The organism is Herbidospora galbida, from assembly GCF_005233835.1.
Lineage (GTDB): Bacteria > Actinomycetota > Actinomycetes > Streptosporangiales > Streptosporangiaceae > Herbidospora > Herbidospora galbida.
In genome coordinates this window covers 171477-227029 of sequence record NZ_SZQA01000007.1, presented here as the reverse complement: position 1 = coordinate 227029, position 55553 = coordinate 171477, and the positions used below count along the sequence as shown (strand labels likewise).

The 55553-nt window shown below is 72.3% G+C and carries 55 protein-coding genes and 1 pseudogene (2 of these 56 cut by a window edge); 20 read left to right on the top strand and 36 right to left on the bottom strand.

The genetic code is table 11. The features are described 5' to 3' along the window. Positions 1-444, top strand: the 3' portion of a protein-coding gene (locus FDA94_RS10600; RefSeq protein ID WP_137246870.1) for a DUF998 domain-containing protein. It extends 201 nt beyond the left edge of the window; 444 of the gene's 645 nt are visible here — the last part of the coding sequence; its start codon lies beyond the left edge, outside the window; it ends in the stop codon at positions 442-444. Here the strand turns inward: FDA94_RS10600 and FDA94_RS10595 are convergent. Then, a complete protein-coding gene (locus FDA94_RS10595; protein WP_137246869.1) occupies positions 416-1750 on the bottom strand; it encodes a type I glutamate--ammonia ligase in 1335 nt (444 codons plus the stop codon). The two genes, FDA94_RS10600 and FDA94_RS10595, sit on opposite strands and share 29 nt — an antisense overlap. 91 nt (positions 1751-1841) lie before the next feature. Further along, a pseudogene (locus tag FDA94_RS41505) lies at positions 1842-1981 on the bottom strand (IS701 family transposase); the annotation flags it as partial. A gap of 82 nt (positions 1982-2063) precedes the next feature. On the opposite strand from FDA94_RS41505, the gene FDA94_RS10590 reads away from it, so the two are divergent. Next, the gene (locus FDA94_RS10590) at positions 2064-2396 is read left to right on the top strand and encodes a type II toxin-antitoxin system PemK/MazF family toxin (RefSeq protein WP_137246868.1); all 333 of its coding nucleotides are present in this window, start codon (positions 2064-2066) and stop codon (positions 2394-2396) included. 107 nt (positions 2397-2503) lie between these two features. Here the strand turns inward: FDA94_RS10590 and FDA94_RS10585 are convergent, their stop codons facing one another. The 5 genes from FDA94_RS10585 to FDA94_RS10565 form a co-directional block, all read right to left on the bottom strand. Beyond that, complete coding sequence (locus FDA94_RS10585; protein WP_137246867.1) at positions 2504-4294, bottom strand: FtsX-like permease family protein; 1791 nt, start codon at positions 4292-4294, stop codon at positions 2504-2506. A 5-nt stretch (positions 4295-4299) separates the two neighbouring features. After that, positions 4300-5025, bottom strand: coding sequence for an ABC transporter ATP-binding protein (locus FDA94_RS10580; RefSeq protein ID WP_137246866.1), 726 nt, complete (start codon positions 5023-5025; stop codon positions 4300-4302). Further along, on the bottom strand, positions 5022-5555 hold the full coding sequence (locus FDA94_RS10575) for a PadR family transcriptional regulator (RefSeq protein ID WP_137246865.1): 534 nt from the start codon (positions 5553-5555) through the stop codon (positions 5022-5024). The genes FDA94_RS10580 and FDA94_RS10575 overlap by 4 nt, the downstream gene beginning before the upstream one ends. 55 nt (positions 5556-5610) lie before the next feature. Then, positions 5611-6243 carry a DUF6766 family protein gene (locus FDA94_RS10570; RefSeq protein WP_137246864.1) on the bottom strand — a complete coding sequence of 211 codons (633 nt, stop codon included), beginning with the start codon at positions 6241-6243 and terminating at the stop codon, positions 5611-5613. A 79-nt stretch (positions 6244-6322) separates the two neighbouring features. Beyond that, positions 6323-6688, bottom strand: coding sequence for a hypothetical protein (locus FDA94_RS10565; protein ID WP_137246863.1), 366 nt, complete (start codon positions 6686-6688; stop codon positions 6323-6325). A gap of 70 nt (positions 6689-6758) precedes the next feature. Between FDA94_RS10565 and FDA94_RS10560 the strand changes: the two genes are divergently transcribed. From FDA94_RS10560 to FDA94_RS10545, 4 genes are all read left to right on the top strand, one after another. Continuing rightward, positions 6759-7757, top strand: a complete 999-nt coding sequence (locus tag FDA94_RS10560) for a DNA topoisomerase IB (protein WP_170990878.1) — start codon at positions 6759-6761, stop codon at positions 7755-7757. 128 nt (positions 7758-7885) lie between these two features. Then, on the top strand, positions 7886-8311 hold the full coding sequence (locus tag FDA94_RS10555) for a hypothetical protein (protein WP_137246862.1): 426 nt from the start codon (positions 7886-7888) through the stop codon (positions 8309-8311). After that, the gene (locus FDA94_RS10550) at positions 8308-9531 is read left to right on the top strand and encodes an NRAMP family divalent metal transporter (protein ID WP_137246861.1); all 1224 of its coding nucleotides are present in this window, start codon (positions 8308-8310) and stop codon (positions 9529-9531) included. Before FDA94_RS10555 ends, FDA94_RS10550 begins: the two co-directional genes overlap by 4 nt. Continuing rightward, positions 9528-10298, top strand: a complete 771-nt coding sequence (locus tag FDA94_RS10545; RefSeq protein WP_137246860.1) for a hypothetical protein — start codon at positions 9528-9530, stop codon at positions 10296-10298. The genes FDA94_RS10550 and FDA94_RS10545 overlap by 4 nt, the downstream gene beginning before the upstream one ends. Positions 10299-10343: 45 nt before the next feature. Here FDA94_RS10545 and FDA94_RS10540 read toward each other — a convergent pair whose 3' ends face one another. The 4 genes from FDA94_RS10540 to FDA94_RS10530 are packed head-to-tail and all read right to left on the bottom strand — an operon-like array spanning position 10344 to position 13960. After that, on the bottom strand, positions 10344-11177 hold the full coding sequence (locus FDA94_RS10540; RefSeq protein ID WP_281286555.1) for an SDR family oxidoreductase: 834 nt from the start codon (positions 11175-11177) through the stop codon (positions 10344-10346). After that, positions 11102-11362, bottom strand: a complete 261-nt coding sequence (locus FDA94_RS41045; protein ID WP_281286554.1) for an SDR family NAD(P)-dependent oxidoreductase — start codon at positions 11360-11362, stop codon at positions 11102-11104. Before FDA94_RS41045 ends, FDA94_RS10540 begins: the two co-directional genes overlap by 76 nt. 28 nt (positions 11363-11390) lie before the next feature. Continuing rightward, positions 11391-13184 carry a thiamine pyrophosphate-requiring protein gene (locus tag FDA94_RS10535; protein WP_137246859.1) on the bottom strand — a complete coding sequence of 598 codons (1794 nt, stop codon included), beginning with the start codon at positions 13182-13184 and terminating at the stop codon, positions 11391-11393. 56 nt (positions 13185-13240) lie between these two features. Next, positions 13241-13960: an SDR family oxidoreductase gene (locus tag FDA94_RS10530; protein WP_137246858.1), complete on the bottom strand. Its 720-nt coding sequence runs from the start codon at positions 13958-13960 to the stop codon at positions 13241-13243. Between the two features lie 125 nt (positions 13961-14085). Between FDA94_RS10530 and FDA94_RS10525 the strand changes: the two genes are divergently transcribed. The 3 genes from FDA94_RS10525 to FDA94_RS10515 are packed head-to-tail and all read left to right on the top strand — an operon-like array spanning position 14086 to position 16353. Beyond that, a complete protein-coding gene (locus FDA94_RS10525) occupies positions 14086-14949 on the top strand; it encodes a LysR family transcriptional regulator (protein WP_137246857.1) in 864 nt (287 codons plus the stop codon). A gap of 28 nt (positions 14950-14977) precedes the next feature. After that, the gene (locus FDA94_RS10520) at positions 14978-15274 is read left to right on the top strand and encodes a hypothetical protein (RefSeq protein ID WP_062433143.1); all 297 of its coding nucleotides are present in this window, start codon (positions 14978-14980) and stop codon (positions 15272-15274) included. Then, complete coding sequence (locus tag FDA94_RS10515) at positions 15274-16353, top strand: DUF6745 domain-containing protein (RefSeq protein WP_212735264.1); 1080 nt, start codon at positions 15274-15276, stop codon at positions 16351-16353. Before FDA94_RS10520 ends, FDA94_RS10515 begins: the two co-directional genes overlap by 1 nt. 8 nt (positions 16354-16361) lie before the next feature. On the opposite strand, the gene FDA94_RS10510 is transcribed toward FDA94_RS10515, so the two are convergent. The 12 genes from FDA94_RS10510 to FDA94_RS10455 all read right to left on the bottom strand — a co-directional run bounded on the left by FDA94_RS10510 (position 16362) and on the right by FDA94_RS10455 (position 27772). Further along, positions 16362-17807, bottom strand: coding sequence for a sensor histidine kinase (locus FDA94_RS10510; RefSeq protein ID WP_137246856.1), 1446 nt, complete (start codon positions 17805-17807; stop codon positions 16362-16364). Further along, a complete protein-coding gene (locus tag FDA94_RS10505; protein WP_137246894.1) occupies positions 17804-18481 on the bottom strand; it encodes a response regulator transcription factor in 678 nt (225 codons plus the stop codon). The genes FDA94_RS10510 and FDA94_RS10505 overlap by 4 nt, the downstream gene beginning before the upstream one ends. Before the next feature lie 22 nt (positions 18482-18503). Beyond that, positions 18504-19271: an ABC transporter permease gene (locus tag FDA94_RS10500; RefSeq protein WP_137246855.1), complete on the bottom strand. Its 768-nt coding sequence runs from the start codon at positions 19269-19271 to the stop codon at positions 18504-18506. Next, a complete protein-coding gene (locus tag FDA94_RS10495; protein ID WP_137246854.1) occupies positions 19268-20137 on the bottom strand; it encodes an ABC transporter ATP-binding protein in 870 nt (289 codons plus the stop codon). Before FDA94_RS10495 ends, FDA94_RS10500 begins: the two co-directional genes overlap by 4 nt. Before the next feature lie 77 nt (positions 20138-20214). Continuing rightward, positions 20215-21048 carry an STM4011 family radical SAM protein gene (locus FDA94_RS10490; RefSeq protein WP_137246853.1) on the bottom strand — a complete coding sequence of 278 codons (834 nt, stop codon included), beginning with the start codon at positions 21046-21048 and terminating at the stop codon, positions 20215-20217. Further along, a complete protein-coding gene (locus tag FDA94_RS10485; RefSeq protein WP_137246852.1) occupies positions 21045-22295 on the bottom strand; it encodes an STM4012 family radical SAM protein in 1251 nt (416 codons plus the stop codon). The genes FDA94_RS10490 and FDA94_RS10485 overlap by 4 nt, the downstream gene beginning before the upstream one ends. Then, on the bottom strand, positions 22279-23076 hold the full coding sequence (locus FDA94_RS10480) for an STM4013/SEN3800 family hydrolase (protein WP_137246851.1): 798 nt from the start codon (positions 23074-23076) through the stop codon (positions 22279-22281). Before FDA94_RS10480 ends, FDA94_RS10485 begins: the two co-directional genes overlap by 17 nt. Further along, positions 23073-24107 carry an STM4014 family protein gene (locus tag FDA94_RS10475; protein ID WP_137246850.1) on the bottom strand — a complete coding sequence of 345 codons (1035 nt, stop codon included), beginning with the start codon at positions 24105-24107 and terminating at the stop codon, positions 23073-23075. The genes FDA94_RS10480 and FDA94_RS10475 overlap by 4 nt, the downstream gene beginning before the upstream one ends. Further along, positions 24104-25021, bottom strand: a complete 918-nt coding sequence (locus FDA94_RS10470) for an STM4015 family protein (protein ID WP_137246849.1) — start codon at positions 25019-25021, stop codon at positions 24104-24106. The genes FDA94_RS10475 and FDA94_RS10470 overlap by 4 nt, the downstream gene beginning before the upstream one ends. After that, positions 25018-25974 (bottom strand): STM4015 family protein, encoded by a 957-nt coding sequence (locus FDA94_RS10465; RefSeq protein ID WP_246059721.1) that lies wholly within the window; start codon positions 25972-25974, stop codon positions 25018-25020. The genes FDA94_RS10470 and FDA94_RS10465 overlap by 4 nt, the downstream gene beginning before the upstream one ends. Further along, a complete protein-coding gene (locus FDA94_RS10460; protein WP_246059718.1) occupies positions 25971-26807 on the bottom strand; it encodes an STM4015 family protein in 837 nt (278 codons plus the stop codon). Before FDA94_RS10460 ends, FDA94_RS10465 begins: the two co-directional genes overlap by 4 nt. Then, on the bottom strand, positions 26804-27772 hold the full coding sequence (locus tag FDA94_RS10455) for an STM4015 family protein (protein ID WP_137246848.1): 969 nt from the start codon (positions 27770-27772) through the stop codon (positions 26804-26806). Before FDA94_RS10455 ends, FDA94_RS10460 begins: the two co-directional genes overlap by 4 nt. 150 nt (positions 27773-27922) lie before the next feature. Here FDA94_RS10455 and FDA94_RS10450 point away from each other — a divergent pair, with 150 nt between their 5' ends. Together FDA94_RS10450 and FDA94_RS10445 are read left to right on the top strand one after the other, a co-directional pair. Continuing rightward, positions 27923-28435 carry a hypothetical protein gene (locus tag FDA94_RS10450; RefSeq protein ID WP_137246847.1) on the top strand — a complete coding sequence of 171 codons (513 nt, stop codon included), beginning with the start codon at positions 27923-27925 and terminating at the stop codon, positions 28433-28435. A gap of 17 nt (positions 28436-28452) precedes the next feature. Next, positions 28453-28899, top strand: a complete 447-nt coding sequence (locus tag FDA94_RS10445; RefSeq protein WP_137246846.1) for a hypothetical protein — start codon at positions 28453-28455, stop codon at positions 28897-28899. Between the two features lie 56 nt (positions 28900-28955). Here FDA94_RS10445 and FDA94_RS10440 read toward each other — a convergent pair whose 3' ends face one another. Then, positions 28956-31130: a M6 family metallopeptidase gene (locus FDA94_RS10440; RefSeq protein WP_137246845.1), complete on the bottom strand. Its 2175-nt coding sequence runs from the start codon at positions 31128-31130 to the stop codon at positions 28956-28958. A 209-nt stretch (positions 31131-31339) separates the two neighbouring features. Here FDA94_RS10440 and FDA94_RS10435 point away from each other — a divergent pair, with 209 nt between their 5' ends. Further along, the gene (locus FDA94_RS10435; RefSeq protein ID WP_246059717.1) at positions 31340-32710 is read left to right on the top strand and encodes an MFS transporter; all 1371 of its coding nucleotides are present in this window, start codon (positions 31340-31342) and stop codon (positions 32708-32710) included. Here FDA94_RS10435 and FDA94_RS10430 read toward each other — a convergent pair. The 5 genes from FDA94_RS10430 to FDA94_RS10410 all read right to left on the bottom strand — a co-directional run bounded on the left by FDA94_RS10430 (position 32707) and on the right by FDA94_RS10410 (position 40233). Next, positions 32707-33954: an FG-GAP-like repeat-containing protein gene (locus tag FDA94_RS10430; RefSeq protein ID WP_137246844.1), complete on the bottom strand. Its 1248-nt coding sequence runs from the start codon at positions 33952-33954 to the stop codon at positions 32707-32709. The genes FDA94_RS10435 and FDA94_RS10430 overlap by 4 nt on opposite strands. Further along, positions 33951-35465: an alkaline phosphatase D family protein gene (locus FDA94_RS10425; protein ID WP_246059715.1), complete on the bottom strand. Its 1515-nt coding sequence runs from the start codon at positions 35463-35465 to the stop codon at positions 33951-33953. Before FDA94_RS10425 ends, FDA94_RS10430 begins: the two co-directional genes overlap by 4 nt. A gap of 114 nt (positions 35466-35579) precedes the next feature. Next, positions 35580-37607 carry a tetratricopeptide repeat protein gene (locus FDA94_RS10420; RefSeq protein ID WP_137246842.1) on the bottom strand — a complete coding sequence of 676 codons (2028 nt, stop codon included), beginning with the start codon at positions 37605-37607 and terminating at the stop codon, positions 35580-35582. A gap of 4 nt (positions 37608-37611) precedes the next feature. Beyond that, a complete protein-coding gene (locus FDA94_RS10415) occupies positions 37612-39393 on the bottom strand; it encodes an HSP90 family protein (protein WP_137246841.1) in 1782 nt (593 codons plus the stop codon). A gap of 21 nt (positions 39394-39414) precedes the next feature. Then, positions 39415-40233 carry a hypothetical protein gene (locus tag FDA94_RS10410; protein WP_137246840.1) on the bottom strand — a complete coding sequence of 273 codons (819 nt, stop codon included), beginning with the start codon at positions 40231-40233 and terminating at the stop codon, positions 39415-39417. 50 nt (positions 40234-40283) lie between these two features. Between FDA94_RS10410 and arfB the strand changes: the two genes are divergently transcribed. Beyond that, positions 40284-40679: an alternative ribosome rescue aminoacyl-tRNA hydrolase ArfB gene (gene arfB / locus FDA94_RS10405; RefSeq protein WP_137246839.1), complete on the top strand. Its 396-nt coding sequence runs from the start codon at positions 40284-40286 to the stop codon at positions 40677-40679. Here the strand turns inward: arfB and FDA94_RS10400 are convergent. Continuing rightward, on the bottom strand, positions 40676-41290 hold the full coding sequence (locus FDA94_RS10400) for a hypothetical protein (protein ID WP_137246838.1): 615 nt from the start codon (positions 41288-41290) through the stop codon (positions 40676-40678). The two genes, arfB and FDA94_RS10400, sit on opposite strands and share 4 nt — an antisense overlap. A gap of 39 nt (positions 41291-41329) precedes the next feature. After that, positions 41330-42109, bottom strand: a complete 780-nt coding sequence (locus FDA94_RS10395) for an HAD-IIA family hydrolase (RefSeq protein ID WP_062433087.1) — start codon at positions 42107-42109, stop codon at positions 41330-41332. Positions 42110-42165: 56 nt separating this feature from the next. Between FDA94_RS10395 and FDA94_RS10390 the strand changes: the two genes are divergently transcribed. Next, on the top strand, positions 42166-43185 hold the full coding sequence (locus FDA94_RS10390; RefSeq protein ID WP_137246837.1) for an LLM class flavin-dependent oxidoreductase: 1020 nt from the start codon (positions 42166-42168) through the stop codon (positions 43183-43185). Here FDA94_RS10390 and FDA94_RS10385 read toward each other — a convergent pair. After that, positions 43178-44065 (bottom strand): TIGR03619 family F420-dependent LLM class oxidoreductase, encoded by an 888-nt coding sequence (locus FDA94_RS10385; RefSeq protein ID WP_137246836.1) that lies wholly within the window; start codon positions 44063-44065, stop codon positions 43178-43180. The genes FDA94_RS10390 and FDA94_RS10385 overlap by 8 nt on opposite strands. Before the next feature lie 16 nt (positions 44066-44081). On the opposite strand from FDA94_RS10385, the gene FDA94_RS10380 reads away from it, so the two are divergent. Next, complete coding sequence (locus tag FDA94_RS10380) at positions 44082-44909, top strand: phosphotransferase family protein (protein ID WP_170990877.1); 828 nt, start codon at positions 44082-44084, stop codon at positions 44907-44909. Between the two features lie 27 nt (positions 44910-44936). Further along, positions 44937-45218, top strand: a complete 282-nt coding sequence (locus FDA94_RS10375) for a TFIIB-type zinc ribbon-containing protein (protein WP_419672892.1) — start codon at positions 44937-44939, stop codon at positions 45216-45218. A 55-nt stretch (positions 45219-45273) separates the two neighbouring features. On the opposite strand, the gene FDA94_RS10370 is transcribed toward FDA94_RS10375, so the two are convergent. Next, on the bottom strand, positions 45274-46842 hold the full coding sequence (locus tag FDA94_RS10370; RefSeq protein WP_137246835.1) for an ABC-F family ATP-binding cassette domain-containing protein: 1569 nt from the start codon (positions 46840-46842) through the stop codon (positions 45274-45276). A 136-nt stretch (positions 46843-46978) separates the two neighbouring features. Continuing rightward, a complete protein-coding gene (locus FDA94_RS10365) occupies positions 46979-48922 on the bottom strand; it encodes a CehA/McbA family metallohydrolase (protein WP_137246834.1) in 1944 nt (647 codons plus the stop codon). Positions 48923-49139: 217 nt separating this feature from the next. Here FDA94_RS10365 and FDA94_RS10360 point away from each other — a divergent pair, with 217 nt between their 5' ends. The 4 genes from FDA94_RS10360 to FDA94_RS10345 are packed head-to-tail and all read left to right on the top strand — an operon-like array spanning position 49140 to position 53361. After that, the gene (locus FDA94_RS10360; RefSeq protein ID WP_137246833.1) at positions 49140-50186 is read left to right on the top strand and encodes a hypothetical protein; all 1047 of its coding nucleotides are present in this window, start codon (positions 49140-49142) and stop codon (positions 50184-50186) included. A gap of 10 nt (positions 50187-50196) precedes the next feature. Next, positions 50197-51291, top strand: coding sequence for a toxic anion resistance protein (locus FDA94_RS10355; protein ID WP_137246832.1), 1095 nt, complete (start codon positions 50197-50199; stop codon positions 51289-51291). Continuing rightward, positions 51288-52796 (top strand): vWA domain-containing protein, encoded by a 1509-nt coding sequence (locus FDA94_RS10350; protein ID WP_137246831.1) that lies wholly within the window; start codon positions 51288-51290, stop codon positions 52794-52796. Before FDA94_RS10355 ends, FDA94_RS10350 begins: the two co-directional genes overlap by 4 nt. Beyond that, positions 52783-53361, top strand: a complete 579-nt coding sequence (locus tag FDA94_RS10345) for a hypothetical protein (RefSeq protein ID WP_137246830.1) — start codon at positions 52783-52785, stop codon at positions 53359-53361. Before FDA94_RS10350 ends, FDA94_RS10345 begins: the two co-directional genes overlap by 14 nt. Before the next feature lie 8 nt (positions 53362-53369). Here the strand turns inward: FDA94_RS10345 and meaB are convergent, their stop codons facing one another. Both meaB and scpA read right to left on the bottom strand, forming a co-directional pair. Next, the gene (gene meaB / locus FDA94_RS10340; protein ID WP_137246829.1) at positions 53370-54305 is read right to left on the bottom strand and encodes a methylmalonyl Co-A mutase-associated GTPase MeaB; all 936 of its coding nucleotides are present in this window, start codon (positions 54303-54305) and stop codon (positions 53370-53372) included. After that, positions 54302-55553 carry the 3' portion of a methylmalonyl-CoA mutase gene (gene scpA, locus FDA94_RS10335; RefSeq protein WP_137246828.1) on the bottom strand. It continues 866 nt past the right edge of the window, so 1252 of the gene's 2118 nt are visible here — the last part of the coding sequence; its start codon lies beyond the right edge, outside the window; it ends in the stop codon at positions 54302-54304. Before scpA ends, meaB begins: the two co-directional genes overlap by 4 nt.

The window sequence follows — 55553 nt, the reverse complement described above, 5'->3', positions numbered from 1 at the left end:
GCCGCCGGTCTCCGCCGGGCGCTCGACGGCGGCTGGGCGCCCCGGCTGGTCGCGGCCGCCGGCGTCGGGATGGCCGCCGCCGGGGTCCTCGTCATGGATCCCGCCGACGGCTTCCCCGCCGGAACCCCCGCCGGGCCGGGCGCCCTCGGGCCCAGCGGGATCGGCCACCTGGCCGCCGGGTCGCTCACCTTCTTCTCGCTGATCGCGGCCTGCTACGTGCTCGGCCGGCGGTTCTCCCGCGCCGGCCAGCGCGGCCGGGCCGTCGCCTCCCGGGTCAGCGGGACGGCCCTCCTCCTGGGGAACCTCTGGGCGATGAGCGGCGGCACGGCCGGGTCCCTGACCCTCGCCGTCGGCGCGATCACCGCCATGCTCTGGGTCTCCCGGGTCTCGTGGACCCTCGCGGCCGACGCGGTGGTCAGTACCTCCACAGGTGGGCGGCGATGACCTCGTCGGCCGATCTGCCCTCGGCCCACGCCTGGTCGGCCGCGCGCACCACGGTGAACGCGCCGAAGAGCTCCTCCCCCAGCACCGCGCGGACGCGCCCGCCGCCGAGCAGGGCCGCCCTCTGTTCCTCGTACGTCGAAGGCAGGCGGTGGATGCCCGCCGCCGCGCGCCGCTCGTCGGTCCACGGGCCGGGGTCCTCCTGGATGGGCGGCGGGGGCACCAGGCCGTCGGCGATGCCGGCCAGACCGGCGGCGATGACGACGGCCAGCGACAGGTAGGGGTTGGCGGAGGCGTCGGACGGCTTGAGCTCCACGTTGGCGTGGCCGGCGCCCAGCAGGGCGGTGGAGGGCACGAACCGCAGGGCGGCCTCCCGGTTCTCCACGCCCCAGAAGGCGTAGGCGCTGGAGAAGAAGCCGGGCCGCAGGCGCAGGAGCGAGGCGGCGCTGGGGGCGGTGATCGCGGCGATGGACGGCAGGTCGCGCAGCAGCCCGGCCAGGTAGGCGGCCCCGTCGGCGGTCAGGCCGCAGACCCCGTCGCCGCCCGACAGGAGGTTGACGCCGTCGCGGGCGACGGAGGTGTGCAGGTGCCAGCCGTTGCCGACGCGCGCGCCGTCGGTCAGCGGGGCGAAGCAGGCCCGCAGGCCGTGGGCGCGGGCCGCGGCGTGGATGGTCTGGCGGGTGAGCAGCTGCCGGTCGGCGGCGGTCACCGGGTCGGCCGGGGCGATGTTGAGCTCGAACTGCGCGGGGCCGTATTCGGCGTGCAACTGGCCGATCTCGACGCCGTTGGCGCGCAGGTCGCCCATCAGCCGGGCGGCGAACTCGTCGACCTCCAGCAGGAGGCGCGGGCTGTAGGAGGGTCCCACGACGCCGAGAGGGCCGTCCTCCCGGCTGAGCCGGAACTCCATCTCGTAGCCCGCCCGGAACTCCAGACCGGCCCGCGCGGCGGCCTCGACCTGCCGTTCCAGCACGCCCCGCTGGTCGTACGGCCACGGCGCGCCCTCGGCGGTGACCTGCCGGCCGGGGGCCCACGCGAAGCCGGGCTGCCCGGCCAGCCGGACGATCCGGTCGGCGACCGGGACCAGGCGCACGTCACCCGACGGCGTGGTCAGCCCCGGCGGCCCGTAGGCGATCCCGTCGTGGGTGTCGAAGATCGCGAACAGCGGGCTGACGCCGACGCCGCGCTCGGCCGCCTGCGGCAGCTGCTCGATCGGGACGGTCCGGGAGCGCGGGATGCCGTTGTTGTCGGCCCAGACGACGATGAGGCCCACGACCCCGTCCTTCGCCAAGCGCTCCGCCGTTCTCTCCACCCTGCGTTCCTCTCCGGCGGCGCCCGTCCGGAGTCCCCGCGCACGGCGAAGAAAGGGTGAAGCTTCACGTCGCCGGTCTCGGCGACCACCGGTCACCCACGTCGTCGCGGACCTGGTCGGCGTCCCACTCGGCCCGCCCGAGCGGGCTCGGCGCCGGGATTCGACCCGCGTGAACCGGCCCTCGAACGCCTCCTGCCAGTGGGCAGGGCTTACGCTGTGACCTGCGGCCCCGCGTGATCTTCAGTATTCATAAACCGATGATCAACGGTGACCGCACCCGTCTCCACAGCGGCGTCCTGTGTCTGGAGGACTTGTGCAACGTGGCGAAGTCTGGTGGGTCCAGTTCGACGAGCGGAGGCTGGTCGTACTGCTGTCGGGAGACGACGCGTCCGGGATCCGGGTGATGCAGGTCGTCGCTCCGGCCGGCGTCGACATGAGCGGTCTGGGCATCGAAGTGACGGTGGGCGCCGGTGAAGGAGTGCCGTTCGAAGGCGTGCTGCGGCTCGCGTTCCCGCGTCCAGGCTTCACTCCTTGCACGTGGCTGACCACCGTGTCACGGGACGACCTGATAGAGCGGGCGGCCGTCCTGTCCCCGGCGAAGCTCAGCGAGATTGACGATGCCCTCCGTCTCGGTGGACTCGGGTAGAGGGAGAAGGAGCCGACGGCTTGGGCGGTCTCGGCCAGATGGTCGACGCTGTCCGACTGTCGCCTCGGCGCCCCTCATCATCGAGATCACGATTTACGGCCGGAGTACTAAGCGGTCTCCGCCCTGAGCGTCTCGGCCACCGACCGGCGGGCCGAGACCCGCGCCGGCACGGCCGCGAGGACGGCGGTGACCAGCAGGAGCGCGGGCGGAACCAGCCACAGCGACGGGGTGGCGGATTGCGGCGCGTTCTGGTGGCCGAAGAGCCACTGCGCGAACAGGCCGAGGGGAATGCCGGCGAGCGCGCCGGGCAGGGCGGGCAGCAGCTGGGCGGTGGCCAGGCCCGCGGCGACCTGCCCCGGCGTGGCCCCGAGGGTGCGGGCGACGGCCATGGTGGCCCGCGACTCCTTCGCGGTCGTCCAGGTCATCGTGAGGGTGTTCACCACCGCGAGGGCGACCATCGCCGCGATGACGCCCAGCAGGAGCAGGCGGGAGCGGTCGTCCATCAGGTCGGCGACGGTGACGCCGCCGAAGTCCCAGCCCTGGTCGGGCTGGGCCTCCACCATCAGCAGGACGGTGAGGCCGAGGGCCGTGGTCGCCGTGCCGGCGGCGTGCAGCAGCGCGCGGCCGGGCCGCCGGGCGACGAGGCGGAGCCCGAGCAGCAGCGGCACCGGCAGCAGCCCGGCCAGCCTGCTCAGCAGGACCAGATGGTCGGGGCGGCGGGCGGCGGGCGAGAGCGTGGCGACGGCGTCGGTCCGCAGCGCCCGCACGGCCGGGGCGACGGCGGTCAGGATCGCCACGCCGACGGCGGCGACGGTCGTCATCGCGGCGACCGGCCCGCTCGGCCCGGCGTCGGTGGTGAGCAGGCTGCCGCTGGGGTTGACGACGAGCGGGGCGACCAGCCGCGTGACGGCCAGGCCCGCCGCGTCGGCCAGCAGCGCCAGGGCGAGGTACTCGGTCAGCAGGACGACGGCGATGAGGCCCGGGGTCGCGCCGACGACCCTGAGCAGCCCCGCGCGGTGGGTCTGCCCGGCGACCCGACCGGCCGCCAGGGTGCTCAGCCCGGCGACGGCCAGGAAGCTGAGCAGCCAGCCGCCGACGATCAGGATCGGCTGACCGTCCCGCAGATAGACCGAGTCCTGGAAGGCGATGACCGGCCAGGTGAAGGAGTTCACCCGGATCGCGGGGTCGTGGGCCTCGTGGTAGACGGCCCGGAAGGCCGCGGTGGCGGCCGGGTCGCGCAGCCGCAGGTAGACGAGCGAGGCGGCCGGGACGTCCGCCTCGGCCAGCGCCCGGGTATCGCGTTCGTGCAGCCAGACCAGGCCCGACCGGTCACTGGGGCCGCCGTCGGGGCCGCCCATCGTCGCCCACGGGTAGACCGGGCGGGCGGCGGTCACCGCGACGCCGACGATCGGGAACGACCGGCCCCCGATCGTGACGTGGTCGCCGACGCGCAGGCGCAGCGCGTCGGCGAAGCCCCGTTCGACCACCGCGCCGCCGGGGCGGACCCACACCCCCGACGTCACCAGCGGCCGGTCGATCGGGCCCGGCTTCGCGTCGGCCCCGAAGACCGCGGCGCGCACCGCGCCGCGATCGGTGGTGATCGTGGTGAAGAACGTCCGGTACGTCCGGCTGCGGGCCGCCACCCCCGGCACGTTCTCCAGCGAGGTCAGCGCGGTGTCCGCGGCCCGGCTCAGGCCGGGGGCGATCGCGACCACGTCGGGGCCGGCCGTCGCGGCGCGGGTCTGGAGGTAGAGCCGCTCGGTCGCGCCGGGCAGCGACATGCCCAGGCTGAGCACGGCGGTCGCGACGAGCGTCGACAGCACGAGCAGCACGGCCGGGCCGGGATGCCGGCGCAGGTCGCCGAGGACGAGGCGGAACACGAGCAGAACGCGGCCCACGGCGGTCAGTCCCCCATGGCGAACAGGCCGTCGAACTGACCGGTGTGCCCGGCCAGCCAGGTGTCCTCGACGAAGACCCCGTCGCGCATCGAGACGAGCCGGTCGGCGGTGGCCGCCACCCGCGCGTCGTGCGTGACCATGACGAGGGTCTGCCCCATGGCGCGCAGGTCGGCGAACAGCCGCAGCACCTCGTCGGTCGCCGCCGTGTCGAGGTTGCCGGTGGGCTCGTCGGCCAGCACCACCAGCGGCTCGTTGGCCAGGGCGCGCGCGACGGCCACCCGCTGCCGCTCACCTCCCGACAGCTTCCAGGGCAGCCGGCGGGCCCGGTCGGCCAGCCCGACCTGGTCGAGCAGGTGCCGGGCCCGCCGCTTGGCGGCCCTGGGCGAGCCGCCGGCCAGCAGCACCGGCAGCTCCACGTTCTCGGCCACGGTCAGCTCCTCCACGAGGTGGAAGGACTGGAACACGAACCCGACCGACCGGCGGCGCAGCCGGGCCAGGGCCCGCTCCCCCGCGGTGTCGATCCGTTCCCCGGCCAGCCAGATCCGACCTCCGGTGGGCCGTTCGAGCCCGCCCATCAGGTGGAGCAGCGTGGACTTCCCGCAGCCGCTCGGGCCCATCACCGCGAGCATCTGCCCGGCCGGCACGTCGAGGTCGACGCCGTCGACGGCGCGGACCAGGCTGTGCTTCTGGCCGTGCCGTTTGGCCAGATCGCGGACTTGCAGCACGTTCATTCGTCCCCGGATTCCTTTCCCGCTCTCGACCAGACCCGTTCGCAGGCCTCCAGCCAGCGCAGGTCGGCCTGCAGCCGCAACGCGATCCCTTCGAGCAGCAGGCCGCCCGTGGAGCCCTCGGGCTCGGCGAGCACCGCCCGCTGCGCCTCGGCCAGCCGGCGCAGCAGCTCGCGGCGCTGCGCGTCGACGAGCTCGACCGGATCGGCCAGCCGGGACGCGCTCGCGGCGGCGAGCTTCAGGTGGAACTCGACCAGGTCGGGCTTGGGCCGGCTCACCTCGGCCAGCCACGCGGCCACCCGCTCCTGCCCGGTCTCGGTGAGGGCGTAGACCTTGCGGTCGGGGCGGGCCGGCGACGTGTCGGACCGTTCGTGGACGACCAGGCCCGCCTTCTCGAGCCGGGCCAGGGTCACGTAGACCTGGCCCGCGTTCATCGACTCGCCCAGCGGGCCGAGGGCGCGCCGCAGCCGCAGGCCGAGGTCGTAGCCGTGCGACGGCTCCTTGGCGAGCATCGCCAGTATCGCGTCCTGCATCCACCACCCCTAACGGCTAGGTAATGAATAGCGGTTAGGTAAAGAGAACGTCAACTCAGACGTCCGTGCCGGTCTCCCCGTGGGGGGCGCCGACGGGCTTGGACTCCGGCGACTCCCGCTGGCGCAGGTAGATCGACAGGGCGACCATCGAGAGCACCGCCAGGAACTCCGACTGCCAGTTCTGGAGTGTGCGGTCCCAGAAGTCGGGCGAGGCGACGTAGCCCGTCCAGGTCACCGGATCCTGGAGCCGGGCCAGCTGTTCCCGGTTGTAGGCGGCGGTGCCGGCGACCGACTGGGCGTACCAGGAGAGGACGAAGGTGGCGCCCATCACGAGGCCGAGCGAGTTGGCGAACAGCATCGTCCGCAGTCCCCCGGCGCGGGCCCACTCCGGGCTGCCCGGCCGCACCCGGTCACCCGTCTCGCCGGCCTTCGACTCCGGGGAGCCGCGCTGGACCAGCCAGACGGTGACCACGATGAACAGCAGGAACTGGAGGTACTCCGACTGCCAGTTCTCCGCGACGTCCACCGCGAAGTCGGCCGAGGTGACGTAGGCGGCCCAGGAGACGGGGTCGCCGCCGGAGCCGAGCTGGTCGTCGTTGTAGGCGCCGAGGCCCGCGATCGACTGGCCGGCCAGCGCGAGCAGGAAGACGACCAGGAAGAACAGGCTCAGCCCGTTGCGGCGGATCATCGGCGCAGGAACCCGATGAGCAGGAAGTAGGCCAGGCCCACCACGATGATCGTCAGGGTCACGGCGAACATGGCGCGCATCAGCCCGACACCTCGCAGTCGTAGGGCCGCTCGCCGTCGGGGCGGCACCCCGCTCCGCGCACCCGCCAGCCGCCGGCGCCCCGGTGCAGGAACACGGTGTCCTGCGGGAGGCGCACCTGGGCCTCCGACCCCCACACCGCGACCGACTCGGCCGGCCCGCCGCGCAACCCGAGGTCCAGGACGCTGGTCGCGCACGGCTCGGGCAGGCTCGCCGCCGCCGCGTCGGTGAGCAGCGCGCACGCCGCCGTCCCCTGCCCGGCGGCCACGGCCGCGAAGAAACGCCCCGCGGCCTCCTCGACGGCGGGCACTCCCCCGGCGGCGCAGGCGCCGGTCGTCAGCGTGATCCCCATCACGTATCTCAGCACGTAGACGGGATTCCCCGGCCGGGAGACGACTAGTCCGTTAGGCCGTCACTGTGCCGGGCACGGTGGCAGGGTGCCCGAACTGCGTCCCAGCGACCCCGCCGAACCCGGCATCACCCGCCGCCGTCGCGGGCGTTCGTTCTCCTACGCCTACGCCGACGGCCGCCCCGTGAAAGACCGGCGCACCCTGCGCCGGATCCGCGCGCTGGTGCTGCCCCCGGCCTGGCGGGAGGTGTGGATCTGCCGCGACCCCGACGGCCACATCCAGGCCGTGGGCACCGACGCGGCCGGCCGCCGCCAGTACCGCTACCACGACGCCTGGCGGGAAGAGCAGGACCGGGCCAAGTTCGAGCGGGTCGCGAAGCTGGCCGAACGCCTGCCCGCCTTCCGCGAGCGGGTGCAGAAGGACCTCGACGGCAAGGGGCTGACCCGGGAGCGGGTGCTGGCCGCCGCCGCCCGGATGCTCGACATCGGCCTGTTCCGCGTCGGCGGGGAGGCCTACGAGTCCTTCGGCCTGGCCACCCTGCGCGTGGAGCACGTGACCTGCTCCCGGGGCCGGGTCACCTGCGCCTACCCGGCCAAGGGCGGGGTGCCCCGCGAGATCGAGATCACCGACCCCGACGTCTGCGCGGTCGTCACCGCCCTGCGGAAGGGACGCGACGACGGCGAACTCCTCCGCTACCAGAACGACGGCGCCTGGGTCGACGTCAAGAGCGACGACATCAACGACTACCTGCGCGACCGGTTCGAGACCGAGGTCAGCGCCAAGGACTTCCGCACCTGGCACGCCACCGTGTACGCCGCCGTCGGCCTGGCCGTCTCCAAACGGGTGCGCAGCCGGACCGGCCGCCGCCGCGCGGTCACCCGGGTCATGAAGGAGGTGGCCGGGCACCTCGGCAACACCCCGGCCGTGGCCCGCGCCTCCTACGTCGACCCTCGGGTGGTGACCGCGTACGAGCGCGGGAAGACCATCGACCGCGCGCTCACCGACCTCGGCGACGGCGACGGCCCGGCCACCCACGGCGCGGCCGAGCGCGCGGTGATCGCACTGCTCAGACGTACCAAGAACTGAAGTTCGGTCCCCTCTCCATGGGGCAGTGGGCGTCGCGTGAACGACGAGGGGCTGGTGTTGCTGGCCGCGTGGGGCCAGTTCGCGGTGCTGCTGGGCCTGCTGGCCTACTTCCTGCTTCGGACGCGGCCATGAGGCGGGTCCTGGTGGCGCTGCTGCTCGTGGCGGGGTGCGCCTCCCCCGCCTGGAACGACGCCGACTACGGCAAGAAGGCCGGGGCGACGGCCGAGGCCGCCGCCTCCTCCGTGGCGCTGGTGCGGCTCGCGGTCGAGAGCGAGGCGAAGCTGACCCGGCCCTACCTGCAGACCCTCCTCACCGAGACCGCCACCGCGCTCGACAGCGTCGACTCCCAGTTCGGCGCGGTCCAGCCGCCGTCGCGGCGGGCGGCAGAGGTCCGGGCCGAGATCACGGAGCTGACCTCGGAGGCGGCCGAGCAGGTGCAGGTGCTCCTGAACGAGGTGCGGCTGCGGGAGATCCGCGACCCGGAGCGCGCCGCGGCCGACCTGGGTGACCTCGCCGACCGGCTGCGGGCCTTCGCCGAGGAGCATCCGTCGTGAAGCGGTTCTTCGCCGTCACTCTCGGCATCCTGACCGCGATCGGCGGGTTCGTCGACATCGGCGACCTGGTCGCCAACGCGCTGGTCGGCTCCCGGTTCGGCATGTCGCTGGCCTGGGTGGTCGTGGTCGGCGTCGTCGGCATCTGCCTGTTCGCGGAGATGGCCGGGCGGGTGGCGGCCGTGTCCGGCCGGCCCGTCTTCGATCTCGTCCGCGAACGCCTCGGCCCCCGCGCCGGTCTGCTCAACCTGGCCGCGTCCTTCGGGATCAACCTGCTCACCCTGGCCGCCGAGATCGGCGGCGCGGCCCTCGCCCTGGAACTCGCCACCGGAATCGACTACCTGCTGTGGGTGCCCGCCGTGGGCCTGGTGGCCTGGCTGGTGATGTGGCGGGTCAGGTTCGAGACGATGGAGCGGGTCTTCGGCCTGGCCGGGCTCGCCCTGGTGGTCTTCCTGGTGGCCTTCTTCGCCCTGGGCCCCGACTACGGGGAGCTGGGGCACCAGCTGACGCACAACCCGTCGGACGACGGCGCGGCCACCTACTGGTTCTACGCCGTCGCCCTGCTCGGGGCGGCCATGACGCCGTACGAGGTGTTCTTCTTCTCCTCCGGCGGCGTGGAGGAGCGCTGGACCCGGCGCGACCTGGGCGTGATGCGCGCCAACGTGTTCGTCGGGTTCCCCCTGGGCGGCCTGCTGTCGATCGCCATCGCCGCGTGTGCGGCCACCGTCTTCCTGCCGCGGATGATCGAGGTCGACACGCTCGGCCAGATGGTGCTGCCCGCTGGGCTGGCGTTCGGCCAGATCGGCCTGGCGCTGGTCGTCTTCGGCGTCTTCGCCGCGACGTTCGGCGCGACCCTGGAGACGGCGCTGTCGTCGGGCTACTCGATCAGCCAGTACTTCGGCTGGCAGTGGGGCAAGTACGTGCGCCCCCGGGAGGCGGCCCGGTTCCACGCCACGCTGCTGGTCTCGACGATCGTCGCGGTGGCGCTGATCCTGACGACGATCGACCCCATCAAGGTCACGGAGTACTCGCTGGTCTTCTCGGCGGCGGCGCTGCCGCTGACCTACCTGCCGGTCCTGATGATCGCCAACGACCCCGACTACATGGGCGACCGGGTCAACGGCCGCTTCTCCAACACCCTCGGGACGGCGTACATGATCCTGCTCCTGGTGGTCGCGGTGGCGGCCGTACCGCTGATGCTCGCCACCAAGGCGGGCCAATGACCGGCCGCGTCCTGCACGCCCACCTCCACCTGCTCGACCGCCAGGTGGTGCGGGCCGACGGCCGCCTGCTCTGCAAGGTGGACGACCTGGAGATCGAGCCGGGCGAGGCCCCGTACGTGACCGCGATCCTCGCCGGGCCGCTGGCGCTCGGCCCGCGGGTCGGCGGAGTGGTCGGCCGGCTGATGACCGGGACCACCCGCCTGTTCCGGCCGGAGGAGGACCCGGCGCCCCGGCGGGTCCCGATGAGCCTGGTCAGCGAGATCGGCAGCGCGGTCACGGTGGGCGGCGACGTGCCGGAGGCCGCACTGGAACGCTGGGTCCGCGAGCGGCTGATCGATCCCCTGCCCGGCAGCGGCGGCGCGGATCCGGGTCTCGGCGCCCCCCGTCCGGTCCGCAGGGCCGAGGTGCCCGACCGCGACCGGCTGAGTTCGCTGGTCGGCCGCCGGGTCGTCGACCGCGACGGGGCGCCGGTCGGCCAGGTGGCCGACGTCCAGCTCACCCAGGACGGCCCGCTGCTCGGGGAGAGCACGCAGGCGCTGCGCCTGAGCGGCCTCGTCGTGGCGCCCCGGCACACCGGCCAGCTCCTCGGCTACGAACGCGGCCCGGGAGGCAACAGCCCGGCGCTGGTCAGAGTGGTGATCCGCCGCCTCCACCGGGGCAGCCGCTTCGTCTCGTGGGAGCAGATCGGCGACCCCGGCGACCCGATCACGCTCACCGAGCCGCGCGCGGCCCTCCTGCCGCTGACCGAGCTCTTCGAGCCCCGCTGAGCCACCGGATCAGGCCCCGGATCAGGCCCCGGATCAGGCCCCGGATCAGGCGTGGTGGCGGGCGCGCATCCGCAGGGCGACGACGACCGCGCCGACGGCCGCGCCCAGGGCGGCCACCAGGGCGTGGTGCCTGCTGGCCCACGCCTGCGGGCTGACCTCGGCCGCCCGCTCGTCGAACGCGCCGTGCGCGCCGTAGTCGCGGCCGCGCGGGCCGTCGGCGGGCGCCCACAGGTTCGCCGGCTGGCGGCGGGGCCTCGGCTGGTCGGTCTGCTGGGAGTCGAAGCCGGTCCTGGCCAGGTAGCGGTCGAGCAAGCCGGGGGCGACCGCGTTGGCCATCAGGGTCGCCACAGTGCTCGCGCCGACCCAGTACTCGCGGCGTTCCGGGTGGTCGGCGGCGTGCAGCACGGCCCGCGCGGCGACCTCGGGCTGGTAGATCGGCGGCACCGGCTGGGCCTGGCGGGGCAGCCGCGACAGCACCCACGAGAACTGGGGCGTGTTGACCGCGGGCAGCTGGACCATGGTCACGTGGACGCCGCTGTGCCCGTGCAGCAGCTCGCAGCGCAACGCCTCGTTGAAGCCCTGGATGGCGTGCTTGGCCCCGCAGTAGGCGCTCTGCAGCGGAATGCCCCGGTAGGCCAGCGCCGACCCCACCTGGACGACCGTCCCCCGGTCGCGGGGCCGCATCCGGTTCAGCGCGGCCATCGTGCCGTGGACGTAGCCCAGGTAGGTGACCTCGGTGACGCGGCGGTACTCCTCCGGCCGGATGTCGGCGAACGGGGCGAAGACCGAGGTGAAGGCGACGTTCACCCACACGTCGATCGGGCCGAGCTCGGCCTCGGCCCGGCCGGCGGCGGCGTCCACCTGCGCGAAGTCCGACACGTCGACCGGGATCTCCAGCGGGGTGCCGCCGCCCGCCGCACCTCCCCGGCGGCGGCCCCCAGGCCCTTGACGCCCCTGGCGAGCAGGGCCACCTTCGCCCGCCGCGCGCCGAACGCCTCGGCGACCGCGCGGCCGACGCCGCCGCTCGCGCCGGTGACGACCACGACCTGTTCTCCGGGTTTCATCGCCCCTCCTGGTGCCGCCGGCGGCGAGTCAGTCGTGCGGCCACCGCAGGAACTCCTGCGCCTTGGTCTTCACCCCTTGCGCCATCAGGTGGAGCGCGCTGGGGTCGCCCTTGACGACGGCCTCGGTCACCGACTTGACCTGGTCGAAGGTCGCGTGCGGCGGAATGGGCGGCACCTCCGGGTCGCAGTGCACGTCGAGCACCGCCGGAACGCGCGCCGCGAGCGCCCGGTCCCACGCCGTACCCAGCGTCTCGGGCTCGGCGACGGTGATGCCCTCCAGGCCGAGGGAGCGGGCGAACCCGGCGTAGTCGACGTCGGGGAGGCTCTGCGAGGCCTCGAACTTCGGCGCGCCGCCCATGGCCCGCATCTCCCAGGTCACCTGGTTGAGGTCGTTGTTGTGGAACACGCAGACGACCAGGCACGGGTCGCGCCACAGGTGGTGGTAGCGGGCGATGGTGATCAGCTCGGCCATGCCGTTCATCTGCATGGCCCCGTCGCCCACCAGGGCGACCACGGGCCGGCCGGGATGGGCGAACTTGGCGCCGATGGCGTAGGGGACGCCGGGGCCCATCGTGGCCAGGGTGCCCGACAGCGAGCCCCGCATGCCCTCGCGCATGCGCAGGTTGCGGGCGTACCAGTTGGTGGACGAGCCGGAGTCGGCCGTCACGATCGCGTTGCCGGGGATGCGCCGCGACAGCTCCGAGACGATCAGCATCGGGTTGATCGGCTTGGCCGGCACCTCGGCCTCGCGCTCCATGACGTCCCACCAGTCGGCCACGTTGCGCTCGATGGTCTCCCGCCACTCGCTGCCGACCTTGGGCGCCACCATCGGCAGCAGCGCCGCGAGCGTGGCGGCGGCGTCGCCGATCAGGTTGACCTCGGTGGGGTAGCGCATCCCGATGAACCGGCCGTCGATGTCGATCTGCACGGCTCTGGCCTGCCCGAACTCCGGCAGGAACTGGGTGTACGGAAAGTTGGAGCCCACGATCAGCAGGGTGTCGCAGTCGCGCATCATCTCGTAGCTGGCCCGGGTGCCGAGCAGCCCGATCGACCCCGTCACGTAGGGGAGGTCGTCGGGCAGCACGTCCTTGCCCAGCAGCGCCTTGGCCACCCCCGCGCCGGTCAGGTCGGCGAGCCGCCGCACCTCCTCGGCCGCGCCCCGGGCGCCCTGCCCGACCAGCACGGCCAGCCGCTCCCCCGCGTTGATCACGTCGGCGGCCAGCGCGATGTCGGCCTCGGCGGCGACCGACCGCGCCCAGACGGTGCCCGGCGGGCTGGAGGGCACCATCTTGAAGGCGTGCTCCGGCGGGGCGTACTCCTCCTCCTGGAGGTCCGACGGGATGATCACCGCCGTCGGCGCGCGGGAGGCCTCGGCGGTCCGGATCGCGCGGTCGAGCGCGTTCGGCAGTTGCTCGGCCACGTTGACCTCGACGAGGTACTCCGATGCGACGTCCTTGAACAGCGCCTGGAGGTCGACCTCCTGCTGGTAGCTGCCGCCCATCGCGCTGCGGGCGGTCTGGCCCACGATCGCCACCACCGGCACGTGGTCGAGCTTGGCGTCGTAGAGGCCGTTCAGCAGGTGGATCGCCCCGGGGCCCGAGGTGGCCATGCAGACCCCGAACCGGCCGCTGAACTTGGCGTATCCGACGGCCGCGAAGGCGGCCATCTCCTCGTGCCGGCTCTGCACGAACCGGGGCACGTCGTCCGCCCGGCCCAGGGCCGCGAGGATCCCGTTGATCCCGTCTCCCGGATAGGCGAAAACCTGCTGCACGCCCCATTCCTGGAGGCGGCGTACCACGTAGTCACCGACGGTCTGCGTCATGAGCCCCGCCGTACCCATCCGTTTTGTCGGCACACGCACCTTTTGTCGGATTTGGGCTAGACGAGCACGTGACCCCCGTCCACGGTCAGCACGGTCCCGCTGGCGAACGGCTCGGTCATCAGGAACACGTACGCCCGCGCGATGTCCTCGACCTCGCCCACCCGGCCCACCGGGATCACGGCGCCGGTCTCGGCGTACATGCGTTCGCGGGCCTCCTCGCCCATCCCGGCCCACAGGGGCGAGCGCACGAAGCCGGGGGCCACCGCGTTGACCCTGATCGGCGCGAGTTCGACGGCCAGCGCCTTGGTCAGCGACTCCATCGCCCCGCAGATGCTCGCCGCGACCGACCATCCCGGCCCCGGCCGGTCCTTGGCGGTGCCGGTCGTCAGCGTGATCGACCCGGTCGGGCGAAGGTGGGGCAGGGCCTCCCGGACCGCGCCCAGCGCGCCGAAGTAGCGGACGGCGAAGAAGTCGCGGGCCGCGCCGAGGTCGATGCCGTCCACCGGCATCAGCGCCAGCGGCTCGCCGGCGGTGTAGACGAGGTGGTCGATCGGGCCCGCCTCGGCCAGCACCGCCCCCACCGCCGCCGCGTCGGTGAGGTCGGCGACCCGGCCCACCGCGCTCTCAGGCAGCCGGGTGAGCGCGTGGTCGACGCTGGCCCGGCGGCTGGAGGCCACCGTCACCTCGGCCCCCTGCCGCGCCGCCGCCTCGGCCGTGGCCAGCCCGATACCGGAGGTGCCGCCGAGCACGACGACACGTTGCCCCTGAAGATCCATGGTTCCTTCTCACGTACGAGGGATGTGCCAACCCCTCCACGATGGCCCTGCCGCGAGGCCGCCGTCCAAGACCTCGTTCGCGCTCTGTCATACCCTGAGGGCATCACGACCGGAAGGAGGCGCTGGTGGACGTCGACCTGCGGAAGCTGCGCTACTTCGTCGCGGTGGCCGAGCACCTCCACTTCGGCCGCGCCGCCGAGGCCCTGCACATCGCCCAGCCGGTGCTGTCGCGCCAGATCCGGGCGCTGGAGGAGGAGCTGCGGGCCCAGCTGTTCGTCCGCACGAAGCGCGCGACCGAACTGACCCCGGCGGGCGAGCAGCTCCTCGCCGACGCCCGGCCCCTGCTGGCCTCGGCCGAGGGCCTGCGCCGCCGCGTCGCCCGCGCGGCCCGGGGCGGCGAGGTGTTCACGGTCGGGTTCATGCCCGGCCTGATCGTCACCCCGGCGGTGCGCGCCTTCGGCGAGCGCCACCCCGGGCTGACCGTGGAGGTGGTCCGCACGACCTGGGACGACCAGACCGCCACCCTCCACGACGGCCGGGTCGACGTCGGCTACGTCCGGCTGCCGATCGACCGGCGCGGCCTGCGCGTCACCCCGCTGTGGAGCGAGCCGCGCGTCGCCGCGCTCCCCGCCGACCACCCCCTCGCGGGCAAGGACGCCGTCGGCATCGCCGACCTGGCCCACGAGCGCCTCCTGCAGAACCCCGACGCCGTCCCCGAGTGGCGCGACGTCGCGACCCGGCGCGACCCCGAGGTGCGGTTCCGCGCCGTGGAGGAGAAGCTGGAGCACGTCGCCGGCGGTCACGGCGTGGTCGTCCTGCCCCTGTCGGTGGCGGTCTTCTACACGCGTCCCGGCGTCGGGTACGTCCCGGTGACCGACATCCCGCCGAACCAGGTGTGCCTGGCCTGGAGCGCCGGCCGCCGCAGTCCGCTGATCGCCGAGTTCGCGGCCGTAGCCCGGGAAATGTCGGTGGCCGTCGATAGTTTCTGATCAACCCCCCGAACACGGAAGGTTGGTCATGTACCGACAGGGTGACATCCTGATCATGCCGGTCCCCGAGGCGTCGGTGCCTCCCGGTCTCGTCTCCGAGCCGCGTGACCACAAGGGCCGCATCGTGCTGGCCCTGGGCGAGGCCACCGGCCACGCCCACGCGCTGCACGGCCCCGGCACCCTCTACCCCGGCTACCTCCACCTGCCCGAGGGCGGCCGGCTGGTCCACGAGGAGCACGCCACGATCCCGCTGCCCAAGGGCTGGTTCCGGATCATCCGTCAGCGTGAATACGTGCCGGGTTCGTTCCGGGTGGTGGCCGACTGATGAGCATCGAGACCACGATGACCTGGGCCGACGTCGCCTTCATGACCGGTCCGGGCGACCGGGCCGAGGCCGAGGCGGGCGTCCGCGAGGCCTACGCCGCCGCCGGGCTGGCCGCGCCCTCGCTGATCCTCTGGGCCGGGTCGCCGGTCGTCGCCGCCGCGGCGGCCGCCATCCACCACGGCGGCGAGGCCGCCGTCGACGCGCTGAACAAGGCCGGCCTGGGCTCGCTCATCCTGTCGGCCGCGCCGTTGCTGGCCCGGCCTCTTGGTCATTCCGTACGCGAGGAGGTGCGCACCCAGCCCTGGGAGCAGGCCCGCGCCGACGTGCTGCGCGAGACCGGCGGGGCGGGGTGGGCGCGGGTGTGGGAGTCGACCGGCGGGCTGCTGTGGCCGAGGGTGAACACGGTCGTCCAGGAGATCCGCCGGGGCCTGTCGGTGCTCGGCGGCGAGGAGGCCGGCGACCTGCTGCGCCAGGCCGCGCTCGACGCGGTGCTCGGCCAGCACGACGCCGCCTGGCTGTCGGCCTTCGGCGACGCCCCCGGCCTGTCCGGGCTGACCCGGGTCTCCCGCAACGCGGGCTGGTGGTTCCCCTATGCCGACGTGGCCATCGTCTGCGAGCGCCCGGCCGAGCTCCACCTCGACGAGGCCGGCCGCCTCCACCGCTCCGACGGCCCCGCGCTGGTCTTCCCCGACGGGTTCGCGCTGGAGGCCTGGCACGGCATGCCGGTGCCCGAGGGCTTCGTGGCGTCGATGGCCGACCTGACCCCCGAGCGCATCCGGAACGAGGAGAACGCCGAGCTGCGCCGGGTCATGCTGGAGCACTTCGGCTTCGACCGCTACCTGGCGGAGTCGGGCGCGACCCCCCTGCACCGAGACGAGACGGGCATCCTGTGGCGCATCAGCCTGCCCGACGACGAAGACGTGATGACGGTCGAGGTGGTCAACTCGACCGCCGAACCCGACGGCACCTTCCGCACCTACTTCCTGCGGGTGCCGCCGTGGATCCAGCGGGCCCGGCAGGGCGTGGCGTGGACGTTCGGGGTGGACGAGCGAGAGTACTTCCCCAAGCAGGAGACCTGACCGGCGGCTCAGGCCGGAGCGCCGGGCAGCGCCAGCGTGAAGGCGGCCCCCTGGCCGGGGGCCGTGCGCAGGTCGAGGCGGCCTCCGTGGGCCTCCGCCAGTGAGCGGGCGATGGCGAGGCCGAGGCCCGCGCCGCCGGGCCCCGATCTGCTGCGCGAGGCGTCGGCGCGGGAGAAGCGGTCGAACACCCGGGCGGCCTCCTCCGGGGTGAGCCCCGGGCCGTGGTCCTCGATCACGAGCACCGCCTCGCCGTCCTCGGTGCCGACCCCGATGCGCACGGGCGTGCCGTCGGGGGTGTGCTCGACCACGTTCCCGACCAGGTTCGTCACGACCTGGCGGAGCCGGGCCTCGTCGCCGACCACGGGGGCCGAGGCGGGCGGTCCGCCGTCGGGGCCGGTCAGTTCGACCGGCCGTCCGGGGGCCAGGGCGCGCAGGTCGAGGCGGGCGTCGGCGGCCAGGGTGCGCAGGTCCATCGGGGCCAGGTCCAGCGGCAGGGCGTCGCCGCCCTCGTCGAGGCGGGCGAGCAGCAGCAGGTCCTCGACCAGCCGGGCCAGCCGTCCGGCCTCGCTCTCGATCCTGGCCATCGCGGGGGCGACCTCGGGCAGCCCGCCCATGCGGTAGAGCTCGGAGAACCCCTTGATCCCGACGAGCGGGGTGCGCAGCTCGTGCCCGACGTCGGCGACGAACCGCCGCAGCCGGGCCTCCGACTCGGTCCGCGCCGCGAAGGCCCGCTCGATCTGGCCGAGCATGCCGTTGAGCGCGGCCGACAGCCGGCCGACCTCGGTGTCCGGGGCCGCGTCGGGCACCCGGCGGCCGAGCTCCCCGGCGGCGATCGCGGCGGCGGTCTCCTCGATGTCCCGCAGCGGCCGCAGCCCGGCTCTGATGGCGAACCACCCGGCCAGTGTGAGCAGCGCCAGGAGGCCGAGCCCGGTGACGACGTAGATGACCCGCAGCCGGCCGACCGTCGCCTGCACGGCGTCCAGCGAGGCCGCCACCACCACGGAGGTCCCGGTCCGGTCTCGCGGCACCACCAGCACCCGCCAGTCGGCTCCTCCCGCCGAGTCCCGCGCCTCGAAGGGCGCGTCGCCCAGGGGGGCGGCCGGGGCGGGGTCCGGCCGGAGGCCGCCTGCGGGCAGGGCGGGACCGCCGGGGCCGGGTGGAAGGCGTATCTCCGAGAGGAGCTCGCCGTCCGCGTCCACCTCGGCGATGTACAGGCGGTTGATCAGGTCGAGGTTGGTGCTCAGCGCGTCGCCGGCCACCCGGTCGGCGGGGGCGCGGGAGGTGAGCCCGGGCGGGATGACGGCGATGATGCCGCCGAACACGCGGAGCTGGGTGTCGACGCGGTCGACCAGGCCCGAGCGGAGCAGGCCGACGACGATCGAGCCGCTCAGCAGCAGGCCCGCCGCCAGCAGGGCGCAGGTGATCAGGAGGAGGCGGCCGCGCAGGGAGGTCATCGGGGCTCGCGCAGGACGTAGCCGACGCCGTGGACGGTGTGGATGAGGCGGGGGCCGCCGGCCTCCAGTTTGCGGCGCAGGTAGCTGACGTAGGTGTCGACGATGCTGGTGTCGCCGGCGAAGTCGTACTGCCAGACGTCCTCGATGATCGAGGTCTTCGACACCACCCGGCCGGCGTGCTCGGCCAGGTAGCTGAGCAGGCGGAACTCGGTGGGCGACAGGCGTATCGTGACCCCGGCGCGGCGCACGTGGCAGCCCTCGACGTCGACCTCCAGGTCGCCGACGACCACGGCGTGCGCGTGCGGGACGCCGGTGCGGCGCAGGATCGCCCGGATGCGGGCCAGCAGTTCCGGCAGGTCGAACGGCTTGGTGACGTAGTCGTCGCCGCCGAGGGTGAGGCCGGTGACCTTGTCGGCCGGGGAGTCGCGGGCGGTCAGGAACAGCACCGGCACCGGCGGCCGGGCCAGCTCGCGCAGCCTGCGGACGACCTGGAAGCCGTCGAGGTCGGGCAGCATCACGTCGAGCAGGATCAGGTCGGGCCGGTCGAGGCGGACCGCCTCGACCGCCTCCGATCCGGTGGCGGCCGAGGTCACCTCGAACCCGGCGAAGCGCAGGGTCGCCGACAGCAGTTCCCGCACCGTCGGCTCGTCGTCGACGACCAGCAGCCGCTCCATCACGCCCCTTTCGTCCCCCACATCATGCGTCCCGCCGCCGGAACACCGCGTAGGCGGCGGCCAGCAGGATCGCGGCCCAGACGCAGGTCACGGCGAGCCCGGCCGCCGGTCCTGGCAGGTCGGGGTCGCCGTCGAGGCTGAGGAACCGCAGCCCGGCGGTGATCGGCCAGTAGCTCAGGATCAGCCGGGCCAGCCATTCGGGGTAGAGCGAGGCCATCGCCGGGACGAACACCCCGATCACGATCGTGATGACCATCGCCCCCGCGGTGCTGCGCACCAGGCAGCCGATGGCCAGGCCGATCAGCCCGAGCAGGGTCAGCAGCAGCCCCGGCCCGGCCAGCGCCCGGAGCATGCCCGGCTCGGCCAGCGGGTTGACGGGCACGTGCCGCGAGGCCAGCACCACCCGGCCGGCGAAGACCACGATGAGCCCCGTCACCGTCCCGGCCGCGAGCGTCAGCGCGGCGCAGACCACGGCCTTGGCGGCCAGCACCCGGCCCCGTCGGGGCACCGTGGTCAGGGTCAGCGCCATCGTCCGGGTGAGGTGTTCGACCGTGAAGGCGCGCAGGCCGAAGTAGCCGACGGCGATCTGGACGAAGATCAGCGGCCGGAAGTCGGGCGCGGGCCGGTAGGCGGCCTGGTCGGCGGCGCTCATCCGGGCGTATTCGGTGGCGGCGGCGTGGCCGAACAGCACCGCGAACAGGACGCCGAGCCCGACGATCGCGGCGAGGGTGAACCAGGTCGACCGGGTCGTCCAGGTCTTGGTCCATTCGGAGCGGACGGCGTCGATCATCGGGTCAGCTCCATGAAGGCCTCTTCCAGGGACGCGCGGCGGGGGGTGAGCTCGTGCAGGACCACTCCCTCGGCGGCGGCGAGTTCACCGATCCGCCGCACCGCGAGCCCCCGCACGACCAGTTCGTCGCCGGCGGGCTCGACCCCCGAGGCGCCGTGGGTGACGAGGACCTGGGCGAACCGGCGGGCCTCCGGGGTCCGCACGAGCACGCCGTCGGGCCGGGCGACCGCCTCGACGGTGGTGTCGGCGATCAGCCGCCCCCGCGCCACCACGATCAGCCGGTCGGCGGTCACCGCCGTCTCGGCCATCAGATGGCTGGAGACCAGGACGGTCCGTCCCTCGGCCGCCAGCCCCCGGATCAGGGTGCGGATCCAGACGATGCCCTCGGGGTCGAGCCCGTTGACCGGTTCGTCCAGGATCAGCACGCCGGGGTCGCCGAGCAGCGCGGCGGCCAGCCCGAGCCGCTGCTTCATCCCGAGCGAGAACCCGCCCGCGTGCCGGTGCGCCGCCGCGGTCAGCCCGACCAGGTCGAGCACCTCGTCGACCCGCCGCGGTTCCAGCCGGTTGCTCACCGCGAGACAGCGCAGGTGGTCGCGGGCGGAACGACGGGGGTGCACGGCCCCCGCGTCCAGCAACGCCCCGACCGCCCGCATCGGCTCGGGCAGATCGGCGAGCCGCGCCCCGAGGACCCGGGCCTGCCCCGCGTGGGGGGCGTCGAGCCCGAGGATCATCCGCATCGTGGTCGTCTTGCCGGCCCCGTTGGGCCCCAGGAACCCGGTCACCGCGCCGGGTTTCACGTCGAACGTCAGGTCGTCGACGGCGACGACGTCGCCGTAGCGTTTGCTCAGTCGGGTCACTTCGATCACGCGACCGAGCCTGCGCCCGCGAGCTCGGGACTTCCTGGGCGGTTCTGTGAGAGCCCTGTGAATCTACCGGGGTGAACCTACCGGGCCGGGATCCGTTCGAGGATGCCGCCCGCGAAGACGTCGTACAGGCCGGTCGGTTCGAGGTGGACGTAGCCGATGTGGCAGTCGCACTCCAGCTTCGGGCACGCCTTCGGCCCCAGCCGGGCGCGGAACGTGCCGTCATAGAGATTTCCCAGGACCGTCGGGATGAAGTGGCACCGCCGGACGGTCCCCTCCCCGTCCACCGAGATCACCGTGTCGCCGGTCCGGCACGCCTGGCCCGCGCTCAGGTGGGGGAAGCGGCTGTAGCGGAACAGCGGGTCGATCTCCTGCCACCCGGCCGCCTCCTCGTCGGTGTAGCTCCGGCCCTCCTCGGCGTTGATCCACAGGTAGGTGTCGGCCGGCAGGTCCCGGCGCAGGCGACGGGCGTCCTCCAGGTGGGCGGGGTCGCCGACCACGCCGACGCTGTGCCGGACCGGCAGTCCGGTCACCTTGGCCAGGAACCGGTCATAGGTCACCTGGGTCGGGTGGTAGGTCACCCACAGGGCCAGCTTCGCCGGGTTCGCCCGGTCGAGCCAGGTCGTACGGGAACTGAGGTTGGTCTGGATGGCGACACGCCGGACGTTGGCCCGGTGGCTGAGCTCGACCATCGCCTCGCGGTACCACGACCTGACCAGCCCCTCGCCCCACGGCGTGAACAGGACGCTCACGTCGTGGTCCTGCGCGGCGGCCCACTCGGTGAAGCGGCGCAGCGCGGCCCGGTCGGCGCGCAGCTGCTCGGGGGTGTCGCGGCGCTTGGCGAACGGGCAGTAGGCGCAGTCGTAGTCGCAGCTGGCCAGCGGGCCCCGGTAGAGGATCGTCAGATGGGTCATCGGGCGTCGTTGCCCGCCATGAGGCCGCGTACCTCGGCGGAGAAGAGCGCGGGCCCGACCGCGTCGGAGTGGGCGAGGCCGTCGTCGGTCAGCCGCAGCACGTCGCCGTCGCGGACCAGCCACTCGGCGGGCACCGCCGTGACGTCGGGGTCGCCGCCGAACCGGCTCCGGTAGAGGCCGAGGTCGAGGCCGTCCTTCTGCAGCAGGCTCTGGATGGTGTGCCGTCGCCGCCGCTCGGCCTCGGTCAGCGTGAAGCCGATCAGGGCCTCGGTGAAGTCGTCGCGGCGCACGTAGTCGTCGATGATCGACCGGACGTGGCGGGCGCCGACCGCGTACTCGTGGGAGTAGTGCAGGGTGCCCGTGTACGACCTGGCCCCGCACCCCACGCTCGCCATGCCGTCGGTCTGGCAGCAGTAGCCGGTCGAGGTCCCGGTGCCGGGCAGCCGGAACATGCGCATCGACACCTGCTCGTAGCCCCGGTCGAGCAGCAGGTCGCGGCCCTCGCGGTAGAGCTCCATGCGCTGGTCGTCCCAGTCGCGGCCGATCTTCCCGAGGCCGGTGAGGGGGCGTACGTACAGGGGGTAGAGGTAGAGCTCCTCGGGGGCCCAGCGCAGCGCGGTCTCCAGGGAGTGCCGCCACGACGCGACGGTCTGGCCGTCGATGCCGTAGATGAGGTCGATGTTGAGGATCGGGAAGCCGGTCGCCCTGATCGCGTCGAGGGCCCGGTCGACCTCGGCGCGCTTCTGGGGGCGGACCGCCGCGCGGGCCTCCTCGTCGACGAAGCTCTGCACCCCGATCGAGATCCGGGTCGTGCCGCGCTCCTTCAAAACCGCCAGCCGGTCGGGGGTCGCGGTCGCCGGGGAGGTCTCCACCGACAGCGGGATCTCCCCGTAGGGGGTGATCTTGCCGGTGACGTCGAACAGCCGGGTGAGCTCGGCGGGACTCAGGTAGGTCGGGGTGCCGCCGCCGATCGCCGCCGTGGCGAAGGCCGGGTCGAGGGCGTCCGCCAGCGCGAGCGTCTCGCGTTCGAGCGCGTCGAGGTAGGCCGCCACCAGGTCTTCGGGGGCGCCCGTCCGGGTGAACAGGTTGCAGAAGCCGCAGCGCATCTCGCAGAACGGGATGTGGGCGTAGAACGACCCGGCCCGCTCGCCGCGCCACACGTCGGTCAGCGCGGGGCGCGGGTCGAGCGGCCGGTAGGCGGTCTTGTGGGGGTACGCGTAGACGTAACTCTCATACGGACTGATCATCGGAGCTCCGGTCGAGGACGAGTTCGGCGTAGGGGACGGTCCAGACGACGTCGTGCGCGAGCCGGTGGCCCACGTGACCGTCCTCGCCGTAGGCGGTGCCGTGGTCGGAGCAGACGATCGCGAAGCACGGCCGGCGGCGGGTCATCAGGGCGAACAGCCGGGCGACGTGCCGGTCGACGTACTCCAGCGCCGCCGCGTGCGACTCGATCGAGTCGTCGGCCGCGCCGGGCAGGTAGAACCGGTTGGGCTGGTGCAGCGCCGAGACGTTCAGGAACAGGAAGACCGGGTCCGGCACGCCGTCGAGCACCTCCTCCGCGCGGTCGAGCTGCCGTTCGAAGGAGTCGGGGGCGGTCACCCCGAACTCGGGCGCCCAGTGGCTCTCCTGGAACAGGCCGGGCAGCACCGACCCCAGCGGGCTCAGCCGGTTGAAGAACCCCACCCCGCCGACGCAGACCGTCCGGTAACCCGCCTTGGCCAGCCCGGCGGGCAGGTCGGGCGCGTCGAACACCCAGGTCTGCGGCGAGGTGGTCGCGCTGCCGGGGAAGGACGCCGCGAACGGCCGGGTGTGCGGGCCGGGGGTGACCGGCGTCGGCAGGAACCCGGCGAACATCGCGGCGTGCGAGGCGAAGGTGAAGCTGCCGGGGCTGTGCCGCTTCTCCCAGGTCAGGAACCGGGCGAAGCCCGGCGTCCGCCCTTCGGCCATGAGCCGTTCGGCCACGTCGTACCGCAGCGTGTCGAGGGTGAGGAGCAGGATGTCGTGGCTGCCCACGATCGCGTTCATGTCGCGCACGGTCGCCACCCCGCCGCGACGGCCCGCGCCTGGCACTCGTAGGTCGTCAGCCCGCTCCCGTCGAGCGCGCCCAGGCCGGGCAGCAGGTCGCCGAAGGCGTTGACCTCGGCGACCGCCATCGACCGCCAGTCGGCGCCGATCATCAGGTCGACGCCGGTCGTCAGGCTGCCGGGGAAGCAGGCGGCGGTGCGGGCGCAGACGTCCATCGCCTCGTCCCACCGGGCCGCGCCCAGCCGGGCCCGGATCTCCCCCAGGTCGCCGCGCTTCCCGCCGAGGTGCAGGTTGGTCATCGGCACCCGGCTCACCCGCGCCACCGCGTGGGTCGGCCGCCCGGCCACCGTCACCACCCGCAGGTCGAAACAGCCGCCCGCCACCGACGCCTTCGGGAACCAGCGCTCGACGTGGAGCCCGTCGGGGGCCAGGGTGTCGACGATCCGGGCGACGGTCGACTCGTCGGTGTACGTCCGGACCGCCAGCGAGTTCCGCAGGTCCTCGGTGGCCGAGGTGACGGCGCGCAGGCGGGTCCCGGAGGTCTCGAAGGCGATCACGCCCGACGCCGAGCTGCCGTGGGCGGGCTTGACGAACACCCTCGGCCACGCCCGTGCGCGCATCTGTTCCCGCAGCTCACCGTAGGAGTTCACGGTCACGCCGCCGGGCACGGGGAGGCCCGCCGAGGCGAGCAGTGCGTGGCAGCGGCGCTTGTCGAACATGGTGGCGATCTCGCCGACGTCGGCCAGCAGCTCGCCGCCCGCCTGGGCCACCCTCCCGAGTCCTTCCATGAACCGGGTGTACCAGGTCGCCCCTCCACCGACGCGGGTCGGGTCGCCCGCGCCCCGGAGCAGGGCGTCGGCCTCGGCGGACTCGCCGGGCGAGTCGACCCGGACGAGACCGGAGAACCGGAGCGGAGCGCCGGTCAGGACCTCCGTCCAGGGAACGACGGTGATCTCGCCCAGGCCGTGGGCGCGGGCCGCCGCGCCGAACAGGTCGGCGCGGCGGTCGCCTGGAGTGCCGACGACGATCACTCGCTCACCGACGTGTAGAGCCAGCCCTCGTCCTCGTCCGGGTCGAGCTGACTGTCGAGGTCGAGGTCGACCGTGGGGAGCGCGGCCCGCAGGCGGGCCGTCATGGCGTCGCTCAGATAGTGGTGGTGCAGGTCGAGCCGCCGCAGGTGGGTGAGCGGCTGGCCGCTGAGCAGCGCCTCGGCGCCCTCGTCGGTGAGCGTGCCCATCGACAGGGCGAGCCCGTCGAGCCGGGCCACGATCGGCGCGGTCGCGACGGCGGCGGCGACGTCGTCCTGACGGTCGCTGTCCTGCAGGCCCAGGTGTTTCAGGGCGGGCAGCCGGTCGCCGGTCAGGATCGGGGCCAAGTCCTCGACGGTGTAGTCGCCGCCGTACTCGTCGACGCCGAGCCACAGCTCCAGGTGTTCCAGCGCGGGCAGGTGGCACGCCGCGACGCCGCGCACGACCTCGCCGCCGAGCCCGCCGCTCTCGATCCGGAGCATCCGCAGCCGCTCGTGGCGGACCGGGGACAGACGCAGGCCCATGCTGCCGCGGGTCTCCAGGCGTTCCAGGTCCGGGAACGCGGTCAGCAGCGGGGTGACGTCGGTCTGGTTGATCCACGACATCTCCTGCGCCTCCTGCGGGATCGCCCCGAAGAAGATCGCCCGCAGCGCCGGAAGCCGGTGGGCCCCGGCGACGAGCTTCTCCACGACCAGGTGGGGGGTCTCGTCCCAGCCGAAGAGAACGAGCGCGCGCACCTGCGCGGCTTCGGCGGCCTCGACGAAGCCGGCCAGGCTGGAATCGTCGACGGACCAGGCCGCCTCGCCGGGTGGGTGGTCGAACGCGCCGGAGAAGTCGACCGTCGGCAGGCCGGCGTAGCGGCCGTAGTAGACGTCGGTCTCGTCGGTGTGCCGGGGCAGGTCGAGGGAGATCGTCATTCGTCCACCGCCACGTAGAACCAACCGTCGTCGTCGAACTGGCGGTCGCCGAGGTCGACGCCCACCACGAACAGCGCCTTCTCGACGCGCTCCATCATGGGCTCGCTGAGGAAGTGGTGGTGCAGGTCGAGCTGGTCGAGGTGGGTCAGCGGCTGGCCGCCGAGCAGGGCCTCGGCGCCCTCGTCGGTCAGCACGCCCATCGACAGCGCGAGGTTCTCCAGGCGGGCCACGACGGGCGCGGACGCGACGGCGGCGGCGATCTCGTCCTGGCGGTCGCTGTCCTGCAGGCCCAGGTGTTTCAGGGCGGGCAGCCGGTCGCCGTTGAGAATCGGCGCGAGATCCTCGACGGTGTAGTCGCCGCCGTAGTTCTCGACGCCAAGCCAGAGCTCCAGGTGCTCCAGCGCCGGGAAGTCGCACGCGGCGACCCCCCGGACGAACGCGCCGCTCAGGCCGCCGCTCTCCACGCGGAGCATGCGCAGCCTCTCGTGCCGGACCGGGCTCAGGGCCAGGCCGTCGCCGCCCCGGATCTCCAGGCGTTCCAGGTCGGGGAACGCGGTCAGCAGGGCGGTGATGTCGCTCTGCTTGATCCAGGAGATCTCGCACCAGTCAGATCCGACCGAGCCCACGAACAGCGCCCGGAGGGCGGGCAGTCGGTGCGCGTTGGCGACCAGCTTGGCCACGATGGGCGCCGAACTCGTCGAGTACATGTCGTCCCAGTGTCCGATGACGAGGGCGGGCACCGTCTCGGTGTCGACGTGCTCGAAGAAGGCGTCCATCTCTTCGAGGATGTCCTCGTCGAGAACCGCCAGATACCAGGCACCGCTGCCGCCCGGCTTCGGCTTCTCGGCGCCTTCCCTGTCCCAGCCGATCACCGGCAGGTTCGCGTAGCGCTCCTGGTAGTCGTCGTTCTCCTCAGGACGCGGCGGCACGTGGAGGGAGATCTGCGAGGTCACTCGGACACCGCCACGTAGAGCCGGTCGTCCCCGGGCGAGAGGCGGTCGTGCAACTTGACGTCGACGCCGGGCAGTGCCTTCTCGACGCGGTCGGCCATCGCGTCGCTCAGGTAGTTGTGGTGCAGGTCGAGGACCTTCAGGTGGCTGAGCGGCTGGCCGCCGAGCAGCGCCTCGGCCCCGGCGTCGGTCAGCGTGCCCATCGACAGGTCGAGCACGTCGAGCCGCGCGACCACGGGCGCGGACGCCACGGCGGCGGCGATCTCGTCCTGGATCTCGCTGTCCTGCAGCCCGAGGTGCCTGAGGGCGGGCAGCCGGTCGCCGGCCAGGATGGGGGCCAGGTCGGCGACCGACGTGGTGCCGCCGTAGTTTTCGACGCCGAGCCAGAGCTCCAGGTGCTCCAGTGCCGGGAGGTCGCAGGCGGCGACCGACCGGACGAACGAGCTCTGCAGGCCGCCGCTCTCCACCCGGAGCACGCGCAGACTCTCGTGCCGCATCGGGACCAGTGCCAGCCCGTCGCTCCCCCGGAGCTCCAGGCGCTCCAGGTTCGGGAACGCGGTCAGCAGCGGCGTGACGGCGCTCAGCCGGATCCACGAGATCTCGCACCAGTCCCGGTCGACGTGGCCCAGAGACAGTGCGCGCAGGTTCGGGAGCAGGTGGGCGTTGGCGACCAGCTTCTCGACGATGGCCTCCGAGCTCTCCTCGTACATCTCGGGCCACTCCTCGACGCCGATGGACGTCACCTCCCCGGTGTCGGCGCAGGCGAAGAAGGAGTCCAGCTCGTTGAGGATGTCGATGCCCTCGTCGATCCCCGCGCCCAGGTCGGCGTGGCTCACTCGGCCACCGACACGTAGATCCAGTCGTCGCGCTCCTTGCGCTCCGCGAGGTCGAGCTCGGCGTCGCCGACGAACACGCGCAGGCGCTCGGCCAGCGGGTCGGTCACGTAGTTGTGGCGCAGGTCGAGCACCTTCAGGTGGCTGAGCGGCTGGCCGCTGAGCAGCGCCTCTGCGCCCTCGTCGCCCAGCGTCCCCATGGCCAGCGACAGCACGTCGAGGCGGGCCACGATCGGGGCGGCGGCCACGGCGGCGGCGATCTCGTCCTGGTGGTCGCTGTCCTGCAGGCCGAGGTGCTTCAGCGCGGGCAGCCGGTCGCCGGCCAGGATCGGGGCCAGGTCGGCGACCGTGGAGTCGCCGCCGTAGTTGTCGATGCCGAGCCAGAGGTCGAGGTGCTCCAGCGCGGGCAGGTCGGACGCCGCGACCGCGCGGACCACCTCGGCGGGCAGGCCGCCGGTCTCGAAGCGCAGCACCCGCAGGTTCTCGTGCCGGACCGGAGACAGGGCCAGGCCGGTGCCGCCCCGCACCTCCAGCCGCTCCAGCTGCGGAAAGGCGGTGAGCAGCGCGGTGACGTCCGACTGCTGGATCCAGGAGATCTCCGCCTCCTCCGACTGGATCGCGCCCAGGAAGATCGCCCGCAGCGCCGGGAAGCGCTTGGCGTTCTCGGCCAGCAGGTTGACGATCGCGGAGGAGTCGGTGTCGTACGCCTGCTCCCAGCACCCGATGACCAGCGCCCGCACCTCTTCGGTCGCGACCTGGTCGAGGAACACCTGGAGGGTCCCGGCGAACGCGCCCTCCTCGGCGTCGTAGGCGTCGGGTTCGGCGATCCGCCACGCCACCGCGCCGGCGGCCGGAAGCTCCTCGTCATCGTCGTCCGGCGGGAAGACGGCGACGTCCAGACCGGCGTAGGTCTCGTCGTAGAGGTCCCACGGGTCGGGATGAATGTTCTCCGGGAGGATTGTCAGCATGGGCCCAGTTCCTATCAGAACGCACAGACAAATCACCCGGCAACAGGAACATATCGGGCCACTTCCGCCCCACCGCCGACCGCTTGACATGAGAAACCGCAGGTCGCAGTGTTGAAAGTGAGTGAGACACATCTGACACGGGGGTCACTGATGAGTTTGCTCACCACTTCCGCGGCGTCGATCCACCAACTGGGCGCCGCCGCCGCTCTCGTCGGGAGTCCGCGACCACAGCCCGGCGCGGCGAACGGCGCCGCGGACGGACAGTTGTGGAGCAGGTACGACGTCGTGGCGAACACCATGCTCGCCGGGGGCTGGCTGATCGAGCAGCACACCCTGCGAACGGAACGCCATCTCGATCGGGCGACCGACAACGCGGTCAGGCTGAAGGACCTCGCCGTGCTCGGATCGGTCGTCACCAACCTCGGCACCATCGCCACGGGCCAGCTTCTCAAGCACGAGTTCCCGAAGGGGCTGCCGCTCGACGACGACGGCCACCTCACGTCCGACACCTCGCCGCGCGCCAGGCGCTTCTACCGCTGCCACACGGCGATGAAGACGCTGAACCGCGTCTTCGCGGGCGGCGCGATCGGGTTCACCCCGCGCGTGAACTTCAACATTTTGCGCTCCTACCGGCCCGGAACGATCTTCCGGCTCTTCACCTGACATCGGGGGTGACGATCATGACCATTGCGCAGACCGCGGCCGTTCCGATCGGCCGCCTCGGCCTCGCCACCGCCGCGTTCGGCCGGCCGTCGTTCGCCGGCGCCGGCGTCGGCACCGCGTTGTACGAGCTCGTCGTCAACACCGCCATCGCGACCGGATGGCTGACCGAGCGGAGAACGCTGCTCGGCCGGTCGCTCGAGCGGGACGCGAAGATCATGGTGGGTGCCAAGGACGTGCTGGTCACCGGCACGGTCCTCGCGGGTGCCGCGACCCTGGCCGGCAACGTGGCGGCGTGGCTCCGGTCTTCTGCGGCCGTCGACGACGACCACCCGTACCTGCGGAAGATGATCAGGCTCAACCGCTCGCTCGCGCGGCTCGGTGTCGCCTCGGCGCCCTTCATCAACTTCGCGCTGTACGACTCCTACCACCCGCACCCGCTCCGGAGCTTCTTCTCACTCTGGTGAGAGCCCGGAGGCCGTGACCCGCACGCCTAGCCCCAGGCGTGCGGGTCACGGGGCTGTCAGCCGGGCTGGTTCACGCCGTTCACCGTGAGGGTGTACGGCGCGTACTGCTGGCCGAGCTCGGTCGGCTCGTCGTACGCCACGATCGCCACGATCTTCGTGAACGGCCGGGCGAGGAGGAGTTCGAGGCGGTTGAGGTTGATCGTGCCCTTGCCGTTGAACTCGACCTGGGCGGCGACCTTGTGCTTGTCGTCGATGCCGACCAGGCGGACGTTCCAGTTGTGCACGGCGGTCGGCTTGATCTCGGTGAAGGAGTCGAACGGCTCCAGGCTGGAGCCGTCGCTGACGACGGTGCCGCCGACGGTGATGTCGTCGAGGTACAGGCCGCCCTCGTTGACGCCGCCGTCGGAGACGTACTGGAAGCCGAGCAGCACGCTCTGGCCCGCGTAGGCCGACAGGTCGAAGGTGTGCGGCTCGAAGCCGGTGGTGCTGCCGTTCAGCGACGGGCCGAGCGGGCCCTCCACCGTCTGGTCGCCGGCGACCGGGGTGTAGGTCGCGCCGCCGTCGGTGGAGACGACGACGTAGCCGTAGTCGTAGCCCTCCTCGGCGCCGTACCTGGCGAGCAGGCGCAGGGTCGGGTCGGCGGCCGGGACGGTCACCTCGGCCACGGCGCTGACGTTGAGGTTGTTCTCGTTGCCGGAGAACAGCACCGGGTTGCCGGGGCGGTCGGGGTTGTCGTTCACGATCGTCCAGGCCAGAGGCAGGGCGGGCAGGCCGGTCGCCCCGGTGAACTTCAGCGTGCGCAGCTCGCTGCCCTTGAACGGCTGCCCGTTGGCCTTCTGCAGCGTCACGTAGTCGGCCCCGTTGGGCGCGGCGCCGGGCGTGTCGTAGGTGTCGGGATTGGCCAGGTTCACGGTGGAGCTGAGCGAGGCCGAGGTGACCCGCGACTTGGGCACGCCCAGCATGACGCCGGTGCGGCTCTCCACGATCCGGTCGAGCAGGACCATCGACTGGTAGTCGTGGATGACCCGGTAGAGGTCGGCGCCCTCCGCCTTCAGCGCGGCCTCCAGGCTGGCCAGGCCCTGGTGCTCGCCGTCGCGGTGCAGCGTGGACATGAAGTCGGCGCCGTAGCGGTCGTACAGGAAGAGCATGATCTCGTAGGCGTTGCCGTAGTCGGCGAGCACCTCGCCCGGCTCGCCCTCACCCCAGAGGGTCAGCGAGTTCTGCGGGCCGCCGCACTGCCTCGGGTTGGGGTTGTACCGGCCTTGGACGTTGCCGAAGCCCTGGAAGCAGTAGATGTGACTGTCGGCGCCGTAGTCGTTGATGGTCGCCTTGGCGTCGACGTAGCCGGTGAGGGTCTGGGCGAAGTCCGACAGGCCCTCGTTGATCCAGTTCCCCTCGAACGGGTCGGTGTAGTACATGAGCAGGTGCTGCCACTCGTGCGCGAACGTGCCCTCGTACGCGTTCGGGCGGGCCGGGCGGCTGGTGCACAGGTCGCCGGTGGGCTCGTCGGCGGGCTGGTCGCCGGTCCGGTGGGCCCAGTCGAAGGCGTCGACGGTCATGACGTTGCGGTCGACGCGCTCGTTGATGCCGGCCGAGAAGAAGCCCGCGATGTAGGTCGGGTTGGCCGGGAAGTCGTAGAAGTTGTCGTCGCGGATGTTGTCGATCAGCGCGACCGTCTTGTCGCCGTCGCCGGTGTAGTCACCGGGGATGCGGGCGTTGGTCCCGTCGCGGTCGGGCGGCGTGGAGAAGGCCGCGGTCTCCTTGGGGTACATGTTCGTGTCGAACTCGTTGACGAAGTAGGCCACCTGCGCGTCGGTGATCGTCGTGGAGTTCGGGATCTGCGCCCGGCAGTCCCCGGCCGGGAACGACAGATCGTTCGCGACCCACACCTCGATCTTGTCGCCGACGCCGCGCAGGGTGAACGCCTTCGGGAACGGCGCACCCCCGGCCTGCGTGTCGTCGATGGCCAGCCAGTCGCGCACCGTGCCCACGGGCGGTGTGGCGGCCGCCGCGGCGGTCGTCTTCCTCGCCTTGGACGGCTCGTAGCGGGTCGGCAGGTCGATCTTCTTGCCCTGGAAGGTGTCGGCGAGCTTGCCGTCCCAGTGCCGGAAGTCGTTCAGCGGGGCCGACGACGGAGCCGGGGCGGCCGCCTGGGCGGGGGCCGGGAGGAGCGTCGCGAACGGGAGGGCAAGGGCGGTGACTGCTAACGCGATGACACGTCTGCGTGTCATGAAACCCCCTTCGGGTGCTGCTGCGGCACCGTGACAGGCCGCACTGACACATCGTGACTATCGGCCTGGGGGCATGGCATTCAAGCATGACATCTGCCAATAAACTCCAGTCAGTTTGGCGGTAAGCGCTTCTTCCTCACATCACTCCGGGAATGACGTGAGAAAGACCGGTGCCGGGAGCAGGTCCGCCTGGTGACTATGTTGGTCACGTGACGACGGAAGCGGTGCAGCTCAGCACGGCCAAAGGCCGCTGGATTCTGGTGACGACGGTGCTCGGTTCGGGCATGGCGCTCCTCGACGGCACCGTCGTCAACGTGGCGCTGCCCGACCTCGGCCGGGCGCTCGACGCCGACATCGAGGGCCTCCAGTGGACCATCAACGCCTACACGCTGACCCTCGCCGGGCTGATCCTGCTGGGCGGTTCCCTGGGCGACCGCTACGGCCGCCGCAAGGTGTTCATGATCGGCGTGGTCTGGTTCGCCATCGCCTCGGCCCTGTGCGGGCTGGCGCCCAGCATGGAGACGTTGATCGCGGCCCGCGCCCTCCAGGGCATCGGCGGCGCCCTGCTGACGCCGGGCTCGCTGGCGATCATCCAGGCCACGTTCGCGGCGGAGGACCGGCCGAAGGCGATCGGCGCCTGGTCGGGCCTGGGCGGCACGGCCGCCGCGATCGGGCCGCTGCTGGGCGGCTGGATCGTCCAGACGATCGGCTGGCGCTGGGTCTTCCTCATCAACCTGCCGCTGGCCGTGATCGTGCTGCTGATCGCGGCCCGCCATGTGCCGGAGACCCGCGACGAGGAGGCCGCCGGCCGGTTCGACGCGCTGGGCGCGGGGCTGGCGGCGATCGGGCTGGCCGCGCTGACCTACGGGCTGATCGAGACCGAGGTCGTGCCGATGGTCCTGGGCGCGGTGATCCTGGCGGCCTTCGTGATCGTCGAGCACCACCGGGGCGCGCAGGCGCTGGTGCCCGTGGGGCTGTTCAAGAACACGGCCTTCACCGCCGTCAACGCCGTGACGCTGTTCATGTACGCCGCGATGGGCGTGGTGTTCTTCCTGCTCGTCCTCCAGCTGCGGACCGTCTCGGGGTTCACGCCCTTCGCGGCGGGCTCGGCCCTGGTGCCGGTGACGCTGCTGATGCTGGTGATCTCCCCCTACTCCGGTGAGCTCGCCCGCCGCATCGGCCCGCGCTGGCCCATGACGGTCGGCATCCTGCTGTCCGGGACCGCGTTCATGTGGATGAGCCGGATCGGCGTCGGCGCCCACTACGTGACCGAGGTGCTGCCGCCGGTGACCCTGTTCGGCCTGGGCCTGTCGCTGACGGTCGCCCCGCTCACGGCGACCGTGCTGGCCACCGCCTCGCAGCGGCGCGCCGGCATCGCCAGCGGCGTCAACAACGCGCTGGCCCGGACCGGCAGCCTGCTGGCCGTGGCGGCCGTCCCGCCGCTGGTCGGGCTGACCGGCGAGGCCTACCTGAACCCGGCGCTGTTCGACGCGGCGTTCCGGCTCTCCATGTACGCCTGCGCGGGGATGATGGCCGTCTCGGCGCTGATCTCCGTGCTGGGCATCAGAATCCGCTTCTAGCCGAGGCCGAAGCCGAAGAACCCGTCGCCCTCGGCGATCTTCGCGCCCTTCTTCCCCACCCCCGGGTAGGAGCCCTTCTTCACCGCGCCCCGGTAGCGGAACACCTCGCCTCTCGTCGGGGCGCCGACGAGCAGGTCCCCGCCGTGCACCGCGACGGCCGCGCCGAACTCCGCCCCCTTCGGGCCGGGGATCAGCAGGTTGTGGTTCTTGGTCAGCCCGCCGGTCCGGGTGCCGGCCAGCACCTGGACGGCGTTCTCGCCGGGCACGCCGACCACGAGTTCGTCGTCGCCGTCGCCGTTCAGGTCGCCCGCGGCCAGGGAGGTGCCGAAGCGGTCGTACATGACCGCGTCTCCGGCCAGGCTGTTCTGGGTCCAGGCCTCGGCGGTGGCCGGGCGCAGGCCGCCGGGCGAGCCGTAGACGACGTCGACGGCCCCCTCGCCGTAGTCGCCGGCCCGCTGGAGGGCGGTCAGCCCCTCCCCCGGCACGCCGATCGCCAGGTCGTCATGGCCGTCGGCGTCGAAGTCGCCGGTCACCAGGGACGCGCCGAAGGCGTCCCAGCTCTCCGAGAGGCCGTCGATGCCGTAGGTCTCCTGGGAGTAGAGCAGGCGGCGGCCGTTCTTCGCGACCACGGTCACGGTGCCCTCGCCCTGGCGGATCAGGTTCGCACCGGGCGCGCCGATCGCCAGTTCGTCGTCGCCGTCACCGTCGAAGTCGCCGGTGGCCAGGGCCTCGCCGAACTGGTCGGTGACCGCGCCGCCGGTGTTCTTGATCCGGCGCAGCTTCGACCCCTGGCCGTGGACGTAGACCGAGCCGCCGCCGGGGGCGCCGATGGCCAGTTCGTCGTCGCCGTCGCCGTCGAGGTCGCCCGCCGCGAGGGCGGCACCGAAGCGGTCGGCCCCCTTGCCGGGCAGGATGACGGTCTTCCGGGAGGTCAGGCCGTACAGGATCTCGACGACACCGTGCCCGTCGCGGCCGCCGGGGCCCGCGTCCTCCTCGGAGGCGCCGATCGCGAGGTCGGCGCAGCCGTCGCCGTCGAAGTCGCCCGTGGCCAGGGCGGAGCCGAACATGTCGCCCGGTTCCGGGTCGTCCTGGGTGATCAGCGGCCCGTCGAGGATCCGGACCGCGCCCGCCCTGACCTGGCCGTCGACGGTCGCGTAGGGCTGGGCGACGGCCAGGAAGGAGCCGCACTGCGGGGACAGGCCGACGAGCAGGGGGATCGTCAGGGCCACGACGCCGAGGATCACGCGAACCTCCGCTCGCCCGCCGGGACGGTGAACCGCGCGGAGGTCTTCGCGGGGGCGCCCCGGCGGCTGATGTAGTCGAGGGTGCGGAAGTCGGCTACGAGCTCCTGCTCCGACAGGCGGGCCAGGATGTAGCCGCGGCGCTGGTCGAGGTACTTGATGTGCGGGTTCTCGGCGCGCAGCGCGGACATCCGCTCGGTGTCGCGGTAGCCGTCGCCGTCGCTGGCGATCGAGGTGGCGACCAGCTCGACGCCGACGTTGGTCTCGGGGTCGTCGAAGTCGGTACGCAGCTCCGCCGCGTGGTGGATGTGCGCGTCTCCCGTGAGCACGACCGGGTTGCGCACTCCGGCCATGCCGCGCAGGAGCTGGTCGCGCTCGGCGGCGTACCCGTCCCAGGAGTCGAGGTTGGCCTCGCGGCCGGGGCCGACCTTGAGGTCCTTCTGGGTCATCACGATCTGCTGGCCGACCAGGTTCCACTGGGCCGGGGAGTCGCGCAGGCCGTCGACGAGCCACGAGTGCTGGGCCTTGCCCAGAAGGGTGCGCCCGCTGTCGAGGCGGTCGTCGCAGCCGGCCCGTACGCCGTCCTCGCACGCCTGGTCGTCGCGGAACTGGCGGGTGTCGAGCAGGTGGAAGCGGGCCAGCGGCCCCCACGAGACCCGCCGGTTGATCGTGATCGAGGCGCCCTTGGGCACGCCGGCCCGGCGGAGCGGCATGTTCTCGTAGTAGGCCTGGAAGGCGACGGCCCGGCGCTGGTCGAAGGCGGGCGCGTCGCTGGCGGAGACGTCGGCGGCCCAGTTGTTCTCGATCTCGTGGTCGTCGAAGGCGACCAGCCACGGCGCGACCGCGTGGGCGGCCTGCAGGTCGGGGTCGCTCTTGTACTGGGCGTGCCGCATCCGGTAGTCGGCCAGCGTCGCGCACTTCACCCCGCCCGAGTGGGTGCGGATGTTGCCGAAGGGAGCGGTGTAGCCGTTGGGCTGGTACTCGTACATGTAGTCGCCCAGGTGGACGACCAGGTCGGGCTCCTGCTCGGCCAGCCGCCGGTAGGCCGTGTAGTAGCCGTGCTCCCAGTGGGCGCACGCCGCGATGGCGAAGGTGAGCGGCGACATCACGGCCGGGCTGGTCCGGGTGCGGCCGACGGGCGAGACGGAGTTCTCGGCGCGGAACCGGTAGAAGTACTCCCGGCCCGGCTGGAGACCCTCCAATTCGACGTGCACGCTGTGCGCCGACCGGGCCGACGCGGTGGCCGTCCCGTCCCGCACGATGGTCGCGAATTTCTCGTCTGTGGACACCTGCCACTTCACCTCGACGTCCCGTGAGGGCATCGAACCCCGGCCGTCCGCGCCGTAGGGGTCGATCACGAGACGGGTCCACAGCACGAAGCCGTCAGGGGACGGATCCCCGGAGGCGACGCCGACGGCGAAGGGATCGGTCTTCAGGGCACGGGACGGCAAAGACGGAAGAGCGGGCGCCGCGGCGGCCAGGAGCACGCCGGAGATGAACGATCTGCGCTGCACGTCTGACAGTGCAGTCGGCCAGTCTGTCGGAATTGTTTTACGGCTCTGACCAGCGCGATAACCAAGAATGAACAGATAAGCGGGTACCCGTTGTCAATGAACGCCAGGCGACCGTCAGTCGTCTTCTTGCAGGTCGGCGATGAATTCCTCGATGCGGGCGCACACCTCGTCGTCACCTGCGGCCCGGAACCCGCCGAGCGCCTCCTCCGCGGCGATCTCCGCCTCGGCCGGGCGGCCCAGCCGGGCGTAGGCCTCGGCCAGCGACAGCCGGGCGTACCGGACCGGCTCCATGTCGCCCTCGGCGACGTACTGCGCGACGGCCTCCACGAGATCGTCGAGCGCCTCGGGGACCGAGTCGAGCTGGAGGTACAGGCTGCCCCGGTCGTGGTGGAGGCCGGCCCGTTCCGAGGCGGGGGCGTTGGCGACGGCCTCGTCGTAGGCGGCCAGCACCTCGCGGACGCCCGCCTCGTCGACGCCCGCCGTGAGCAGCAGGTGCGCGTGGAGGGCGCAGGCGCGGGCCAGGCCCTCGCGGTCGTCTTCGGCGCGCAGGGCGTCGCGGGCCCGTCGCGCGGTCTCGGCGTCGCCGCGCACGTTGGCGAGCAGCAGCAGGCCGGTGCCGGTGGGCGGGGCGGCGGTCAGCACCTCCTCCGCTTCGGCCTCCCGGCCGAGGGTCAGGTAGGCGTGCGCGAGCCGGATGATCGCGTTCGGCGTGTTCAGGGCCCCGGCCGACGACTCGACCATCGGCAGGCCCTCGTCGGCCCGGCCTAGCTGGCAGAGCAGCAGGCCGATGCGGCCGAGGGAGCTCTGGCGGCGCTCGTCGTCGGTGTGCAGGCCGGCGGCGCGCCGCCATTCGGCCAGCGCGGTCTCGGTGTCACCCTCGACCGTGGCGACCAGGCCCCGGCCGTCGGCTCTGCGCGCCTCCAGCGAGGGGTCGGGCGGGAAGGCGTCATACCGCGCCCAGGCCGCCTTCGCCTCGTCGACGCGGCCGCGCTGCCACGCCTCCTCGGCCAGGTCGAGCAGTTCTTCGGGAGTGTGCGCGGGCGGCAGCGGAGCAGGCGGCAGCGGCGGCGGGGAGTACCGGGCCCGGGGGTCGAGCGGCACGTGCTCGTCGAGTGGCGTGGCCGTCAGCCACTCCTCGACGCGGCGGCTCTGCTCGGAGGTGCCGTTGCGGGCGTCGAACCGCGCCGCGATGTCGCGGGCCCTCGCGGTGAGCGCGGCCTCCTCGGCCGTGTCCTCGGGCCGGGCGTGGCCCTGTTCGCGGAGCAGCCGGAGCAGCAGCGCGCCGGCCGCCGCGAACCACATGGCCGCGCCGGGGCTCGGGGCCCTGTCCAGCAGCGGGCGTTCGCGGGTGAGGATCTCCAGGCCCCGGGCCAGGTTGCCGGTGACCGCGCAGAACCACAGGTGGGAGGCGATCTCCTCGACCTCGTTGGCGTCGCCGCGCATCGCCCGGTAGGCGACCCGGTGGGCGTGCGCGGCCTCGGCGTACCTGCCGGTCCGGACGTAGGCGGGCAGCAGGGTGGTCAGGATGCTCTGCGGCTGCACGTGGCAGGTCAGCTCGCCGCGCAGCACCGGCTCGGCCAGCTCGACGGCCTCCTCGTCACGACCGCGCAGGATCAGGTAGTACGCCTTCGACGCCGGGTCGCAGCCCTCGCAGTCGCTCAGGAAGTCGCGCGGAGTGGTCGACCACCGGTGGTAGAGCTCGTCGCCCCGGGCGAAGTCGCCGAGATGGGCGACGTGCGCGCAGCGGGCGGCGTGCACCGCGTGGAGGCCGTTGCCGCTCTCGCGGTAGCGGCGCTCCATGTCGTCGAGCATCTGCTCGGCGCGGGCCAGCGGCACCTCGGGGAACCGGCGCACCCCGCCGACGATCCACTTGAAGTCCCACAGGAGGCTGTTCAGCGACCACTCGTTGAAGGCGCCCGGATCGGCGTCGTAGTCGGCCAGGCAGCGGGCGAACACGGCGAACGCCTTGGCGTGCTCGGCGCCGTACATGTAGGCCTCGGTGAGTTCCATCCGGACCGCGAAGGTCAGGCCCTGGTCACCGGCCGCCTCGGCCCGCCGCAGCGCCGTCTCCAGCAGGGTCGTGCGCGTCTCCCCGTAGGGCAGCTCCCGGGCCTGACCCACCAGGTCGCCGATGGTCCGCACCGGGTCATCCATGGACGGCCCAGTCGAGCAGGCCCAGGAACGACCGGTTGAGCGCGGCGGTGTCGGCCGCCCGCATCGGGTGGTGGCCGTGCAGCAGCGCCATGCCGTAGAGCGCCTCCACGGCGGTCGCCGCCAGCGCGGGATCGGACAGGCGGGTGACGCGGCGGACCAGCGGGTTGCGGTGGTTCAGCACCAGCTGCGGCTGCTCACCGCCGCCCGCGTCGAGCGCGCCCAGCACGTCGGCCCACATCTCCCCCGCCATCTCGCCGGCCTCGCGGGCCTGGGCCTCGTGGCGGGCGGCCCGGCTGGTCAGATAGAGGGCGGGCAGCGCGGCCGGGTCGAAGTCGCGCAGCACCACCTCGCAGCCCAGCGGGGCCAGCGCGGTCGCGGCGGTGGCGAGGAACCCCCGGACCGCGAGCTCGGCGGCCGGGTCGACGGGGGCCATGCGGGTGGTGAGCTCCGCCGGTTCGAGCCGCGACAGCCCGTGGCCGGGCTCGACGCGGGTCAGCCGGGCGAGGATGTCGCCGTCGTACACGTAACCGGCGTTCAGCAGCCCCACGCCCTGGGCCGCGCAGACCCCGGCGAGCTGGCGGAACTCGTCGACGTTCGTCGTGTAGCGCCCGCGCGGATGCCGGACCCGGAACTGGGCGAGGGTCATCGGCCCGTCGGCGGTCTCGTACTCGATCCACCGGTCGACCAGCCGCAGCATGTCGTCGTCGTGCAGGGCCAGCGCCTTCACGCCGAGGTGATGCAGCCGCAGGAAGCCGCGCAGCCGGGCCGGATCGGTGGCGGCCAGCCGCACCAGCCACTCGCGCAGCTGCGCGCCGAGCGCGTCGCGGGTGTGCTCCAGCAGGTCGTCGTCGTAGAGGGCCTCACGCGAGGCGGTCGGCCGCAGCTCGGCGGCGTCGACGACGCACCGCACGAAGAACGCCCACTCGGGCAGCAGCCCGGTCAGCTTCTCCGACAGCAGCATGCCCTTGAGGTAGACGCGGTGCGCGTCACGCGCCCCCGGGTTGGCCGGATGGGGCACCACGAACGCCACCCCGGTCAGCCCCGCCTCCGGCACCGCCAGGTCGATCACGTCGAAGGCCGGAAAGCCGAAGAGCTCTCTCCCGTACGCCACCAGCGCCTCCCGCCGGAGCGCGGGACTGGCGTGGCGGCCCTGCCAGGGCGCGCCCGCGCCGGAGACCGGCACGCCGTCGACGACGACCTCGACGGGCAGCAGCGAGCCGAAGAGCCGGGCCAATTCGGTTACGGTCCGGCTGGAAGTCCAGACGGCCGCGTCACGGCGGGGACGTAAGGTGACCGTGGTGCCCGGCTCGCCCGCCTGACCAGGCGCGGTGGCGACGTCGTAGCTGCCGTCCGACCGCCCGGTCCACACCACGGCGGGCCCGCCCGAGGCCGACCGCGACTCGACGTGGATCTCGTCGGCGACCAGGAACCCCGACAGCAGGCCGATGCCGAACTGCCCCAGGAACTCGTGCCGCGCGAACCCGAGCTCGTCGCGCTTGGACGAGCGCCCGATGGTCGCCAGCAGCGTGTGCACCTCGTCTTCGGTGAGCCCGATCCCGGTGTCGTGCACCCGGATCACGTCGGACCCCACCTCGACCCGGATGCGCCCGGGCGCCGTCGGATCGCCCGCCCGCCGCGCCACGATCGCGTCACAGGCGTTCTGCAGCAGCTCACGGACGTAGACGCGCGGACTGGAATAGAGATGCCGGCTGAGCAGATCGACCACTCCGCGCAGGTCGACCTGAAAGGCCCGGGTCCCTTCGGTGTACGGCACGCGACGACCCTATCGAGCTTTTTACTGGAGAAAGTCCCGCAAATGGGAGTTCAAGACACCACAACCCAGGTAATTGCGGACGGTATGAAAATCGAGCCAGTCGATGTTGCACTGGAGGTCACGTTCCACACCCTTGAAAACCGGCCGCAACTCGGCGGGAATGGCGGCGATGTCGTCCTTGTCGGCGACGTTGATCCACCGCCCGACCCCCGGCGGCCGCGCCCCCATCCCCGCGACGGGCAGCGGCGCCAGCCGCTCGAACACCACGTTCCGCATCCCCAGCGGCGACCCGAGCGTGACCAGCAGGTCGGCCCGCAGATCGGGATGCGCCCAGAACGCCTCATACGTCACCACGCTCCCCAGCGAGTGGGCGATCACCACCCGGGGCCTGCGCCGCCGGATCACCGTGGCCACCGCGTCGCGCGACAGCGTCCGGGGCGCGCCGCCGCCCAGGTAGGTGGCCACCTCGGGGCAGAAGTCCTCGGCGAACTTCAGCGCCCCCGCGCCGAGCCGGTCGAGCAGCCAGCCCGCCAGCCGGTGGGCCAGCGCGGTCAGCGTCTCCCCCGCCGCGGCGGCGACGCGATGGTCTTCGACCTGGCGCATCCAGTCGGTGAAGACCATCTTCTCCGGCGGGGCCATCTTCTTCGGCGGCTGCGGGGCGCCCTTGCGCAGGTGGTGGGCGTAGTAGGCGACCTCGACGACCGAGGCGCCGGTGAGGCCTCCCTCGTGGAGATACCGGTTCCATTTGGCGAGCATCAGGTCGGCCGCCCTGACCGGGGAACCGCCGCCCTGTTCGAAGTACTTGTACTTGCCGATGCCGTGCACGCCGACGATGGTCACCCGCCCACAGTGCCGGAAAAATCCGTTGATCGCACAGCTAATCTGGAGGCATGACCGAGATTCCGGAGGCCGAGCTCAGCTGGCGGTTCTCGCGTTCCTCCGGGCCCGGCGGCCAGGGTGTGAACACGACCGACAGCCGGGTCGAGCTCAGCTTCGACATCGCCAATTCCCAGGCGCTGACCGACGTACAGCGGGAACGGGCCCTTGAGAGGCTGGCCCACCGGCTGGTCGACGGCGTGCTGACGATCGCCGCCCAGGAGTTCCGCTCCCAGCTGCGCAACCGGGAGGCGGCCCGCACCCGCCTGGAGGCGACGCTGCGCGACGCGATCGCCCCGCCCGCGAAGAAGCGGCGCCCGACCAAGCCCTCGAAGGGCCAGGTGGAGCGCCGCCTGGAGAACAAGAAGCGCCGGTCCGACGTGAAGAGACTGCGCCGCGACGTCTCCTAGCGCTCGGTCCGGTCCTCCATCTCCCAGACGTGGTCGAGCACGTGCCAGATGATCCGCCGGGAGGCGTAGCGGACCGGCCAGCGGTAGTCGTCGCCGTCGAGCGGCCGTGACACCACCTCCAGCAGCCTGGGCCGCATCTCGGCGACCTCCGCCGGCCTGATCCGCACGTCGAGCTTGGCGGCGTAGGCCCGTTCGGCCTCCGCGACGTGGGCGACCATCTTGTCGCGGTCGCGCCCGCCGCCGCGCGGCCCCTTGCGCAGCTCTTCCGGGGTGATCCCGACGACGTCGTCGAAGACCTCCCAGGCGGCCCGCATCAGCGCGGCGTTCTTGGCCGCCTCGGCCGCGCCCCAGGGCTCGGAGTCGAGGACGGCGGGCAGGGCCGGGGCGCCGAAGTCGGTCGTCGCGTTGCCGGTGATCTTCTCGGCCACCCGGATCTCGCCGGGCTCGAACACCAGCCCGGCCCGGTCGGCCACCACGCGGTAGCGCTCCTCATAGGAGAGGAGCGCCTCGATCGCGTCCTCCTCGGTCTTGGCCGACCGGCTCCAGCCCGGCCAGTCGACCGAGTTGGCGAACACCCGCTTCTTGCCGAGCTCCAGGTAGATGGTGTGCATGTCTCCACCCTGGCACCCATACCTGCCAGAACGTGGCAGCTACACCAGGTCGATCAGGTCGGCGACCGAGTTCACGACCTGCGAGGGCCGGTAGGGCCAGCGGTCGATCTGGTCGGCCTTGGAGACGCCGGTCAGCACCAGGATCGTGTGCAGGCCCGCCTCCATGCCGCAGACCACGTCGGTGTCCATGCGGTCGCCGATCATCGCGGTCGACTCGCTGTGGGCGTCGATGCGGTTGAGGGCGCTGCGCATCATCATCGGGTTGGGCTTGCCGACGAAGTAGGGGTCGACGCCGGTCGCCTTGGTGATCATCGCGGCGACCGCGCCGCAGGCCGGGAGGTTGCCCTCGTGGGAGGGGCCGACGGCGTCGGGGTTGGTGGCGATGAAGCGGGCGCCGTTCTCGATCAGCCGGATCGCCCGCGTTATGTGGGAGAAGCTGTAGGTGCGGGTCTCGCCGAGCACGACGTAGTCGGGGTTGAGGTCGGTCAGGACGTAGCCGGCCTCGTGCAGGGCGGTGGTGAGGCCCGACTCGCCGATCACGTAGGCGCTGCCCTCGGGCCGCTGGGCCGACAGGAAGTCGGCGGTGGCCATCGCGGAGGTCCAGATCGCCTCCGGCGGCACCTCCAGGCCCGCCGACCGCAGCCGGACAGACAGGTCGCGCGGGGTGTAGATCGAGTTGTTGGTGAGCACCAGGAAGCGTTTCCCCGAGGCCTCCAGCCGCTTGATGAACTCGTCGGCTCCCGGCACGGGTTGACCTTCGTGGACCAGGACGCCGTCCATGTCGGACAGCCAGCATTCGATCGGCTTGCGCTCACTCATGGGGCTAAGCATCGCAGAAGGAAATAACCGGAGTAAGACTCCGGTTATCTGTGGTTATGGACAATATCCACGGTGTGGCCCGGGGGACGGCCGAGGTCCCCCTGTCGGTGCTCGAACTCGCGACGGTGGGCGTGGGGATCACCCCCACCGAGGCCCTGCGCGGGGCGACCGACCTGGCCAGGAAGGTCGAAGAGTGGGGCTTCCACCGCATCTGGGTGGCCGAGCACCACGGCATGCCGGGGGTGGCCAGTTCGTCGCCCGCCGTGCTGATCGCCCATCTGGCGGCGGCCACCGAGCGGATCAGGATCGGGTCGGGCGGCGTGATGCTGCCCAACCACGCTCCGCTGGTGGTGGCCGAGCAGTTCGGCACCCTGGAGGCGCTGCACCCGGGCCGCATCGACCTGGGACTGGGCCGCGCGCCCGGCACCGACATGGCCACCGCGCACGCCCTGCGCCGCCGGGCCGAGGTCGACCCCGACGAGTTCCCGCAGCACGTCAACGAGCTGACCGCCTTCCTCGACGGCACCTTCCCGCGCATCCAGGCGATCCCGCGCGGGCCGCAGCGCCCGCCGATCTGGCTGCTCGGGTCGAGCGGCTTCTCGGCCAAGCTCGCCGGGCTGCTCGGCCTGCCGTTCGCGTTCGCGCACCACTTCAGCGCGGCCAACACCGAACCGGCGCTGGAGCTCTACCGCGCCTCCTTCCGCCCGTCGGAGGTGCTGGCCGAGCCCTACGCGATGATCGGCGTCTCGGCGCTGGCGGCCGAGACCGAGGAGGAGGCCTACCGGCAGGCGCTGCCGGGCGCGCTGTCGTTCCTCCGCCTGCGGTCGGGCACGCCGGGCCCCTTCCCGACGCCCGAGGAGGCGCACGAGTACGAGTTCAGCCCCATGGAGGCCGAGTTCGTCCGCGACCGCCTGTCGAACGTCGCCCTGGGCACCCCGGAACAGGTCCGCGCCCACCTCGACGAGCTGCGCAAGCGGACCGACGCCGACGAGCTGATGATCACCACGATGGTCCACGGCACCGAGACGCGCATCCGCTCCTACGAGCTGATCGCCCGCGCCTACGGCCTCATCTAGGGGCCAGGTTCTCCATCGCCTCCTCGGCCAGGGCCAGGGAGGCGGCCGGGTCGGCGTCGGGGGCGCCGAAGGCGGGGTTGAAGTTGAGGTCGTGGAAGACCTCGGTGACGCCCTTCGCCGCGAGCGCCTCGACGTCCTCCCGGATCTTCTCGTACGGCCCCGACAGGGGCTGGCTCGCGTCCTTGCCCGGCCGGGTGACGCCGCGGCAGACGAAGCGGGTCACCTCGCGGCCCGCCTCCGCGGCGGCCTCCCTGACCTGGTCGATCATGGCCGGGAGGTCCTCGGCGAGCATGCGGCTGGAGCTGATCCACCCGTCGGCCAGCCGCCCGGCCCGGCGCAGCGCGGCGGGCGCCCCGCCGCCGAGCAGGATGGGCGGCGGCGTCTCCGGCTTCGGCTCCTGGCGCGAGGGCACCACGTCGTAGAACTCGCCGTGGTGCTCGATCACCTCGTCGGTCCAGAACCGGCGCAGCAGCGTGAGGTACTCGTCGGCGCGCTTGCCCCGGCGCTCCAGCGGCACCTTCGAGGCGATGAACTCCTCCTCCATCCAGCCCAGCCCGAGCCCGGCGTCGAGCCGCCCTGCGCTCACCGACTGCAACGTGGCCAGCTGCTTGCCCAGCAGCGCGGGCGAGAAGAAGGGCAGGTTCAGCACGGCCACGCCGAGCCTGATCCGCGAGGTCAGCGCCGCGACGTACGCGAGCGACACGATCGGGTCCTGCACGCTGCGGTAGACGGCGCCGATGTCGGTGCCGGCGGGATGGAGCAGCCGCTGGAACGTCCAGATCTCGTGGTAGCCGAGTTCCTCCGCCCGCGTCGCCACCCGGGCCATGATCTGGGGGGTCGCCCACGTGCCCGACACGGGCACACCGAAGCCGATTCTCATGTCTTAGATTGTCCGGGTGTCCCTCCTCGACGAACTCGTGCGCCACGCGGGCGGCGGCGATCCCACCGTCGATCACATTGTGCTGAAGGCCACCCGCGTGCTCGTCGTCCGGGTGGGCGACGTGGTGGTGAAGGCCCACGAGGCCGACACCGACGAGGCCGCGCTGAAGGCGCGCCTGTCCGTCGAGCTGCCCGCCGGGCTGATGCTCCGGGCGCTGTCGGTCGACCGGGTCGGCGGGCGCATCGTCACCGTGTGGCCCGCCGGGACGCCGCTCACGCCCGACGACCTCGACGACGCCCCGTGGGAGGAGGCCGGCGAGCTGCTGGCCGAGCTGCACCGCCAGCCGGTCCCCGACGGGGTGCCCATGATGGGCGGCCCCGAACGGGTGACGCGCGCGGTGGCACGGCTCGAACCGGACGACCTCCCCCGCAGGGCGTACACCACCCTGAACCTCAATCAGCGGCGGCGGGTGCTGACGCACGGCGACTGGCACCTCGGCCAGCTGCTGCGCCACGACGGCGCCTGGACGCTCATCGACCCCGACGACCTCGGCTGGGGCGATCCGGCGTGGGATCTGGCCCGGCCGGCCGCGTGGTTCGCCAACGGGCTCATGGACCCGGCGGGCTGGGACCGCCTGACGCGTTCCTACCTGCGGGCCGGTGGCACCGCGATGTCCGGCGACGACATGTGGCGGGAACTCGACGGGCCGGCCCGCGCGTTGACCGTCCAGTTGGCGGCCGTCGCGGTGGCCAATGCCCGCGAAGACGGTGTCCCGCTTGACGACGCGGCGGCGGCTCTGATGTCCTCCTGCGAGAGGATCCTGACCGCCCCGCCGCTGTCCTAGAGTGAACGGTGCACGTCACATAAGGAGATGAACCTCATGCAGTGCCCTAAGTGCAGAGGCAACATGCGGACTCTTGACCGCAACGGCGTCCACATCGAGCAGTGCGACAACTGCCGCGGCATCTTCCTCGACTACGGCGAGCTCGAGACCCTGAGCCGCATGGAGAGCCAGTGGGCCCAGCAGCACTACTCGGCCCCGCCGCCCCCGCCCCCGCCCGCCCACGGCCCCGCCTGGGGTCACGGTGGTCACCACGGCGGCCACTACGGCCACCGCCGCAACAGCTGGGTGGGCATGCTCTTCTCCAGCTGACCCGAACGTCCGGCGAGCCGTCACCCCGTCACAGGGGTGGCGGCTCGCCGTGTGTTCACAGGTCCAGGCGCCGCGTGATGCCGATCGAGTCGAGGAACGGCAGATCGTGGCTGGCCACGATCAGCGCGCCCCGGTAGCCCGTCAGCGCGCCCGCGAGCTGGCGCACGCTCGCCAGGTCGAGGTTGTTGGTCGGCTCGTCGAGCAGCAGCAGCTGCGGCTGCGCGAACAGCAGCCGGGCCAGCGCGGCCCGGAACCGCTCCCCGCCCGACAGCGTGCCGGCGATCTGGTCGGCGCGGTCGCCCCGGAACAGGAACCGCGCCAGGCCCGCGCGGATCTCGTTCTCCGACGCGCCGGGCGCGACGGCGCGCACGTTGGCCGCGATGCTCACCGTCTCGTCGAGCACGTCGAGCCGCTGCGGCAGATACCGCGTCGGCACGAGTTCGGGCCACCGCGTGACGGCCTCCAGCAGCGTCGTCTTGCCCGAGCCGTTCGGGCCGAGCAGCGCGATGCGTTCGGGCCCTCTGACGACGAGCTCCGACGGTTCCCGGCCGCGCCGTTCCGGCACCAATTCCAGCGGTCCCGACACGTCCCGGTCGGTGACGAACGTGCCGCCGAGCGGGAACTCCAGCACCATCCGGGTCTGCGGCACGGCCGTGCCCGGCAGGTCGACGCGGATCTCGGCCTCGTCGCGGATCGCCTCTTCGGCCTCGGTGAGCCGGTCGCGGGCGCCGGCGAGCCGCTCCTCGTGCATGACGCGGTGCTTGCCGGCGCTCTCCTGGGCGGCGCGTTTCTTCGCCCCGACGACGATCTTCGGCAGGCCCCGGGTGGCCTCCGCCTTCCTGGCGTTCTTCGCCCGCTTGGTGAGCTTCTCGTGCGCCTCGACCAGCTCGCGCTTCTCGCGCCGCACCTCGCCCTCGGCCGCGCGGACCATCCGCTCGGCCGCCTCCTGCTCCACTTCGAGCACGTCCTCGTACGCCGTCAGCCCGCCCCCGAACACCCGCCCGTCGGGCAGTTCGGCGAGCCGGTCGACGAGGTCGAGCAGCACCCGGTCGTGGCTGACCACGACGATCGTGCCCGGCCAGGCGGTGACGGCGTCGTAGAGCCGGTGGCGGGCGGCCAGGTCGAGGTTGTTGGTCGGTTCGTCGAGGAGCAGCACGTCGGGGGCGCGCAGGAATTCGGCGGCGAGGCCGACCATGACCGTCTCGCCGCCCGAGAGCGTGGCGACGGTCCGGTCGAGGCCGACGTCGTCGAGGCCGAGCTTGTCGAGTTCGGCGCGGGCGCGTTCCTCCACGTCCCAGACGACGTTCTCGAAGTGCTCCTCGGAGGTGTCACCGGCTTCGATGGCGTGCAGGGCGCGCCGCGCCACGGTGATGCCCATCAGATCGGAGACGGTGCGGTTCACGCCGAGCGGCAGGTTCTGCGGCAGGTAGCCCACCGAGCCCGACACCTGGATCGAGCCCCTGATGGGCACCAGCTCACCGGCGGCCAGCTTGAGAAGGGTGGACTTGCCGGAACCGTTCACCCCGATGAGCCCGGTCACGCCGGGGCCGATCACGAGGTCGAGGCCTTCGAAGACGGGGGTGCCGTCGGCCCAATAGAAGAAAAGATCGTCGCAGCGCAACATGGCGCACCAACTCCAGAGGTCATGTGTCAGAGAGAAACGGACATGATCTCTAGAGCTCCAACGGATCTCCCCTGGGCAGGCGATGTGACGTCGTCCACGCTAGGCGAGCTGGTCACCAGCCTGCAAATCAATTTCGTCAGAGGCGGGCGCGGTAGATCTGCGCGGCCTTCTCGATCAGGTCGAGGTGGTCGGCGAGCTGGCTCGGGGAGTCGAGGCGGGCGTGCGACCTGACGGTCTGGTCGAGCAGGGCCAGCCAGTCGAGGCACCACCGTACGTCCTCGACCCGGGCGACCGGGCGGCCGGCGACGTCGACGTAGATGGGGCTGGTGTGGGCGTACACCCGGCGGTGCAGGCTGCGGCGGTGGGGGCCGCCGCTCGCGGTGGCGACGACGTAGGTCGGTTCGGTGATCGTCAGGGTGGTCCGCAGCTCGCCGCCCGGACCGGCGGCGACCACGCCGTCGGCGGTGACGATCTCCAGGCGTTCCACCTCGGGGCCGACACTGCGGGCGACGATCTCGACCTCGTCGCCGGCCGCCAGGCACCAGGTGTCGCCGATCTCGGCTCCCCCGGCGGTCAGCTCCAGCCACGGCCCGGTGGTGGCGAAGGTCCGGCCCTGTCGCACGGCGTGCGCGTACGCCTCGGCGGAGAGGGGGCCGCCGAGACGGGCGTACACGCGTTCCCAGCCGGGCGGGCTGGAGACGGTGTCCTGCCGGGTGTACGACAGCATCGAGTCGGTGCCCGCCAGCGCGGCCAGGCGGTTGCCCGCGCCGAGCAGGCGGCGGTAGACCTCGACGGTGCCGGAGAACTCCGAGAAGTGCAGCAGTTCGACGCCGTCGACCAGGCCGAGCGCGGCGTCGACGACCAGGGCGCGGGCGTTGCAGTCGCGCTGGGCGGCGCCGATGACGTCGCCGGGGGTGGCGACCGGGCCGTGGAACGGGTGGGCGTAACCGAGCACCGCCTGGAGTTCGCGCAGTTCACCGCAGGCGGCGCCGTTCGGGGGCCAGTCGGCGTCGTCGAGGAAGCCGGTGTGGTAGATCGACGGCGGGGCGGCCAGGCCGAAGGCGTGCACGTGGCCGAGCAGGTCGTTGCGGTATTCGACGCCCATCCGGGCGACGTGCCCGGCGTCCGACCAGGGCAGGTCGCGGCCGGCCCAGTGGTGCAGCGCCTCCTGGTCGTAGACGCGGCGGCCGGCCACGTTGCCCGCCACCAGGTTGAGCACGTGCAGGTCCTCGCCGTGCTGCATGACGGCGGCCTCGGCGGGGGCGGCCACCACGTCGCCGGCCCAGTTGAGGTGGACGTGCAGGTCGGCGCCATACCAGCCCTTCGCGGCGGCGTCGTAGACGCGGGACGGGGTGAGTTCGACCGTGGTCTCGCGCCAGGGCGACGGGACGACCTGGGTCTCGGCGAGTTCGTACTCCATGCCGCGGGTCACCCCGACGACCAGCGGTTCGGCCGGTACGGCCACCGTCACGTCGTCACCGTGGAAGTAGGGCACGCCGTGGTAGTCGCGCCGGTGCGGGACGCCGTCGGGCCACCAGCCCTGGCCGTCGGTGGATGTCACGCTCCAGCGGCAGGGGAACCCGGCCTTCAGGCGCAGCCGCGCGGGGACGGCCGCCCGGGTGAGCACCGACAGGTCGACCGGCTCGCCGTCGCAGCGCAGGTCGCTGTCGCTGGTGAACTCGGCCAGGCGGGCGCCGCCCGAGCCGATGACGTGCTCGGTTCCGTCGAGGGTGACGGTGGCGGTGGTCGTACGGGCCGAGTCGACCAGCAGCACGCCCGCCACGGGGGTCGCGGAGAGCACCGCGCACGAGCGGGCCTCCAGGATGTAGCCGCCGGAGGTGAGCCGCAGCACGGTCAGCCCGTCGGGGGCCTCCCGGCCGCTCACGGCGTCGCGGAAGGCCCGGTCGAGGTCGGTGTCGCCGGACATCTGATAGGCCTCGTCCGGAAACCGGAGGAAGCTCAGCATGCGCACATAGCCGATCGGCGGTTCACCCCAGGTGATGCCGTGCTCGGCCAGCAGGGCGCGGTAGTCGTCGAGGGCCCGTGCCACCACCGGTGGCAACAACGGGTCGTGATGCATGGTCGCCTCCCCGATATCCGAAAGCGACAGCATCGTCACACCGGATCACCGGGCATGGGGTGCAATCGTGCGTCGGGGTGAAGTGAGGTCGAACGCGGTGGGGGAAAACCCGAACCGGGAGTGAAAACCGTCACCCGTGAAATCGTGATGAACGAGCTCTGAATTCTTTTTGTGGCCCGCATCGGTTTTCGCGGCTTCTCACATAATTCAGGGTGAGATGAGGAGAAGATTACTCGGCGTGGCGCTGGCCGTCCTTCTGACCGGAGGGGTCGTCGCGGCCCTCGTCCTGGGGAACCTGGGGTCAGGCGTCACCGTCGTCCGCGGCGTCATCGGGTCGGAGAAGAAGCCGTTCTTCGACGACCCGCAGGTCAAGGCCGCCTTCGCGAAGCACGGCCTCCAGGTGGAGGTCGACACCGCCGGGTCCCGCGAGATCGCCGGGAGCGTGGACCTGAGCACCTATTCGTTCGCCTTCCCGTCGAGCGCCCCGGCGGCCGAGAAGATCAAGAAGGAGCGCGGGGTCGCCGCGACCTTCGCGCCGTTCTTCTCGCCCATGGCGGTGGCGACCTTCGAGCCGATCGTGGCCACGCTGACGCAGGCGGGGGTCGTGAGCGGCACCACGTTCGACATCAAGAAATATCTAGAAATAGTAGATAAAGGCACTCGGTGGGATGCACTGCCCGGTTCGGCGTACAAAGCCAGAAAACGGGTGCTGCTCACCACGACCGACATCCGCACCTCGAACTCCGCGGCCATGTACCTGGCGCTGACCAGCTACGTCGCCAACGGCGACGACGTCGTCACGGGCGCCGACACGCAGGTCGCCGAACGGGTCGCGCCGCTGTTCCTCGACCAGGGCTACTCCGAGTCGACGTCCGAGGCGCCGTTCGAGGACTACCTGGCCATGGGGATGGGCAAAACCCCAATGATCATGGTGTACGAGGCCCAGTACGCCGCCCGCCTGTTCGCGAACGACGGCACGATCGGCCCGCAGATGCGGCTGCTCTACCCCTCGCCGACGGTGCTCAGCAAGCACACCCTGGTGCCCTTCGACGAGAACGCGAACAAGGTCGGCCGCCTGCTGACCGACGACCCCGAGTTCGCCCGGCTCGCCGCCCGGCACGGCTTCCGCACCGCCGACCCCGGCGTGTTCGCCGGCCTCGCGAAGGGCACCCCGCTCACCCGCGACCTGGTCGACGTGGTCGAGCCGCCCACCTACGACCACCTCGAACAGCTCGTCGCCCTGATCGAAGAGCGCTACCTCTGAGGAACCACTGATGGACCTGGTACTCACGCCACCGGAGCCGGTCCCCCCGGTGCCCGCGGAGAAGGCGTCGCGGATGATGCCGATCTCCGACGAACGGGACGCCGAACTGGCCGGACGGGCCCGCGCGTTCGCCGGCGAGCTGGCCGCGCTCGACCCGCGCTCCCCCGACTTCACCAAGAAGGTCGCCGACATCACCGCGATGGGCGCGACCGAGATCGGCTCGTCGTCGCAGGTCTCCAACCGCATGCTCCGCCGGCCGCTCAAGGCGGCGGAGGGACCGGTCGCGAACGACCTGGTGTCGCTGCGCCGCACGATCGTCGACCTCGACCCGAAGAACGCCACCGCCGGCCGCCGCCTGATGGGCCTGTTACCCGGCCGGCTGCGCGACTACTTCGCCAAGTACCAGAGCGCGCAGAAGCACCTCGACGACATCGTGCGCTCGCTCAAGTCGGGCCAGGACGAGTTGCGCAAGGACAACGCCGCCATCGACGGTGAGCGCCGCCTGCTGTGGGACGCCATGCTCAAGCTCCAGGAGTACGTCGTCGTCGCCACCGCCCTCGACGCCGAGATCGAGGAGCTGATCCTGCGCGAGCACGACGAGGAGCGGATCACCGCGCTGCGCAGCGACGCCCTGTTCGCGGTGCGGCAGCGCCACCAGGACCTGCTCACCCAGCTCGCCGTCTCGGCGCAGGGCTACCTGGCGCTCGACCTGGTGCGCAAGAACAACCTGGAGCTCATCAAGGGCGTCGACCGGGCCACCACCACGACGATGGCCGCGCTGCGCACGGCGGTCGTGGTCGCCCAGGCGCTCGCCGGGCAGAAGCTGGTGCTCGACCAGATCACCGCGCTCAACGCGACCACCTCCGACCTCATCGTGTCGACGAGCGAACTGCTCCGCGGCCAGGCCGCCGACATCCAGGCGCAGGCCGCCGCGACGACGGTCGACCTCGACGCGCTGCGCAAGGCGTTCGACAACGTCTACGCCACCATCGACACCATCGACGAGTTCCGCGCGCGGGCCGTGGAGAACATGGCCACCACGGTGGGCAGCCTCACGGTCGAGATCGAGAACGCGCGCAAATACCTGGAGCGGAGCGAGCGATGAGGCGGGCCCTCCTGGCGCTGCTGCTGGCCGCGGCGTCGCTGACCGCGTGCTCGGCCGACGAGCCGTTCCGCATCCTGGCCGGCAGCGAGGTCGCCGACCTCGAACCGCTGCTGAAGGAGTCGGGCCTCGATGTCGAGTTCACCTACACCGGCACCCTCGACGGCGCCGAGCAGGTGGCCCGCGGCGATGCCGGCGACTACGACGCGACCTGGTTCTCCTCCAACCGCTACCTGTCGCTGATCGACGGGGCGCGCGAGAGGCTGTCGACCCAGACGAAGATCATGAACTCGCCGGTGGTGCTGGGCCTCAAGCCCGCCAAGGCCGCCGAGCTCGGCTGGGACGGCAAGCCGGTGACCTGGTCGGACATCGCGACCGCCGCCGCCGCGCACCGCTTCACCTTCGGGATGACCAATCCCGCCTCGTCGAACTCGGGGTTCTCGGCCCTGGTCGGGGTCGCGGCGGCGCTCTCGGACGCCGGCGAGGCCCTCGACGCGGGGACGATCGCGTCGGTGACGCCGCGCATGAAGGAGTTCTTCTCGGCGCAGCGGCTCACCGCCGGTTCGTCGGGGTGGCTGGCCGAGGCCTACACGGCGCGGCCCGACGTCGACGGGCTCGTGAACTACGAGTCGGTGCTGCTCGGCATGCGCGACGACCTGACACTCGTCTATCCCTCCGACGGGGTGGTGTCGGCCGACTATCCGCTGACCCTGCTCGCCTCCTCCTCCCGGAGGGAGCAGTACGACACGCTGGTCGCGTGGCTGCGTACACCCGAGACCCAGCGGAAGATCATGACGGCCACCCACCGGAGGCCGATCGTGCCCGGGGTCGCGCCGGCGCCGGAGTTCGGGTCGGCCGCACTGGTCGAGCTGCCCTTCCCCAACCGGCGGTCGGCGGCCGACCAGCTCATCGCGGCCTACCTGAACGACGTGCGGGTGCCCGCGCGGGCGATGTACGTGCTGGACACCTCCGGCTCGATGGAGGGTGACCGCATCGAGAGCCTGCGCGCCGCCCTCGTGACGCTGACCGGCGCCGACACCTCCGCCTACGGGACGTTCTCCCGGTTCCGCAACCGCGAGCAGGTCGCCCTGCGGCCGTTCAGCGACCACCCCAAAGGACAGCAGGACTACGAGATCCCCACCTCGAACCCCGAATCGGTGCTCGCCCAGATCAAGAGCTACGCCGAGAGCCTGTCGGCCGACGGGGGCACCGCCATCTACGACGCGCTGCGCGCCGCCTACGAGCAGAAGGTCGACTCCGGGCGCTATTCGTCGATCGTGCTGATGACCGACGGCGAGAACACCGACGGCACCGAGTACCTCGACTTCCAGCTCTACTACCAGGCGCTGCCCGCCGAGCAGAAGGCGGTCAGGACCTTCGTGGTGCTGTTCGGCGACAGCGACGCCGACGAGATGAACCAGGTCGCGAAGCTGACCGGCGGCGCCGTCTTCGACGCCAGGAACGGCTCGCTGGCCGAGGCGTTCAAGGAGATCCGTGGCTACCAGTGACCGGATCCTGACCTACCTGGGCTCGACGAAGAACATCGCCGGCTCGATCTGCGGGCTGGTCGGGGTGGGCCTGGTGTTCCTGGGCGTCGCGGGCGCGTTCTGGCCCGTGGTGGTCGTCGGCCTGTACGGCCTGGGCGCGCTCCTGGCCCCCTCCGACCGGACCAGAGTGGTGCTGTCCCTCGCCAAGGCCGAGACCAAGGCCTTGCGGGCCGAACTCGACACCCTGGTCGGACGGCTGCGCGGCCTCCCGCCCGACGTGATCGACCGCGTGGTCGACCTGGCCGAGACGCTGCGCGGCGTGCTCGGCCGGGTCGAGTCCCCCGACCACCTCCACGTGGTGTCCCAGACGATCCGCGACTACCTCCCGACCAGCCTCGACGCCTACGGACGCCTGCCCCTGGCCCGGAGGGAGGCCGCCCACGCCGAACTGCTGGGCCAGCTCGACCTGCTGAAGACGGGCCTGGGCCGGGTCGCCGACGCCGTCCACGCCGGGGACGAGCAGGCGTTGAAGGACCAGGGCCGCTTCCTGCAGGACCGGTTCGGCGGGTCGTCCCTGGACCTGTGAAGCCGGACCTATCCGGCGTCGCCCCGACCCGATCTGTACAGCAGGTCGGCCGCCTGGGCCGGAGTCAGTTCGCCGTCGAGGACGCGCTGTTCGATCTCCGGGGCGATGTTTCGCGTCTTATCGCGAAGTTCCCCCAGGACCCTTTCCCGGACCATCGCCCACGTCCAGTCGACCGCCTGGCGCTGGCGTTTGGCCGTCAGGTCGGTGGTCTCCTGGTGTTTGAGGATGTGCGCCCACAGCTCGGCCAGCCCCGCCCCCGTCATTCCGCTGCAGGTCAGCACGGGGGTGTGCGAGTTGAGGAGGCGGAGCGCGCCGGACAGCTCGCGGGCCGCCTTCTTGGCGGCCGGTTCGAACTCGCCGTCGGCCTTGTTGACCGCGATCACGTCGGCCAGCTCCAGGACGCCCTTCTTGATGCCCTGGAGCTGGTCGCCGGTCCGCGCGAGGGAGAGCACGAGGAAGGTGTCGACCATCTCGGCCACCGCCGTCTCCGACTGCCCGACCCCGACGGTCTCGACGAGCACGACGTCGTAGCCGGCCGCCTCGACGACGACCATCGCCTCCCGCGTCGCCTTCGCCACCCCGCCGAGGGTCCCGGCGGTCGGCGACGGGCGGATGAAGGCGTTCGGGTCGACCGCCAGGCGGTTCATCCGGGTCTTGTCGCCCAGGATGCTGCCGCCCGACCTGCTCGACGACGGGTCAACGGCGAGCACCGCCACCTTGTGGCCCTCGCCGGTGAGCATGGTGCCGAGCGCCTCGATGAACGTCGACTTGCCCACGCCCGGCACCCCGCTGACCCCCACCCGGCGGGCGTTCCCGGCCGCCGGGGCGAGCTCGGTGAGCAGGTGCTGGGCCTGCTCACGGTGGTCGGCGCGGGTCGACTCGACCAGGGTGATGGCCCGCGCGATCGACCGGCGGTCGCCCTTCCTGACCCCTTCGGCGATCATCGGTTCCGCAGGTCGGCGATGAGGTCGAGGGCGGCGTCGGCGATGACCGTGCCGGGCGGGAAGATCGCGTCGGCCCCGGCCGCGCGCAGCGCGTCGAAGTCGTCGGGCGGGATCACCCCGCCGACCACGATCATGATGTCGCCCGCGCCGTGGTCTTCCAGGGCCTTCTTCAGCGCCGGGACGAGCGTCAGGTGCCCCGCCGCCAGCGACGACACCCCGACGACGTGGACGTCGGCCTCGACCGCCTGGCGGGCGACCTCCTCGGGCGTCTGGAACAGCGGGCCGACGTCGACGTCGAAGCCGAGGTCGGCGAAGCCGGTCGCGATCACCTTCTGGCCCCGGTCGTGGCCGTCCTGGCCCATCTTCGCCACCAGGATCCGGGGCCGGCGGCCCTCCTCCTCGGCGAACTCCGCGCAGGCCTTGCGGACCTCGTCGATCCTGCTCATGTCGGCGCCGGCCTCCTGGCGGTAGACCCCGGTGATGGTCCGGATGCGGGCTTCGTGGCGGCCGAACACCTTCTCCAGCGCGTCGGAGATCTCCCCGACGGTCGCCTTCGCGCGGGCGGCGTCGATCGCGAGGGCCAGCAGGTTGCCGGTCCCGGCGGCGGCCTTGGTCAGCGCGTCCAGTGCCTGCTCCACCTGGGCCGCGTCGCGTTCGGCGCGCAGCCGCTCCAGCTTGGCGAGCTGCCGGCTGCGGACCGCGCTGTTGTCGACCTTCAGCACCTCGATGGGCTCGTCGGCCTCCGGGCGGTACTTGTTCACGCCGATGACCGGCTGGCGGCCCGAGTCGATGCGCGCCTGGGTGCGGGCCGCGGCCTCCTCGATGCGGAGCTTGGGCAGGCCGAGGTCGATGGCGCGGGCCATGCCGCCGGCCTCCTCCACCTCCTGGATGTGCGCCCAGGCCCTCTGGGCCAGTTCCTCGGTGAGCCGCTCGACGTAGTAGGAGCCGCCCCACGGGTCGATCACCCGCGTCGTGCCCGACTCCTGCTGCAGCACCAGCTGGGTGTTGCGGGCGATCCGGGCCGAGAAGTCGCTCGGCAGCGCGAGCGCCTCGTCGAGGGCGTTGGTGTGCAGCGACTGCGTGTGGCCCTGGGTGGCCGCCATCGCCTCGACGCAGGTGCGGGCGACGTTGTTGTAGACGTCCTGCGCGGTCAGCGACCAGCCGGAGGTCTGCGAGTGGGTGCGCAGCGACAGCGACTTGGGGTTCTTCGCGCCGAAGTCGCGCACCAGCCGCGCCCACAGCAGCCGG

Excerpts from the sequence above, each read along its gene's own strand:
- FDA94_RS10490 (WP_137246853.1), bottom strand. The coding sequence starts at position 21,048 with ATGACCCATCTGACGATCCTCTACCGGGGCCCGCTGGCCAGCTGCGAC.
- FDA94_RS10580 (WP_137246866.1), bottom strand. The coding sequence starts at position 5,025 with ATGAACGTGCTGCAAGTCCGCGATCTGGCCAAACGGCACGGCCAGAAG.
- FDA94_RS10375 (WP_419672892.1), top strand. The coding sequence starts at position 44,937 with ATGAACCTCATGCAGTGCCCTAAGTGCAGAGGCAACATGCGGACTCTT.
- FDA94_RS10400 (WP_137246838.1), bottom strand. The coding sequence starts at position 41,290 with ATGCACACCATCTACCTGGAGCTCGGCAAGAAGCGGGTGTTCGCCAAC.
- FDA94_RS10570 (WP_137246864.1), bottom strand. The coding sequence starts at position 6,243 with ATGATCCGCCGCAACGGGCTGAGCCTGTTCTTCCTGGTCGTCTTCCTG.
- FDA94_RS10555 (WP_137246862.1), top strand. The coding sequence starts at position 7,886 with ATGAGGCGGGTCCTGGTGGCGCTGCTGCTCGTGGCGGGGTGCGCCTCC.
- arfB (WP_137246839.1), top strand. The coding sequence starts at position 40,284 with ATGACCGAGATTCCGGAGGCCGAGCTCAGCTGGCGGTTCTCGCGTTCC.
- FDA94_RS10450 (WP_137246847.1), top strand. The coding sequence starts at position 27,923 with ATGAGTTTGCTCACCACTTCCGCGGCGTCGATCCACCAACTGGGCGCC.
- FDA94_RS10470 (WP_137246849.1), bottom strand. The coding sequence starts at position 25,021 with ATGACGATCTCCCTCGACCTGCCCCGGCACACCGACGAGACCGACGTC.
- FDA94_RS10445 (WP_137246846.1), top strand. The coding sequence starts at position 28,453 with ATGACCATTGCGCAGACCGCGGCCGTTCCGATCGGCCGCCTCGGCCTC.
- FDA94_RS10510 (WP_137246856.1), bottom strand. The coding sequence starts at position 17,807 with ATGACCTCCCTGCGCGGCCGCCTCCTCCTGATCACCTGCGCCCTGCTG.
- FDA94_RS10545 (WP_137246860.1), top strand. The coding sequence starts at position 9,528 with ATGACCGGCCGCGTCCTGCACGCCCACCTCCACCTGCTCGACCGCCAG.
- FDA94_RS10440 (WP_137246845.1), bottom strand. The coding sequence starts at position 31,130 with ATGACACGCAGACGTGTCATCGCGTTAGCAGTCACCGCCCTTGCCCTC.
- meaB (WP_137246829.1), bottom strand. The coding sequence starts at position 54,305 with ATGATCGCCGAAGGGGTCAGGAAGGGCGACCGCCGGTCGATCGCGCGG.
- FDA94_RS10390 (WP_137246837.1), top strand. The coding sequence starts at position 42,166 with ATGGACAATATCCACGGTGTGGCCCGGGGGACGGCCGAGGTCCCCCTG.
- FDA94_RS10355 (WP_137246832.1), top strand. The coding sequence starts at position 50,197 with ATGGACCTGGTACTCACGCCACCGGAGCCGGTCCCCCCGGTGCCCGCG.
- FDA94_RS10515 (WP_212735264.1), top strand. The coding sequence starts at position 15,274 with ATGAGCATCGAGACCACGATGACCTGGGCCGACGTCGCCTTCATGACC.
- FDA94_RS10520 (WP_062433143.1), top strand. The coding sequence starts at position 14,978 with ATGTACCGACAGGGTGACATCCTGATCATGCCGGTCCCCGAGGCGTCG.
- FDA94_RS10485 (WP_137246852.1), bottom strand. The coding sequence starts at position 22,295 with ATGATCAGTCCGTATGAGAGTTACGTCTACGCGTACCCCCACAAGACC.
- FDA94_RS10575 (WP_137246865.1), bottom strand. The coding sequence starts at position 5,555 with ATGCAGGACGCGATACTGGCGATGCTCGCCAAGGAGCCGTCGCACGGC.
- FDA94_RS10395 (WP_062433087.1), bottom strand. The coding sequence starts at position 42,109 with ATGAGTGAGCGCAAGCCGATCGAATGCTGGCTGTCCGACATGGACGGC.
- FDA94_RS10480 (WP_137246851.1), bottom strand. The coding sequence starts at position 23,076 with ATGAACGCGATCGTGGGCAGCCACGACATCCTGCTCCTCACCCTCGAC.
- FDA94_RS10370 (WP_137246835.1), bottom strand. The coding sequence starts at position 46,842 with ATGTTGCGCTGCGACGATCTTTTCTTCTATTGGGCCGACGGCACCCCC.
- FDA94_RS10500 (WP_137246855.1), bottom strand. The coding sequence starts at position 19,271 with ATGATCGACGCCGTCCGCTCCGAATGGACCAAGACCTGGACGACCCGG.
- FDA94_RS10535 (WP_137246859.1), bottom strand. The coding sequence starts at position 13,184 with ATGACGCAGACCGTCGGTGACTACGTGGTACGCCGCCTCCAGGAATGG.
- FDA94_RS10530 (WP_137246858.1), bottom strand. The coding sequence starts at position 13,960 with ATGGATCTTCAGGGGCAACGTGTCGTCGTGCTCGGCGGCACCTCCGGT.
- FDA94_RS10360 (WP_137246833.1), top strand. The coding sequence starts at position 49,140 with ATGAGGAGAAGATTACTCGGCGTGGCGCTGGCCGTCCTTCTGACCGGA.
- FDA94_RS10505 (WP_137246894.1), bottom strand. The coding sequence starts at position 18,481 with ATGGAGCGGCTGCTGGTCGTCGACGACGAGCCGACGGTGCGGGAACTG.
- FDA94_RS10365 (WP_137246834.1), bottom strand. The coding sequence starts at position 48,922 with ATGCATCACGACCCGTTGTTGCCACCGGTGGTGGCACGGGCCCTCGAC.
- FDA94_RS41045 (WP_281286554.1), bottom strand. The coding sequence starts at position 11,362 with ATGAAACCCGGAGAACAGGTCGTGGTCGTCACCGGCGCGAGCGGCGGC.
- FDA94_RS10385 (WP_137246836.1), bottom strand. The coding sequence starts at position 44,065 with ATGAGAATCGGCTTCGGTGTGCCCGTGTCGGGCACGTGGGCGACCCCC.
- FDA94_RS10455 (WP_137246848.1), bottom strand. The coding sequence starts at position 27,772 with ATGCTGACAATCCTCCCGGAGAACATTCATCCCGACCCGTGGGACCTC.
- FDA94_RS10350 (WP_137246831.1), top strand. The coding sequence starts at position 51,288 with ATGAGGCGGGCCCTCCTGGCGCTGCTGCTGGCCGCGGCGTCGCTGACC.